Origin of the sequence: Marinobacter sp. F4218, from assembly GCF_019443085.1 — a bacterium.
Classification (GTDB): Bacteria; Pseudomonadota; Gammaproteobacteria; order Pseudomonadales; family Oleiphilaceae; genus Marinobacter; species Marinobacter albus.
In genome coordinates this window covers 962031-1017890 of the sequence record NZ_JAHZIL010000003.1, presented here as the reverse complement: position 1 = coordinate 1017890, position 55860 = coordinate 962031, and the positions used below count along the sequence as shown (strand labels likewise).

Genomic DNA, 55860 nt, shown 5'->3' with positions numbered 1-55860 from the left:
CTACGTCTTTAACACACCCTCCATCTGGGTCCATGAAGCCAGCTTCCTGCTGTTGGGTATGCAGTATATGCTGGCCGGGGCCTTTGCCATGCTTCATGGTGCCCATGTGCGTGTGGATGTGATGTACAACATGCTGCCAGCGCGGGGAAGAATTGGCCTGGACATCTTCACTTCGATGTTCTTCTTCATTTTTGCCCTGATTCTGCTGGTTACCTCCTGGACCTTCTTCCAGGATTCCTACGCCATGAACGAAACCACGGTTGAGACCTGGGGCATTCAGCACTGGCCGGCTAAAGGCATGATGGTACTGGGTTCATCACTTCTTTTACTCGCAGGCATCTCCAAGCTGATCAAGGATATTGTCCTGTTTGTCCGCCTTGGCCGGGAGCGCAACGCATGACTACAAATACAACAACTGCGCCGGGCAGTAACCTTGTCGGGAAACTGAGTACCTGGCTGATGATTATCGCCACAGTGGCACTGGCGTTTGTCATCTGCGTCGAAATGATCAACATTCTTTTCTACGATCCGTGGAGCGACGAGAAATTCCTGTTCAGGCTCTCCGGTAGCCTTTCTGACGTCAAGGTCGGGCCTCTGACCTATCTGATGTTCGGTTCCCTGGCCGTAGCTCTGATGATGGGGCTGCCGCTGGCTTTCGTGACCGGTGGTCTGGGTGTGCTGTTCATCTACCTGGTGGGCGACGCAATGATGCTCAACCTCGTGCCGGGACGCATCTTCCCGATGATGACCAACTCTGACCTGGCGGCGATACCGCTGTTTATCTTCATGGCCTCGATGCTCGAGCGGGCTGGCTTGATTGAGGAAATGTTCAGTGTGGTCTACAAGTGGATGGGTGGCCTGAGCGGTGGTCTGGCGACAGCAACCATTCTGGCCTCAACCCTGCTTGCAGCCATGGTGGGGGTTATTGGTGCCGCTGTTGTCACCATGGGCATCATCGCTCTGCCGGCGATGCTCAAACGCGGTTACGATCAGAAGATCGCGCTGGGCTCGATTATGGCGGGTGGTACTCTGGGCATATTGATACCTCCCTCAATCCTGGCCATTCTCTACGCGGTTGTTGCGCAGCAATCGGTCGGTGAGCTGTATCTCGGCTCCGTGATCCCGGGCCTGATGCTGTCTTCCCTGTACATTGCCTATGTACTGATCCGCAGCTGGATTAACCCGAAGTTGGGGCCGCCGGTACCGGTGGAAGAGCGGATTAGCCTGAAGGAAAAGCTCCTTCTCACGAAAAACCTGATTGCTCCGCTGATTCTGGTGTTTCTGGTGCTGGGTCTCCTGTTCGGTGGCATTGCAACGCCCGTGGAAGCGGCCGGTATCGGCTCCTTTGGCGCCATCGTGGTGGCCATGATGCACGGCAGGTTCTCCATTGCCGGACTGCGTGAAGCATCCGTAACCACTACCAAGGCATCCGCCATGGTGCTGTGGATCATGTTCGGTGCCTCGGTCTTTGTTGGCTTCTACATCCTTCAGGGTGGCCAGCAATTTGTGACGGATGCCATCCTGGGTACGGGCATGTCGCCTTACGGCATTCTGTTCCTGCTGATGTTCCTGCTGGTGGTTCTGGGTATGTTCCTGGACTGGGTGGGTATTCTGCTGCTGGCAGTTCCCATCTTCATTCCCATCGTCAAAGCGCTGGAGTTCCCGGGTCTGCTGGGCTTCCCGCCGGTGTCAGGTGATGACGTTGTACTCTGGTTTGGTGTGCTGTATCTGGTCAATATGCAGATGTCATTCCTCAGTCCGCCATTCGGTTACGCATTGTTCTACCTCCGCGGCGTATGCCCGCCTGAAATATCCATGGCCACGATTTTCAAGTCGTCCCTGGTGTTCCTGGCGATTCAGGCGCTGGGTCTGTTCATGTGTATCCTGATTCCCGGCATCGTAACCTGGCTGCCGGGGCTGGTTTACGGCTAATACACTCAAGGAGTAACGCACTATGTTGACTATTAACAGGCTGGATCTGGCCGATGCCCGCATTCTGATTGAGGGCGCGGCGGAAAAGGCCCGGGAGATCGGAGTGCCCATGTGCATTGCGATCGTTGACGAATCCGGCAATCTGATCGCCTTTGAGCGCATGGACGGTGGCAAGATCACCAGTGTGACCATTGCCCAGGACAAGGCGTTCACGGCGGCAGCCGCCAAGAAAGCTACCCACGACTACAACAAGGCCAACGTTCCGGGCAGCCTGGCGTTTGGCATTCACACCGAGGTCGGTGGTCGTTTGAGTTCAGTCGGTGGTGGTCTTCCCGTGATTGTCGACGGTGAAGTCGTCGGCGGAATCGGGCTGAGCTCGGGGACGCCCCAGCAGGACATGGACTGTGCCCAGGCGGGCATTGACCATTTTGAAACCAAACGCAGTTGATTGCTGTCAGACGTGAACGGGCGGGCCTTCGGGTCCGCCTGCCCCCTTCGCCCGAGAGCGGAGAATGACGTGACACGAATCCAGAGAACGTTATGACTACCAAGCCGAAAGTCAGCAAAGCCGAGCTGGCCGAGCAGTTCCGGGCTTTTATCGACCCGAACTTCGTTATCACCGATAACGAAACCATGAAACCCTACGAGTGCGACGGCATGTCGATGTACTGCGAGATGCCGTTGCTGGTGGTGCTTCCGGAAACGGTTGAGCAGGTGCAGCGGGTCATGCGCATCTGCAACGAAAACCAGGTTCCGGTGGTGGCCCGGGGCGCTGGGACCGGCCTCAGTGCCGGCGCCATGCCCAACAAGGAGGGTGTGGTGCTCTCGCTGGCCAAGTTCAATCGTATCCTCGAGATTGACCCGCTGGCACGAACGGCACGGTTGCAACCGGGCGTTCGCAACCTGGCGATCAGCGAGGAGGCTGCCCAGTACGGGCTTTACTACGGTCCGGACCCGTCATCCCAGATTGCCTGCACCATCGGCGGCAACGTGGCCGAAAACTCGGGGGGTGTGCACTGCCTGAAATACGGTTTGACGGTGCACAACCTGCACAGCGTTGAAATGGTTACGGCCGAAGGCGATGTGGTCACCGTCGGTTGCGATGGCCTGGACGCCTGTGGCATGGATCTGCTGGCGCTGATGACCGGCTCGGAGGGCCTGCTGGGTGTCGTCACGGAAGTGAAGGTCAAACTGCTGCCGAAACCCGAGGTGGCTCGCGTGGTCATGGCCGGTTTCGACAGCGTCCAGAATGGCGGTGATGCCGTCGGAGGCGTTATCTCCCACGGCATCATTCCCGGCGGTCTGGAAATGATGGACGGCCACGCTATTGTGGCGGCCGACGACTTTGCCCAGGCCGGGTATCCCCGCGAGGCCAAGGCCCTGTTGCTGTGCGAGGTTGATGGCACGGAAGAGGAAGTGGACGAGCACATCGCCCAGGCGGAGGAGGTGTTCCGCAAGTTCGGTGCAACCTCGGTCCGAACCTCCCAGAGCGAGGAAGAACGGGCACTGCTCTGGAAAGGCCGCAAGTCAGCGTTCCCTGCGGTTGGCCGGATTTCGCCCGACTATTACTGCATGGACGGGACCATTCCCCGACGGGAGCTGGCCAATGTGTTGCTCCGGATGGAGGAAATGTCCGAGGAGTTCGGTCTCCGTGTCGCCAACGTTTTCCACGCCGGTGATGGCAACCTGCATCCGCTGATCCTGTTTGATGCCAACGTGCCGGGTGAGTTCGAGCGCACCGAAGCGTTCGGCAGCAGCATACTCAATCTGTGTGTTGAGGTGGGTGGATGCATCACCGGTGAACACGGTGTCGGCGTCGAGAAGATCCGGCAGATGGCGGTTCAGTTCAGTGACGACGAACTCCAGCAGTTCCATGACGTGAAGGCCGCTTTCGATCCCGCCGGCATCCTCAACCCCGGCAAGGGTGTGCCCGCGCTCAAATTCTGCCAGGAATATCGTTCCCTGGAACACAAACAACACAAGCACGAACATACGGAAGCCGCCCATGGCTGATATTTCCCAACATTTGCAGGAGCAAGTGCTCCACGCTCGCGATGGCGGGCACAAACTCAACATCGTCGGCGGTGGTACCAAGGCCTTTATGGGCCGGGAAGCCGATCCCGATGCCGGTACCCTCAGCGTGGGCGAGCATACCGGTATTGTTGAGTACCACCCGGTGGAACTGGTTCTGACGGTTCGCGCCGGTACACCGCTGAGCGACATTGAGGCCACGCTGGCCGAGCAGGGGCAGGCCCTGCATTTCGAACCGCCCCGGCTGGGCGCGGCTTCCACCATCGGGGGAACCCTGGCCGCCAATCTGTCCGGCCCGTCGCGGCCCTGGACCGGCTCCGTGCGGGACCAGGTGCTGGGCATCCGGTTACTGAATGGCAAGGGCGAGCACCTTCGATTCGGCGGTCAGGTGATGAAAAACGTGGCCGGCTATGATGTCTCCCGGCTGCAGGCCGGCGCCATGGGCAGCCTCGGTCTGATTACGGAAATCAGCCTCAAGGTAATGCCGAAACCGGCCGCGTCCATGACTTTGGTTCAGGACATGTCGATGGAAGAGGTGATCCGTTACATGAACAGCCGGTCCGCCGAGCCCAAGCCCATCACCGGGGCGTGCTGGGTCGACGGCAAGGTCTACCTGAGACTGTCGGGTGCCCGATCGGCGGTTGAGGCGACCGCAGACAAGTGGTCGGGTGACGTGATGGAGCAGGGGGAGAAGTTCTGGCAGTCCGTACAGGATATGCAGCACGAGTTCTTTGCCGGTAACGATGTCCCGCTGTGGCGCTTCTCGGTCGGTTCCACCGCCGCCAATCCGAAGCTGGAGGGTGACTGGTTTATCGACTGGTCCGGTGCTCAGCGCTGGTACCGAGGTTCCGGTGAGCTGAAAGACATGGAACCCCTGGCCAAGGCTGCCGGAGGACAGGTGAGTCTGTTCCGTGGTGGCGACCGCTCCGGTGAAGTCATGCACCATCAGCCGGAAGCCCTCAAGGGCATCCAGCGCCGCCTCAAGAACGCCTTCGATCCGGATAATATTTTCAATCCCGGACGCTTATACAGCTGGTTGTAAGAGCAGGAATACGATGCAAACTAATCTCGTTCAACAATTTGCCAACACAGCGGAAGGGCAGGAGGCCGAATCCATTCTGCGGGCCTGTGTCCACTGCGGCTTCTGCACCGCAACCTGCCCCACCTATCAGGAACTGAATGACGAGCGCGACGGCCCACGGGGCCGCATCTACCTCATGAAGATGTTTCTTGAAGGGGAGGAAGCCACCGAGAAGACCCGCGAACACCTGGACCGGTGCCTGACCTGCCGGAGTTGCGAGACCACGTGTCCGTCCGGCGTGAAATACGGCCGCCTCGTCGACATCAGCCGCGGTCTGATGGAAAAGGAGCTGCCGCGCGATCCCAAGGATAAATGGCTGCGCTGGGGCCTGGCTCGGGTGCTACCCAATCGCCAGCTGTTTGGTGTGCTGCTTCGGCTCGGACAGGTGTTCAGGCCGGTGCTCCCGGAAAAACTGCGCACCAAGGTGCCCCCGAGAAAGCAGGCCAGCCCCTGGCCCGCCGCCAGTCACAACCGGATCGTGCTTGCGCTCGCAGGCTGCGTGCAGCCATCAGCGACCCCCAATACCAACGCGGCGGCTGCTCGGGTGCTCGATAAGCTGGGCATCACCATGGTGGAGGCGCCCGAGGCAGGCTGCTGTGGCGCAGTGAATTACCATCTTTCCGAGCATGAAAAAGGCCTGGAGCGGATGCGCCAGAACATCGATGCCTGGTGGCCGGCCATTGAGGCCGGTGCCGAAGCCATCGTCATGACGGCGTCCGGCTGCGGTGCCATGGTTCAGGACTACGGTCACCTGCTGAAAGATGACCCGGTCTATGCGGCCAAGGCCCATAAAGTCAGCGAGCTGTGCACGGATCTGGGTGCCTTCCTGCTGAAGCAGGATCTGGAGGCGCTCAAGCTCGACCAGAGTCCGGGCAAGGTTGCCTTCCATTGCCCCTGTACATTGCAGCACGCCATGCAGCAGAACGGCGTGGTCGAACAGGTACTTACCAAGGCCGGGGTGAACCTGGCGGAAACCAAAGACAAGCACCTGTGCTGTGGTTCTGCCGGAACCTACTCTGTGCTGCAGCCGGAACTGAGTCAGCAGTTGCTGGGTAACAAGCTGAAGGCGCTGACCGTGGACAATCCGGATCGCATCGTGACCGCCAACATCGGTTGCCAGATGCATCTGGAGACCAAGGCCAAGGTGCCGGTTCAGCATTGGGTTGAATTGCTGGATCAGTGAGGCGGGGTTGAGCCACCGGCAGGTGGCGCTTTAAAGGCCGGTGGTTTTCCACCGGCCTTTTCTGTTTCTGTAGACTAGAGGTCGTTGAAAAATGCGGCGTAGCTCTTTGGCATAACTTCGCCGAACGCTTCCATTATCCATGCTTCTCTTTCGGCGTCAGTGATGGTTCCCCCGGTTCCATCTGGATCGAACCACTCCGCCTTGATGTTCATTGAGAGCCGATGCCAATCCAGCACTTTTTGGGCATTTACGCCTTCTAGTGCCACAAGCTCCAGATAAGCCTTCTTGAACTTATCGATATTTTCGAGGCCCGGATCGGTTTCGTCAGTGCCAATTATATGGTCACGAACAACTGCGACATCCGTCAGGGACGCGGGGACGTCTTCGCCCAGGAACAGATGGGTTTGGCCCTCTTTCGCCCAGAACGCAGTCACTTTAGATACCTGGTTAATAACGAGATGCGTTAATTCATGTCGGTACTCTTCTTCGGCAAAGTCCGGCGAAATCTTGATTCCGCTGGTGGATGATCTTCCAATTCGATCGTTGCTGGTTGCGCAAATCTGAATCTTCTTGAAGAAGGGTTCCCATTGGTCGTTCCAATCTTCCTGTCTGGGGTCAAAGGTGGGGTTGTCTGCAAAAAATTGGTCGTACCCTTCATGAGCTTCCACCATGACGTCCCGCACTTTTTTGGGATCTCTCTCGTTGACCAGGGCGTTGTAAACGAAGGCATACTGGAGGTCAGGGTTGGAGCTTGGATCCTGCCAGTCTGCAGATCCAGCTGGCATTTCTATTTCCCCACCAAAGTAGTCGGAAATTTGGTCGATCGTTACCCGTTTTTCAATGCCCCCATCCAGATAGGTAAGCTGGCTTACCTCGGAAGCAAACTGGTTGAGATCCCTGAAGCTTACCACTCGCTTCATTGCGTAAAAGGTGTCCCAGTTCAAGCCGAACTGCGGCAAGATGACATCCATTGCACTCTGGGCCTTGGTCGCCGCGGTTCTCAGATCGTCGTTGGAGTGGGTTGTCAGGTTTGAAAACACGATGAAGTTTGCAGATTCAAAATAATAATCGCTTAAAGAACATTTCTCCTGGAAAATATCGGCATCAGGATTCTGGTACTCCTTATTAGTCTCACTGCTGAAGTAGAAGTCTCCATCTACCGGATCCGGGGCACCTTCTTGATTGTCGCCACCGGCAGGATCGCTCGTGATTGCCGTGCCACTGCCTCCGCCTCCGCCGCAGGCTGATAGAGCAAGGATAATCATGAGTGCACCAATCAAAGTCCATATTCTACTGTTCATCGACATTCCCTATCTATTGATTAATTACAGCGTTTCGACGAGAACGTCCTGGTAGGCGTTCAATGTCCCGCTAAACAGACCACGCTTTTAGAATTCCCATTTTTGCGAGTCAACAATGTATAAGGTAGCCCTGAATGATAAATAGCTCAAAATTATGTCGGTTGATATCTACGTGGAACTGGCGCTCCAGCAATGGATCGAGCTTCTGGACCAGTAAAACCGGACTGGTTTCAATGCATTCCCTGTGGGGTTCGTTATACTGCCGCGGCATATAACTTACCCACAGGGAGTGGATTTTTATGCCATGGATTCTGGCAACCTTCGTTTTTTCGGCCATCTTCAATGCATCGGCGCACGCCGAGGTTTATACCTGGATCGACAGCCGGGGCATCGCGCATTTCTCGGATTACCCGCCCGGCAAGATTCCCCATCAGGAAATCGATATCCAGCCGACGTCCACGGTGCCGATGTCCGAGAATCTCCGGCAGGGAAAGCGTGTTTCCGGGATCCGTGACGATGTGCGGGGATTGCTGTCGACGTCGGACCGACCGGTTCGAAACAGCGGCGCCGCCGCCAAATCCCGTGCCAAGCTCCAGAAGATCTGTGACAATTACCGACGGAAACTGGATCGTATCCAGTCGAAGCTCCGGTCCGGTTACAGCAACGACAAGGGCAACACACTGCGTCACCAGAGACGTAAGATCAGCCAACAACACAGCCGGGAATGTATTCTGCGCTAGTTGCCCAGACCGGGGTATCTGGCTCCAGCGTTACGTTACCCATGGCAATCCGAATAACACCTGCTTGGGAATCACGAAGATGACGAATTTGCCGCAACTGACAGATGCCTTACTGACCCTCGATGAGCGTGTGGCCGTGCTTACCCTGAATCGGCATGACCTCCGCAACGCCCTGACCGGTTCACACCTGATAGACGACATCGTCACCACGGCCGAGTGGGTTAACCGGTGTGAAGATGTATCCGTGCTGGTGATCACTGGTGCGGGTTCTTCGTTCAGTGCTGGCGGGAACATTCGCGACATGGCCGAGCGGGGTGGGGATTTCGCTGGCGATGTCGCCGAGTGTGCCGACCGGTACCGTCAGGGCATCCAGCGGATTCCCCTGGCGCTGCAGGCGGTGGAGGTACCGATCATCGCAGCGGTCAATGGTCCTGCCATTGGTGCGGGGTTTGATCTGGCCAATATGGCGGACATTCGAATCGCCTCCGACCGAGCCAAATTCGGCGAGACCTTCCTCAATCTCGGCATTATTCCCGGTGACGGTGGCGCCTGGTTGATGCAGCGCCTCATCGGCTATCAGCGCGCGTTCGAACTGACCCTCACTGGCCGAGTCGTTGAGGCAAGCGAAGCCAAAGAGTTAGGGATCGTAATGGATGTGTTTCCGATCGAGGAGCTGATGCCGGAGGCCCTCAAGCTGGCGAACCGGATGGCCAGCCAGCCACCCAAGGCAACACGTCTGACCAAACGCCTGATGAAGATGGCCCAGCGCATGGAGCTCAAGGATTTTCTGGATCTCTGTGCCTGCTTCCAGGGGATGTGTCACAACGAGCCCGAGCATCTGGAGGCGGTGAACCGGATGATGGCTCAGATGGCAAAAAAATAGCTCCGGCACCAAGCGGCCCTGGCGCATCAGTCCCAGTCAATCGACTGATCGTTTTTTGATCGAAAAAAGCTGGGAAAATTGACCTGAAGGGGTGTTCATTTCTCAGTGTGCGACTATATTGGTTGGGCCAAAAGCTGTAACCGTATGTAACCATCGGAGCACGCTGACATGAATGAAAATCTTCTCGCTCTTGCCCTGCTGAACGATCCAAACTACACCCTTCAGTCAAATTTCCAGAAAGATTCCGAGTCGGAATCGGACCCGTCCCAATCATCCTTTGAGCTGCTCTCCGAAGAGGGGGAACTGGTCGGTTATGTAAAGACATGGCAGGAGGAGGACGACTTTGCCGGTTTCGTCCATTTTGATGCCGACGGCAATATCCTCGACTGGAAGGTATTCTCGAAAGCGCACCCATCCGAGTTGCCAAAAACTGCCTGGTCCCGGACGCGCCCTCGCCTTTGACCCGCCTGGGTCATTCCGGGGGCTCCAGATTCCTTATCTTGCCAGTGCCAGACCTGTGGCGAAAGGAGCGAAGAGTAGTAAACTGATATCTGGCGTTGTTCCCACAAAGGAAGGTTGGTTCTCGTGAAATTGAAAGGGATGTCCCTGGCTGTGGTGTTCGCTGTGGCCGGGTGTGGGGGTTCGGGCAGTGGTGATGTGGTTCAGACGGTCGATAGCAACGAGGCTGGCAGGACCTCAAACACGGTTGACGGGCTGGTCTGTTCTGGCACATCGCCCGGCCTCCCTGGCTGTTGGGTGACATCCTGTGATCCCGCCCGGGCAGAGTTCACCGATCTGTATTTCCGCTCGGCAGTCTCCTTCGCAGAGACCGGAGAGGTCCGGCATTACCTCCAGCGTTTTGATAATGCCAACTGCGTTGGGCCCGCCATCCGTACTGAACAGTTGTTTTCGGGCATTTCCTTCGAGCTATTCCCGCGAGTTATCGGTGAGGATGAAGCGAATGTCGATGGGCGTATCCAGTTCGAGTTGCCTGAAAATGACGTTTCCGATGGATTGGAACGAAAATCCCTGACCCCCTACGACATCACCGCGCAAGGTGAACTCTGCTATGACACGGACGTGGTGAGATTTTTCTCCACCGGTTGGTCGGCCACCTACAGCAAGGATACGACGGCTACGATTTCATACTCTGACTGTCTCCTGGGGCAGCCCCGATAAAGCCGACGCGGGCCTTGCCCCCTTGGTTTGGGATGAGTGTCTGAATCCGCAGGGAAAAGCGACTGTGTCTGTGCTTTCAAATCGACTAGCCGTTTGCCGAGTGGCTCTTTTTTGACTGGCGAAAGGGTGCAATTTCGGCAAGGCTTGTCTAAAATTTGTACAAAACGGCGACATGGCGTTTATCTAAGCTGCCAGAGGGAGTTGGGAGTCCTGGTTTAACACCAATACGTTCAGGGACGACAGATCGTGAAAACCAGACACTCTCTCGTGACTGCGGCCATTGCGGGCCTTATGTCGTTGCCCGTGTATGCTCAACTTTTCGAAGTCTCCACCAGCCGTGAGTTTCAGAGCGCGCTCTCGGCCGCCGCTTCTAACAGCCAGAACGACACCATTGTTCTCTCCGCTGGCATTTACGCACCCACCACTCCCGGCCAGCCGTTTGTTTACAACAGCACTCAGGGCGATGATCTTCGGATCGAAGCTGAAACCCCGGGGGAGGTGCTACTGGATGGGCAGTCGCGGGCCGAGATACTTTACTTGAATCACGATTCAACCAACGTTCCTCCAGGCTTTTCTATCAAGGGTATCCGGTTTCAGAATGGCAGAGTGACCGGGACGGGGCACGGCGGAGCACTCACTGTACTCAACACCGGTTTGCTGTTGGACAGGACTGCGTTTGCCGGTAACACCACTGACAGGCCGAATTCCGGTTCCGCAGTTTTAATGAACGCCGGCGATGGGCAGGGAGAGCTGCGGATAATCAATAGCCAGTTCGTGAACAACGTCGTTGATGTCGGATCGCCAAGCTCCAACGGTTCGGCCATCTTTCTTTTCGGGGGCTCCTTTGCAGTCACCGACAGTGAGTTTGTGGGCAACCGCAGCGATTCCTGCGGTGTTATCTACACAGACAGCACCCTGGACAGTTCGGTTACCGGATCGGACTTCCGTTCCAACCGCGCGGCAAGGGGCGCAGCAATCTGTAGCAGCAGCGGGTTACTGACCATTTCCGGTTCCGAGTTCCGAAATAACGAGGCAACCGGCGAAGGGGGCGCCATACTGGGTTTTGACGGCCGCGTCCTGCTTGAAAATTCGACCCTGGCGAACAACCGTGCAGACAGTGCGGGTGCGTTGATGAGCTCTGCGGTTGAACTCCGGCGTTCGGTCGTCCTGGGCAACACGGCATCCCGGCTCTCCATCGTGTCGGCGGACCGGGATCTCCATGCCGAGAACAGTCTGTTTGAGCTCAACCAGGTGCCGGACTCCATTGACAGCGGTACTGTTCGCTGTGAGCGGGCCTGTCGGATAGTGAACAGTGTGTTCGAGCGTAACACGGGGGCGCCGTCGATTAAGATGGTGTCGGGAAACGCGGACAATCTGGTTGTCGCCAACTCCCTCCTGCTGGCAGGTAACGCTTCTGCATTGGCGTTTGCCGACGCCAATGTTCGGGCAACGGTTCTGAACAATTACATTTCGCCTGCCTTGTTGCCGCTTCCTGAATCCCAAATTGATCAGCAGGGAAACATCCTGGACCAGGCCTACGCAGGGCTGGACCCGGGTTATCATCCTCTTGAGGGATCAATCCTGGTCGACGCGGGTACCTCCGAGGCTCAGCTGGTTGCGCTGGCTGAAACGGATGTCCTCGGGAATCCCCGGATTGCCGGCGCTGATGTGGACATCGGTTGGGTCGAGTACGGTTCCAGCCCGACGGCACCGGTCGTTTCCGGTCTCGCTCTGGAGACCCTTGACGCCAGTAATCTGGACAGCCTGAGCTTCTCGTTCAACGTGGAGCTGGCGGAAGGCCGCTCGCTGGTAAGCACGGAGCTCTGGACGGATGAAGAGCCGGACTACGTCCTGGTATCGCCCCAGGGAGGCAGCCTCGGCGGCGTGGTGTTCATGAACGGCGGGGCGCACCAGATCCGGGTCCGCGTTACCGATTCGCAGGGCGAGCGTTCCGAGGCCGGTTATTCGTTCACGTTGAACAGCCTCGGTACGGAGACTGTGGTCCTCAGGGTTGAGGATCAGATAAGGGCTGCCTGCGCGGAGGACCTGACTGACTGCGGAGTCGACGTGGACGCGTTCGTGGCACAAGCCATTGAAGAGGCGAGATCGGCCTGTAAAAGCGATCCCTCGTCCTGCCAGATTGAAACCGGTTCCTTTGATCCAGGTACGATTTCGGCCATGGCGCGCGGGGACTGGAACCTTTACGGCACGGGGCGAGATATTACCGACCTGGCGACGGTGTTTGCCGATGCCCGCGTGGTCTGGTTTCACAACGGTGGCACCTGGGAGGCCTTCTCCACCCAGCCGGACGTGATCAGCGTTCTCAACGCCAAAGGCATCCCGAGAATTTCGAAAATTCCTGCTGGCCGCGGGTTTTGGGTCAGAAAATGAGGGGCCGGTAAAATGTTGGGACGACCTCTGAGCGCCGGCCTGATGGCGTTATCGTTGTTGGCCTGCAGTGGCGCAAATGATGGCGAGTCCATCAGTATTCGCCAGGTCGCAGTCACAGATAGCGATGGCACAGAACTGACTTCGGTGGCACCGAATCAGACCTTCCTCGTCAGTTGGAACGTGGCTGCCGTCAGGCCCGAACAACGCTACTCGATCTGGATCCGAGCCGTCAGCGCGGCCGATCCCGGAGGAAGGGAAATAGCCTTCCAGAAGTGCGCAGAGCCGGGCACCCGGGGCTCTTTTGCTTGCGATAACCTGGGCCAGATCAGTTGCTTGCTGGATACGGGCAGACAAGTGACCTGCCAGATAGCTGGAGAGGAGCGCCTCACCACCCTGGCTGCAAACAACTTTCAGTTGATGTTCGAAGCCTGCATGTTCGATCGGTCGGGTAACCTGCTTTGCCAGAACAGAGACCTGGGGGCTTCGATCAATCTATCCACCGGGGATAGCTCTCCTCCACCGCCCCCCGAACCGCCTGCGGAGCCCGACGAACCCGTCGATGAGCCACCTGTCGACGATGATCCGCCCCCCGACGATGACGATCCACCGAATAATGGTGGAGGTAATCCCGGGGGAGGCCCAGGTGGAGGAGGTCCGCCAGGGAGGGATGACGACGATGACGAAGTGGAGGAGCCTCCAGTAGAGGAGGAACCCCCGGTCGTGGAAGAGCCTCCAGCTGAGGAGGAACCTCCGGTCGTGGAAGAGCCTCCAGTCGAGGAGGAACCCCCGGTCGTGGAAGAGCCTCCAGCTGAGGAGGAACCCCCGGTCGAAGAGGAGCCGGTCGTGGATGAAACCGGCACTGTGGAGGCCGAGCTGCCTGAGGAACTCCAGCCGCCCGGGGTCCCGGTGCTGTAGTCTTCGGGTTCCAGGTAGGCCCAAGAGGTGCGTTGCCGAGTTAATGAAAGATTGGGAGCAGCCTGAATTTCAGCAACGTGCGTAGCCATCTTTTGCCACAATTTATGCAGAAAGGGATCGAGATAGGTTCTTTATCAATCGTCTATGGTGACTGGGTGATTTCTTACTTAGGAGCTGGATATGGGCACCACAGAAACGATTGAGAAATGGCTGGATAAATGCGATTTGGCTCGACAGGCTCAGGATCGGTATGACCAGGATCCAAGTCCAACCAATTACTCGGAACTGAAGAAAGCGCTCTATGAGAGGGGGATTATGGAGGAGCGAGTGGACCCCAGAGCAACCCATTCGCATAGGGTTGGAGGCTGAGCGGAAGCTCACTGGGTACCAGAAACAACAAAGCCCGCTAAAAGGCGGGCTAAGTCATTGAATCTGATGGTGCCCGGAGGCGGAATCGAACCACCGACACGGGGATTTTCAATCCCCTGCTCTACCAACTGAGCTATCCGGGCATGTTGCGCTACTGCTGTGCAACGGGGCGCTATTAAACCGGTTTCGATGTTTTGAGTCAAGGCTGCGCCGGAAAATTTTCCGAATCTTTTCAGGGTTGATCAGGCTTTGATCAGCCGGGCTTTACTGCTCTGGTGGAACGTAGCCTTCGGCCTGGTCGAAAGGCTCGTTGTCGAAGAAATGTTCCATTTGCGCCTGCAGGTACTTCCTGGTATTCGGGTCCATCAGGCTCAGGTGTTTTTCGTTGATCAGCATGGTCTGCTGTGCCTGCCATTCCTCCCAGGCCTGCTTCGAGATGGTGTCGAAGAGTTCCTGGCCCTTCTTGCCGGGCATGGGGGGGAAATCCAGACCGTCGAGCTCTTTCTGGTATTTGCGGCAGAAAACAGTGCGGCTCATGTTGGCTCCTGTTGGCGAATTGAATCCCGCGGCATGATAACAGATCGGGCGCGGCGGTTGCGCTGATCGGCCTCAGAGCAGGGCAGTCTGCTCGGGTGCGGTCAGTAGCGTACGAATGGGGGCCGGCAGGCCCAGAGTCAGGGCTTCATCCCGATGCAGCCAGCGAAGTCGGTCGTCATCGGCCACGCCTTGATCTCCCGACACGGTCAGTCTGGCGGGCTGGATGTGCAGATGGTAGTGGCTGAAGGTGTGGCGAAAGCCGCTGATAAGGTCAGGGTCGCTGCATTGCACCCCCAGTCGGCGTTCACAGGCTTCCTGCAGCTCATCCGCCCCTATGGCCGGGTCGAGTTCGGGCAGACTCCACAGGCCTCCCCAGATTCCGCTGGGCGGCCGGCGTTCCAGCAGGATCCGGCCTGCGTCGTCCTCAAGAATCAGCATCCAGGTTGTCTTTTCGGGCTTGGCTTTCTTGGGCTTGGAGCCGGGATACAATGTGGCCTCGCCCCTGGCGTATGCGGCGCAGCCCTGCTGAAGAGGGCAAGCGTCGCAGTTGGGACGGGTGCGGGTGCACACCATGGCCCCCAGATCCATGATCGCCTGGGTGTAGTCCCGTACCCGTGCGTCAGGCGTGTGTTCTTCGGCGTACTGCCAGAGCTGTTTCAGAACAGCGGTCTGCCCCGGCCAGCCCGGTACCGCGTGATAGCGCGCCAGCACGCGCTTGACGTTACCGTCCAGAATCGCGGCGCGTTTGCCAAAGGCTTGCGCCACGATAGCGGCGGCGGTGGAGCGACCAACGCCAGTCAGTGTTTCCAGTTCCTCCTGGCTGTCCGGGAATTCGCCGCCGAACTCTTCCACGACAGTTTTGGCGGCTTTCTGCAGGTTGCGCGCCCGGGCGTAGTAGCCAAGGCCAGACCAGTGGCTGAGAACGTCATCCACCGGCGCTTCGGCCAGGGCGCGAACGTCGGGAAATCGTTCCATGAAAGCGTTGAAGTAGGGGATCACCGTGGTTACCTGGGTCTGCTGAAGCATAATTTCAGACACCCAGACCCGGTAGGCATTCTGGTTCGTGTGCCACGGCAGGTCGTGCCTGCCGTGCTGGTCGTACCACTCAAGCAGATTGTCGGCGAAACGGTCTGCCATTACTTGAACAGACCTTTGAGTTTGTCGCCAAGTTCTTCCTCAAGCTTTTCCTGAATCTTCTTTTCCGCTTTATCGGTAGCGCGGTCTACTTCTTCCCTGGCCTTGGCCTTGGCTGCGTTGGAGGCGATGGTTTTCAGGGTGTCACGGAAGCGCGAACCATCGAACGAGCACAAGCCAGCGGGATCCTCGGAGAAATTACCCCGGCACTCTACAGGAATCACCACGTTCTCAACGTACTCGGTTACCCGGCAGGCTTCATCGCGGTGGATCTCGCCCACAATCCGCAGGCCCGCCTCGTAGTCGAGCGTGGTCTGCTTCAGGTCGATGGTGCCGTCGCCCTCGAGCTTCATGCCGGCGAGCGCAGCCACAAGGTCGGTGTTCTTCAGGATGTTGCCGTTGATGTCCAGGGTGCCGCGCATATCGTTGAAGGGTGTTGTTGTACCCCAGTCAGTCGTGCTCAGGTCTTCCTGGTTGGCGATCGCAATGCCCTGGCAGGCCATGCGGGTCAGGTTCATATTGCGGAACTGGCCTTCGGCCAGGTTGAAGCTGATCTGCCCATCCGCCTTCTCGCGCAATACCGAGACGCGGTTGCCTGTCGTGGTCACATTGACCTTCAGGTTGGCGCCGCCAGAGAGCATGTCCACCTCGGCCAGGTCAGTGAGCAGCGGCAGGGTCTGGACGTTTTTGACGTCGGAGCCGATCTTCCATTTCGGATTATCGCTGCGGGCGTCCAGGGAGACGTTGGCACCGAAGCTGCCCTCGTAGAGTTTGCCGCTGAACTCGTCGACCTTGATGAGACCATCTTTGGCCGTTGTGCTGGCTTTGATCTCATTGATGGTCAGGTTACTGACAATGAGCTCGGCCAGACCGAAATCGATATCCAGCAGCAGGGTGCGCAGGGTTTCAAGCGGCAGCAGGTCGCTTTCCGGAGCGCTCTGTGCTGCCTTGGCTGATGCTGTTTGGTCCTCTGACTCAGCGTCGCTTTCGCCCGCTTTGGCATCGTCTTCGGATTTCGGGGGCAGATAGCGGTCCGCATTCAACTTGTCGCCCTGGAGGTTGAACACGATGGCGCTGTTGGTGAGGTTGTAGCTGCCAGTCCCGGCGAACGTGGTGTCGTCGAGTATGAGCGTCAGGTCCGACAAGGCGACTTTGCCGGGCTCGCCACCCACCTTGGTGGAAAAGGCCAGGGCGTTGAGTACGTCCGGATCGCTGGTGGGTACGGCAGGTTGCCCCAACTGGTTAAGCAGATCCTTCAGAGAGAACTCCTCGACATTGATCGAACCGCTGAGGGCAGGCTTGTCACCAAAGCCTTTGACGTCCAGATCCGTGGTCATCGAGAGGTTAGCGAAACTGGCGGTGAACTCGCTCAGGGTTGCGGTTTCGTTCTCAAGGTTGGCCTGGGCGGAGCCGGTCAGTTCCGCGGTAACCGATTTGCCACCAAAGGGTTCGCCGTTCATGTCGAACACCGCTTTCAGGCCGGAGACGGCAAAGTCATTAAGCGCCTCATTAGCGGCGAGCCGGGCACTGATGCTGCCATCGACCTCAAATTGGGGTTTGGCGGTCTCGACCCGGAAGCTGATGTCCAACGGAAATTCGGAGCCCAGGGTAATCTGGCTGGCGTTCACGTTGAAGTTTTCAAGTGTGACGGACTGGCCGGTGCTTTTGTCGGTGTAATGCACCTGGGCATTGGAAATCTCGACGTTATCAACATTGAAGTTCAGTGGCTCTCCGCCGGTTTCTTCTCCGGCTGGCTCTGGCTGCTGCTCCAGCTCGGCTTGAGCGGTCTGCGACTCGCCTTCTGCATCGCTTTCAGCAGGTTCCGGCATGATCCGGGTCCAGTTGCCTTGGCCTTGTTCATTCACCTCGAGATTCGCTTCCAGTCCGCTCAGGACAAATGTATCGACCTGGGGTGACATGGAAATCAGGGACCAGAAATCGAGCTGAGCCACCATCTGCTCCAGGGCCACAAACCGGTTGCCCTCCAGGTTGGCCTGAACATTGTTCAGTTCGAGGCCGAGGGGAATAAACGACCATCCGATATCGCCTTCCAGGACGAGGTCGAGGTTGGTCTGTTTTTCGACAGCCTGCTCAATCTGGGGTTTGTAATCGTTGGGGTTGATCACTGCCATCGCAACGGCGACTGCCACCACGGCCAGCAGTATCAGTGCAATAACCGCGATCAGCAGATAACGAACAGCTTTCATGGGTGAGGCATCCTTTTCCGGAGAGCTTGTTGGGATTCGAAGTGAATCCTGACGCTAATTAGCCCAAGGATAACGCAGGGTTAATAAATTAACAGCGGGGGAGTATGACAATGCTGTAGTGTTGAGCCAAAATACACATCCTTATTATTCCGACTACATTGATGCAAATAAACATAAGAAGGAGTTGGCTGTGGCTATTACCGTATCGATTGAGCTGAACCGGGACCTCGAAATTCCGGGTGGCTACGATGAAGTCTTTGATTTATTGGCCGATGTGCCACGCTCTGCCAGTCATTTCCCGAAGGTCCACAAGCTGACCGACCTGGGAGACAATGCCTACCGCTGGGAGATGGAGAAGGTCGGCGTGGACAAGCACGCCATCCAGTCCATCTATGCCTGCAAATACCACGCAGACAAGGAAGCCGGTCGCATCACCTGGGAGCCGGTGAAAGGTGAGGGTAATGGTGTGGTGCGAGGTTCCTGGACCATCAAGGCCAAGGGCGACAACGTGACCGCCGTGAAATTCCAGACCAGCGCCGAGCTTACGGTGCCGCTGCCCAGTCTGCTGAAGCTGGCAATCAGTCCGGTCATCAAGCACGAGTTCAACAGCCTCGTGGATACCTACATGAGTAACCTGAAAAAGGCGGTCTGACCCGTTTCAGGCTATCGAGTCAGTTGAACCGGTTGTGGGACTCCGGCGGGCATAAAAGGTATAATCCGCCAATCGAAAGTTTGCGGTCACGTGCCGCCCAATTGCTACGGAGTCCCCATGGCCGAACGTAAGGCTCGGGTAGAACGAAATACCCTCGAAACCCAGATTACCGTTGAGATTGATCTCGACGGCACCGGCAAGTCCAGTTTTGACACTGGCGTCCCTTTCCTCGAACACATGATGGACCAGATTGCCCGCCACGGGCTGGTGGATCTGAACATCGTTTCCAAAGGTGACCTGCATATCGATGATCACCACACCGTGGAAGACATCGGTATTACCCTGGGGCAGGCGTTCAAGCAGGCCGTTGGTGAGAAGAAAGGCATCCGTCGCTACGGCCACGCCTATGTGCCGCTGGATGAGGCGCTGTCGCGTGTGGTCATCGATCTGTCTGGCCGTCCGGGCCTGATGATGGATGTGCCCTACACCCGCGGGGCTGTCGGTGGCTTCGACGTCGACCTGTTCGAAGAGTTCTTTCATGGCTTCGTGAATCATTCCATGGTGACGCTGCACATCGATAACCTGAAGGGCAAGAACACCCACCACCAGATCGAGACCGTCTTCAAGGCCTTCGGTCGTGCCCTGCGCATGGCGATCGAAATGGACGAGCGGATGGCGGGCATCACGCCCTCCACCAAAGGCTCCCTGTAACACGTCACCGAACAGGACACCGAATTCCATATGAAGACCGTTGCCATTATCGATTACGGCATGGGGAACCTGCACTCGGCCCGTAAGGCGGTGGAGCACGTGGCGCCGGACGTCAGGGTGCTGGTTACCGACAACGCAGACCAGATCCGCGAGGCGGACCACGTCATCCTGCCCGGCGTCGGCGCCATCCGTGACTGCATGCACGAAATCCGTCGGCTGGAAGTGGACACGCTGGTGCGGGAAGTCTCCCGGGACCGTCCGTTTCTCGGAATCTGTGTGGGCATGCAGGCCCTGATGTCCCGCAGCGAGGAAAACGGCGGGGTGGACTGCATCAACCTGTTCCCTTCGCAGGTTCGTTATTTCGGCGACCACCTTGTCGAAAACGGCGAGCGACTGAAAGTGCCGCACATGGGCTGGAACGAGGTGCAGCAAACCGTCGATCATCCCATGTGGCACAACATCCCCGACGGTGACCGCTTCTACTTTGTTCACAGCTATTACGCTGAAGCCGAGGGCAATGCCGACATTGCCGGGCGCAGCCACTATGGTGTGGACCTTGCGGCGGCCGTTGCCCGCGACAATATTTTTGCGGTCCAGTTCCACCCGGAGAAGAGCGCCCGGGCCGGCCTGCAGCTGCTGAAAAACTTTGTTGACTGGTCCGGCAAGTAACGCCGGAGCGTCTGAACGATTAACACGGACATTGCTTTATGCTGATTATCCCTGCCATTGATCTCAAAGACGGAAAGTGTGTGCGCCTGCGTCAGGGCCGGATGGACGACTCCACCGTGTTCGGTGATGACCCCGTTGATATGGCCACCCGCTGGGTGGAAGCCGGTGCCCGCCGTCTGCATCTGGTGGATCTCAATGGTGCCTTCGCCGGTGAGCCTGTTAACGGTGAAATCGTGCAGGCCATTGCCCGCAAGTACCCCGACCTGCCGATCCAGATCGGTGGGGGGATCCGTTCAGCCGAAACCATCGAAGCCTACCTCAAGGCCGGCGTGCAGTGGGTGATCATTGGCACCAAGGCGGTCAAGGAGCCGGAGTTCGTGACCGAGATGTGCAAGCGCTTCCCCGGCCACATCATTGTGGGTCTGGATGCCAAGGATGGTCGCGTGGCCACCGACGGCTGGGCAGAAGTGTCCGAAGTGATGGCGACCGACCTGGCGAAACGTTTTGCCAATGACGGCGTCGAGTCAATCGTTTACACCGACATCAGCCGCGACGGCATGATGCAGGGCGTGAATGTCGAAGCCACCGCCGCGCTGGCCGAAGAGGGCGGCATCCCGGTGATCGCCTCCGGCGGTGTCACCAACATGGATGACCTGAAGCGTCTTGCAACCGTCGCGGACAAGGGCATTCTCGGTGCCATTACCGGTCGTGCCATCTACGAAGGTACGTTGGACGTTGCTGAAGCGCAGGCCTTCTGCGACGGCCTCAAAGCGTAAGGGAGCAATCATGGGTCTGGCAAAACGCATTATCCCGTGTCTCGATGTCGACAAAGGCCGCGTGGTCAAGGGCGTCAACTTCGTTGATATCCGGGACGCCGGCGATCCGGTCGAAGTGGCGCGCCGCTACAACGAGCAGGGCGCCGACGAGATAACCTTCCTGGACATCACGGCCAGTCACGAGAGTCGCGACACCACCTACGAGACGGTCGAGCGCATGGCAGCGGAGGTTTTTATTCCGTTGACCGTGGGTGGCGGTGTGCGGACTGTGGATGATATCCGCAAGCTGCTGAATGCCGGTGCCGACAAGGTCTCCATCAACACCGCCGCCGTGTTCAATCCCGAATTCGTGCATGAGGCCGCCGAGCGTTTTGGGAGCCAGTGCATCGTGGTGGCCATCGACGCCAAGCAGGTCAGCGCCGAAGGTGAAGAGCCACGCTGGGAAATCTTTACCCACGGCGGCCGCAAGCCCACCGGGCTGGATGCCGTGGAATGGGCCCGGAAGATGGTCGAGATGGGTGCCGGCGAGTTGCTACTGACGAGTATGGACCGCGACGGCACCAAGATCGGTTTTGATCTGGGGCTGACCCGTGCCATCAGTGATGCGGTGATTGTTCCGGTGATTGCATCCGGCGGCGTCGGAGAGCTGCAGCACCTGGCCGATGGCGTTACCGAAGGGGGGGCCGATGCGGTGCTGGCGGCGTCCATCTTCCACTTCGGTCAGCACACCATCCCCGAAGCCAAGGCTTTCATGAAAAGCCAGGGTATCGAAGTCCGGGACTAGGGCTTCCTGGCGTAGGCAGGCCTTATGGCCTGCTTTTCCCCTTCCACGAACATTTCCCGATTGCCGTTGCGAATGGCCCAGAGTCCACTGATGGTCGCTATGGCCACACCCTGGGCGTCCAGCTCCGGCAGATGCTTCTCCAGGTAATCCACGGTCACTTTATGCGGATGCCCGATGCCGATGGCGCTGCCGTTTTCCCGCGCGCGTTTGATCAGCAGCTTGAACTGCCGATCAACGAATTCCTCAGTCTGTTCGTGGTCGAGAAAAACGTCCCGGCTCAGGCTGGGGATCTGGTAGGCGCGGGCAACATCGCCCGCTACGGACGACGCTATGGTCCGGCTGTCAACGAAATAGATTGGGTACTGCCTCAGCTCCTGCATGACCCAGTCCATGGTTTGAAGCTTCTGGGTCATCAGGCTGCCCATGTGGTTGTTTACGCCCTGAACGTAGGGAATCGACTGAAGTGCCCGCCGCAGTGTGGTAGCGATGCGCTTTTCATCCATGTCGGAGGTCAGGCCGCCGGGCCCAAGCTCAAAATTTCGGGTATTGGCCATGGGCGCGTGCAGCATGATTTCCTTGTGCCGCCTGTGGGCCAGCTTGGCCAATGGAACCGTGTAGCGCCGGTACGGCAGGAACGCCAGGGTTAGAGGCTGGTCCATCTGGGCCAGGCGCTCGCCTTCCTGAAGGTTGTGCCCCATGTCATCAATAATGATGGCAATGGTCGGCAGCACGGAACTGCCCGCTGTCTCCTTGTCCGGTTCGGACCCGGCAACGGGCAGGGCAGTCAGCGCTGCCGCCAGGATGGAAAAACGCAACAACCTCACTGCGCGGAGTCCTGTCCCTCTGATGCGGCCTTACCATTACTCTTGCGGTTAAGGATGTGCATACCCTTGAGCAGGTTCAGGGCTGAGCGCAGCTGGTAGTCCCGGTCCGTCAGTGAAGCCGTTGTGGAGTCCTCGGACTCATTGTCCTTCGCCGGCTGGTCGCCCTCATTCTGGCCTTCAAGGTGCCCGCTCAGGTCCGCTTCGGTGAAGAACGGCTGGCTGTCCAGTTCCTTCAGCTCTGCCGGACGAACCTCGATATCCGGCTTGATGCCCGTGGCCTGGATGGACCGACCGTCCGGTGTGTAATAGCGGGCGGTGGTCATCTTGATGGCGTGGTTCTCGTCCAGCGGGATCACGGTCTGGACGCTGCCCTTGCCGAAGGACTGCATGCCCATGATGACTGCGCGCTGGTGATCCTGGAGTGCGCCGGCCAGAATCTCCGAGGCGGAGGCTGAGCCACCGTTGATCAGGACCACAATCGGCGTGTCTGCCATCACATCGCCGGCCTTGGCGCTGAAGCGCAGGCGTGAGCTCTGGATGCGGCCTTCGGTGTAGACGATCAGGCCTTCATCGAGCAAGGCATCGGCGGTTTCCACGGCCGCCTGGAGAACGCCGCCGGGATTGTTGCGCAGATCAATGACCAGACCGTCGAGGCCGCTGCCATGGTCATCCTCGAGTGAGCCGAGCGCCTTCAGGAACTGGCTGCCGGTGTCTGCCTGGAACTGGGTGATGCGGACGTAGCCGTAGCCGTTGTCGAGCATCCGGGATTTTACACTGGTGACCTTGATGACATCGCGCTCCACCTTGATCTCAATGGGGGCGCTTTCGCTTTCACGCATGATGGTCAGGGTGAGGATGGTGCCCGGTTTGCCGCGCATAAGCTGAACCGCTTCTTCCAGGCTCATGCCCTTGACCGGTTTTTCATCGAGCTTGATGATCAGGTCGCCGGCCTGGACGCCGGCTTTCTGGGCCGGCGTGTCATCAATCGGCGCAATTACTTTAACGAAGCCGTTTTCCATTCCGACTTCGATGCCGAGACCGCCGAACTCACCGGAGGTGCTTTCCTCCAGCTCTTCGTAATCCTTGGGGGCGAGGTAGGTAGAGTGGGGGTCCAGGTCGGACAGCATGCCCTTTATCGCGCTTTCCAGTAGCTGGCGATCATCCACCTCTTCCACATAGGCGTCCTTGATGCGGCTGAAAACCTCGGTGAATTTACGCAGGTCATCCAGAGGGAGCTGTTTTTCCGGATCCGGCAGGGTGATCTCGACGCGTTCGCCGTCCTGGATGCCTTCGAGCAGCTGTTGGCCCTGGGCTTCATCCTGAGCGAGTGCCAGTCCGGAGGCAGTGCTGAAACAGGTGGCGAGAGCAATGGCGCGCAAAGGAAAGACGTGGAGTGGACTTCTGACCCGTTTCATTCACTTATCCCGTTTTTATTCCGATAGTTGGACTGGTTTCCCTGATTTCAGACAGTATGGCGTTAGCTGGGGCGTTTGTCAGCCCTCCTGCCACGCTTCAGTTGGCCAGCCAACGTCTGGGGTTGTCCGGCTTACCGTTGTGGCGCACTTCGAAGTACAGCGCCGGGCTCTCGGTGCCGCCGGTACGTCCGGCGAGGGCAATCGGTTCGCCCGCCGCCACCCAGTCGCCCGGGCTGGTGAACAGGCTGCTGCTATGGCCATAGAGTGTCATGTAGCCGTCGCCGTGATCAATAATGGTGATCAGGCCAAATCCCCGGAGCCGGTTGGCGAACACAACACGCCCGTAATGGATGGCCCTGATTTCGGCGTCCTCGTCGGTGCTGATCAACAGGCCATTGCGGCGAAGCTTGCCGTCTGCGTAGCGATCACCGAAGCCGCTTTGCACCTTGCCTTGCACGGGCCAGGGCAATTTGTCCCGCAATGAAACAAAGGGTTGCGACTCGTTGGGTGAGGGAATGCTGGCAATTGCCTGCTGGACTTCCTTGAGAAGCTTCTCCAGACGCTTTCGGTCCGATTCCAGGTCCTCTCGCTCACTTTGGCGGTTCCGGATGTCGGCAGTCAGGGCGGCCAGGGTTTCCTCGCGGGCCTTGCGTGACCGGGCCAGTTCTTCCTGGCGTTGGGTAACGTCCGTTTCGGTTCGGGCCAGTTCTACCCGGGTGGCCTCGACGTTGGCCCGGGTTTCCTTGAGCTCTTGCAGGCTTTTGCGAAAGGCCTCCAGGCGATCGACCGTGTCCCGGCTCAGGTATTCGTAGTAAGTCATGGTCCGGGCAATCCGGTCCGGGTCAATCTCGTTCAGCAATACCTTGACCGCCGGGGCATCGCCTTCCATCCAGGCGGCCCGGATCTGTCGCTTCAGGCTTTCGCGCTGACGGTCGAGGGTGCGGGTCAGGCTCTGTTCTTCGTCTTTCAGTGCGCGCAGGCGTTGCTGCTGCTGGGCCGCCTGCTGGCGCAGCGACCGCCGCTCCCGGGTCAGCCGGCTGATCTTGCGCTCGGTCGAGGCCAGCTGCTGCTCAAGGGTTGAGCGATCCTCCTCGGCATCAGCCAGCCAATCGTCGATGTCCTCAATCCGTTCTTTGAGGTCTTCGATCTGGGCCGGGGTGACCTCATTATCCGCATACGCCGGCGCTGCGCCCAGAAGCAGGGCGAGCGCCAGGGCCGAGAGCAACTGCAACACGCCTGCCTGCCCTGCAATCAATCGATCTTGACCAGGCTGTGTCCGGTCATCTCCTTGGGCTGTTCCATCCCCATCAGGGTCAGCAGGGTCGGTGCCACATCGCTCAGGCTGCCGTCATCCCGAAGGGATGCGTTGCGCGGTCCGGTATAGATCAGCGGCACCGGGCCAATGGTATGGGCCGTGTGGACCTGGCCGGAATCCGGGTCGGTCATCTGTTCACAGTTGCCGTGGTCGGCCGTGATCAGAGCTTCACCGCCGACCTCGTCAAGGGCTTCGACCACGCGCCGTACGCATTCGTCAAGGCATTCGGCAGCCTTGATGGCGGCGTCGAGCTTGCCGGTGTGTCCGACCATGTCGCCATTGGCATAGTTGCACACGACCAGGTCGTACTTGCCACTCTTGATGGCCTCGACGAGCTTGTCGGTCACTTCCGGCGCGCTCATTTCCGGCTTCAGGTCGTAGGTCGCCACTTTCGGGGAAGGAATCAGTATGCGGTCCTCGCCTTCGAACGGGGTCTCGAGACCGCCGTTGAAGAAGAAGGTGACGTGGGCGTACTTCTCGGTTTCCGAAATTCGCAACTGGGTCTTGTGCTGCTTGGCGACGTACTCACCCAGGCCGTTAACGAGTTGCTCGGGCGGGTAGGCGCAGCTGGTCTTGATGTCCGCCGCGTACTCGGTGAGCATCACGAAATCGGCCAGTTCCGGGTGCTTCCGGCGGTCGAAGCCCTCGAAATCCTGCTGGACGAACGCGCGGGTCATTTCCCGGGCCCGGTCCGCCCGGAAGTTCATGAACAGGACGGTGTCGCCGTCATTGATCGTACCGTCGGGTTCGCCGGCGACGTGAATGCGGGTCGGTTTCACGAATTCATCGTTTTCGCCCCGTTCGTATGCCTGCTCAAGGCCGTTTACCGGATCGGCCGCGGTATACTCGGCAGTGCCCTGGGTCATCAGGGTGTAGGCAGCCTCAACTCGGTCCCAGCGGTTGTCCCGGTCCATCGCGTAATAGCGGCCCACGATGGACGCGACTCGGCCGACGCCCAGTTTTTCCATTCGGGCGGCGGCTTTTTCCAGCGAGGCCTTGGCGCTGCGCGGCGGCATGTCCCGGCCATCAAGGAAGGCGTGGATATAGACCTCCTTCGCGCCCCGTGCGGCGGCCAGTTCGGCGCCGGCGATGATGTGGTCTTCGTGGCTATGGACGCCTCCGGGCGACATCAGGCCCATCAGGTGAACCGCACGGCCGCTGCTGACCGCCTTGTCGATGGCGGCGCAAAGCACTTTATTCTTCTGGAAGGTGCCATCCTCGAGATCTTTGTCGATTCGGGTCAGGCTCTGGTAGACGACCCGGCCGGCGCCCAGGTTCATGTGGCCGACTTCCGAGTTACCCATCTGGCCCTGAGGCAGCCCTACGAACATGCCCGAGGTGTTGATCAGGGTCTTTGGCTGGTTCTGCCAGAGCTTGTCCCAGAACGGGGTGTTGGCATTGCTGATGGCATTGTCTTCGGCCGGGTCACGGTGGCCCCAGCCATCCAGGATAATCAGAGCAGTCGGCTTGCGCGTCGCGGTCATCACTTCATCCGGTTTGGTGGAAATGTTGGTAAACGGGAGTGCAGATTCTAACCGTTTTCATTCGCACAAGCCATGTCGGCTGCCTTCTGTGACCGCGCCCGTGTGTGTATAATCCTGCCAAATTATTTTTCAGGGTACTTTCATGGATCGCTTGTTCGAATTCGTTGTTAATCACTACATTCTTGTGTCGCTGTTTGTGGCGTTCCTGCTTGCCATCCTGTTCCTTGAATCCCGTCGGGGCGGTGCGAAAATTTCCGCGCAGGAGGCTGTCACGCTGATCAACAAGGACGAAGCCGTGGTGGTGGATATCCGTGACCGGAAGGAGTTTGGTGAAGGCCGGATCACCGGGTCGGTCAATATTCCCCTGAACAGCCTCAAGAGCCGCACGGCCGAACTGAACAAGTTCAAGGACAAGCAGATCATCGTGGCCGACAAGATGGGGCAGCATTCTGCCATGGCGGTGAAGCAGCTCAATGCCGAAGGTTTCACCAATGTGGTGCGGCTCAATGGCGGCGTTGCCGACTGGAGGAGCAGCAACCTGCCACTGGTGAAAAAGTAACGGTGGTGGTCGGGCCTTGATCTGAACCGCAATCTGCCGCACTGTTTCACATTAGCCGGCGGAGCCACGCAGTAGAATGTTCCGGCATCACGCTTCCTAACAACGGGCCCCGGGCCCATGATCGAGAACGAAAGGACTGAACATGGCTGAGAATCAGCAAGCCGCAGCAGGCAGCGAAAACGAAACCCAACCCCAGTTTGCCCTTCAGCGCATCTATGTGAAGGACCTGTCTTTCGAATCACCGAATTCTCCGCTGGTGTTTCAGGAACAGTGGAAGCCACAGGTCAACATGGACCTGAACACCTCACACAACAAGGTGAGCGACAACCAGTATGAAGTGGTGTTGTCCCTGACGGTGACCGCCAAGGTCGGTGAGAAGGTTGCCTACATCGTAGAGATCCAGCAGGCCGGCGTATTCCTGGTGCAGGGTATTGAAGGCGCGCAACTGGGCCAGATGCTGGGCGCCTACTGCCCGACCATCCTGTTCCCGTATGCTCGCGAGGCAATCGATGGCATCGTTGGCAAGGGTAGCTTCCCGGCCCTGATGTTGGCCCCGGTGAATTTCGACGCTATCTACGCCCAGGCGCTCAAGCGCAAGCAGGAAGAAGCCGCGGGTGAGGCCAAGGAAGAGCAGCAGACGCACTGAACCTGCCTGACCTTGCACAAAAAAACCGGCCTTGGCCGGTTTTTTTGTGTCTGGTGCCGAGGGCTCAGACTGCGCCTTCGAACCCCAGTTGCCGCCAGGCTTCATAGACCACGAGAGCGGCGGTGTTGGACAGGTTCAGGCTACGACTGTCCGGTCGCATCGGGACCCGCAGGCAGTGTTCGGTGGCCAGCGATGCCCGCACTTCGGCGGGCAAGCCACGGGTCTCCGGGCCAAACATCAGGTAGTCGCCGGCCTGATAGGTAGCCTCATGATAGCCGCGGTTGGCTTTTGTCGTCAGGCCGAACAGGCGTCGGGGCTGTTCGGCCTCCAGAAAGGCTGCGTAGCTCTGGTGAACCGTGATGGTGGCGTATTCGCTGTAATCGAGACCGGCGCGGCGCATCTGCTTGTCCTCCAGGGTGAATCCCAGTGGCTCAATCAGGTGCAGCCGGCAGCCGGTATTGGCGCAGAGCCGAATGATGTTGCCGGTGTTCGGCGGTATTTCCGGCTCGTACAGCACCACATTCAGCATCGCGTCTAGCGCTCGACAGCCAGGGCAACGCCCATGCCGCCACCGATGCACAGGGTGGCGAGGCCCTTGTGGGCATCGCGACGCACCATTTCATGCAGCAGGGACACCAGGATCCGGCAGCCAGAGGCGCCGATCGGGTGGCCCAGTGCAATGGCACCGCCATTTACATTCACCTTGCTGGTGTCCCAGCCCAGACCCCGATTAACGGAGATGGCCTGGGCGGCAAAGGCCTCGTTGGCTTCCACAAGGTCCAGATCATCGACGCTCCAGCCGGCCAGTTTCAGACAACGCTGGCTGGCCGGAATCGGGCCGGTTCCCATGATAGTCGGATCAACGCCGGCATTGGCGTGGGCCTTGATGGTGACAAGCGGAGTGAGACCGAGCTCCCTGGCCTTGTCGGCGCTGCAGACCATGACGGCGGCGGCGCCATCGTTCAGGGACGACGCATTGGCGGCAGTGACCGTGCCATCCTTCTTGAAGGCCGGGCGCAGTTTGCCCAGGCTATCGGCCGTCACACCAGCGCGGGGACCCTCGTCCTTGTCCACGATTACAGGATCACCCTTGCGCTGGGGAACCGGGATCGGAACGATCTGGCCATCAAAGTAGCCAGCTTCCCGGGCGGCGACGGCTTTTTGCTGGGAGGCGGCGGCAAACTCGTCCTGTTCCTCCCGGCTGATGCCGTATTTTTCTACGATGTTCTCGGCAGTAATGCCCATGTGGTAATCATTGAAGGCATCCCAAAGGCCATCGGTAATCATGGTGTCGATCATGGTCCAGTTGCCCATGCGCTGGCCATTGCGGCTGTTGGGCAGGACGTGGGGAGCCTGGCTCATGCTCTCCTGGCCGCCGGCAATCATCAGTTCGGCGTCGCCGCAGCGGATTGCCTGGACGGCCATATGGACGGCTTTCAGGCCAGAGCCGCAGACCTTATTGATGGTCATGGCCGGCACGGACGCGGGGATGCCTGCGTTGATTGAAGATTGGCGGGCGGGGTTCTGGCCACAGCCCGCGGTCAGTACCTGGCCGAGAACCACCTCATTCACCTGGTCACCGGCAACGCCGGTCTCTTCCAGGATGGCCTTGATCACGGCGGTGCCAAGCTGGTCGGCGCTCAGGCTGGAAAGGCCACCGCCGAAGGTTCCGATGGCGGTACGCTTGGCTGCAACGATGACGACATCACGCATGGGAGTTCTCCGGTTTATTGGGCGCGGATCCCGAGGGTGACCGCGCGGACAGAATGGGAATCTGCGGGCATTGTATCCGGAAACCACCTGACGGCCAAAGAGACCAAAGCAGGGGACTGAGACGACCCCGGCAGTTACATGTTGAGACTGCGGCCGCCATCCACCGGCAGGATCTGGCCGGTGACAAACGGCGCATCGCACATAAGAAAGGCAATGGTCCGGGCGATGTCATCGGGATGACCGGTCCTCGCCAGCGGCGTCTTGTCGAGGATTCTCTGCTGATGACTGTCGTTCACTGCGGCATCGCCTTCCGGCCAGAGGATTGCTCCGGGCGACACTCCGTTGACACGGATTGCCGGTGCCAGGTCTGTGGCCCAGGATCGGGTCAGCGCGGCGAGCCCGGCTTTGCTTGCGCAATACAACGGGTGGTCAGCCAACGGTTTCTCGCTATAGATGTCGATCATATTGACCACGCAGCCGCCCCGTTCACGAAGGGCCGGAAGGCACGCCTGCAGCAGGAAAAACGGTGCCCTCAGGTTGGTGTGGAGGATGGTGTCCCAGTCCTCCGGCTTCGCTTCCGGCGTGGCGTTTGGATAAAACACGGACGCGTTGTTTACCAGCCCGTCCAGCCGGCCCCACCGGGCGGCTCCTGCTTCACCCAGGTTCCGGACCTGATCGAGGTCGCTCAGGTCTGCCTGCAGGGCGGTGGCTGACTCGGGGCGACTCCGGTTCAGGCTGTCTGCCAGCGCATCGGCCTGTTCCCGCCGGCTGCGGTAGTGGATAACAAGGTTCCAGCCGCGGTCATGCAGGGTCTTGGCAGTGCGGGCGCCCAGTCGGTGGGCGGCGCCGGTCACCAGGGCAACGGGAGCGGTATCGGCCATGATCGTTCCTCAGGTTGAAGAGTGGGACAGTGCCTGCTCTATACGACGCAGGCGCTCATGGCGGATTGCTTCACCCAGTGCCTTACCCTTGAACCCCTGGGCCATCAGCGCTTTTGGCTCGACGCCGGAGGCCGCGTCCGCGGCCTGTTCCAGCCGCTGGACAATTGGCCGTTCCGGTTGGGGCAGCGCGCACGCCAGCACCTTCAGCAACGACACGAATCGTTCGGGCCGGCGCCAGAGGTCGGCGACGTCAAGTAACGAAAGCAGGTTCTCGGCCGTGATCGTGCCTGTTGAAGTGGCATCCGGGTTGTCGATCGCCGGGATGAATTCGGCGACGAGGCGGGCCAGATTCTGGCAGTCGTTCGGTGCCTTCAGCGCGGCCATGCGTCGCTCGCACTCCTGCTTGGGGAGAGGCGACATCAAGGCGGCGACGCGTTCTTCGGTTGAGCCGAGCTCGCGATGGATGCAGCGAAGCGCCGCCATGGCCTGTTCAAACCGGCTGTCCGGCGTCAGTTCCGGCATCAGGCTGGCGAGCGCGCCGCAATCCCGGAGGACTTCGAAGAAGGTGCCGGGCTCCTGTTCGTGCAGGGCCCGCTGGACCTCCTGCCATACCCGCTCGGGCACCAGATGCTCGACTTCTCCGTCCGCCACCATCCGGCGCATCAGGCTCATGGTTTCTTCGCACACCTGGAATCCCAGGGGCCGGAAGCGCGCAGCAAACCTCGCCGTTCTCAGAATGCGCAGCGGGTCTTCCGTAAATGCGGCGGAGACATGCCGCAACAGGCGCCTGTCGATATCCTGCTGGCCATGGAAGGGGTCGACGATCTGTCCCTGTTCGCTTTTGGCCATGGCATTAATGGTGAGGTCGCGACGCTTGAGGTCGTCCTCCAGCGTAACGTCGGGGGCGCTGTACACGCTGAAGCCGTGGTAGCCGTGCCCCTGTTTGCGCTCAGTGCGGGCCAGGGCATATTCCTCGCGGGACGCAGGGTGGAGAAAGACCGGGAAGTCAGCCCCCACCTGTTTGAACCCCCGCTTCAGCATGTCGTCTGGAGTGGCGCCAACCACAACCCAGTCACGGTCCTTGACCTCCAGGCCCAGGAGTTCATCACGGACGGCACCACCAACCAGATAGGTTTGCATGAACGGGCTGTTTCCTCTCACGTTGTCGTTCGGGGGATTATCCGGGTCAGGGCAGTGCGAGGCAAACCGGCGATGCCAGTCATAAAAAAGCCCGGCCGGTCAAAGCCGGTCGGGCTTTCGTAAAGATGGAGTCTGAGGTCAGAATGCCGTGCCGAACTCCAGGGCTGCACCTACGTCCGCGTCGCTGACAAGTGCGCCCAGATCCATGCGTACCCCCATCAGGTTCAGGCCGAGACCGGCGGTGAACTGGGTTTTTTCCTCGATGCCGTCGTTATCGTCATTGCTGGCGAGATTCTGGCGGACCCCGACACGCAGCTGGGCATAGTGGTAGACGTCGAATTCCGCGCCGAGAGCCAGCCACTGGGTATCGTCCTCGTAGCCGAACGCCTCCTTTTTGGTCAGGTCGAGTTCGGCGGTGATGACGTGGTATTCGCCGATGTGGGCGATACCCGCGGTGACCATCGGGTCGAGTTTTAGAGTGTACTGTTGCTCAAGGGCCGGCTTGCTCTGAGCAGAATCCAGTTCCATCGGGATCAGGTTCTTGATGGTTAGTCCGGCGTTCCACTGGCGGTCCTCCCCAAACCGGTAGGCGGCGCCGATGTCGACGTTGAAGCCGCTCTTGTCGGTCTGGTTCTCATCGGCATCGAAGTTGTCGTCTTCAAAGCCGGAAACCGTTTCGGTGTACTGGAACGTGCGAAGTTCCACATACTTGGGCGACAGGCCGAGTTGGAACCGGTTGCCGTTGTTCAGCTCAAACTGGCGGGCAAAACTGATGCCGGCTTCCCCGACTGCTGAGGCCAGAATCCGTGCCCGGGAGTCGAGCTGCACGCTGCCGTCGGGATTGGTCACCAGATCCAGGGCGTTGTCGACGTCCTGTGCCGTGGCGGCAGTGGCTACGGCGTCCAACAGCGCTTCGTCGTTGTCGGAGAGCTCACCACGAACCGTGGCCGTCAGGTTGGCGTTGGTGAAAAAGCCGACCGAGACAGTTTTGCTGGGCACTGCCAGGGCCAGTCCCAGTCCGGCATTGCCCCGGACGGTGTCCTTGTCAAAGGCCACCAGACGATCCCGGAGATCGGCGGCACTGTCCTGAATGCTCTGGGGGGCATCGGTGTTCGGGTCAAAACCGGAAATCGCCGATTCGAACTGGCCAATCACATCCTGGATGTCGTCGACCTGGTCAACGGTCTCTTCCTCATCCGCGGCCCGGGCGTTGACCGAGGGCAGTATCAGGCCGAAATCGTCCGACCAGTCGTGATGGTTGCCCGCCATCATGGCCGGGTTGGTGGCGGCTGCGTCTGCCGGGTGGGCGATCGCCACACCGGTGCCGCCCATCGCGAAGGAACGGGCCGACATGAATTGCTGAGGGCTGGCCAGCGCGGAGGCGGAGACGACGGACAGGCCAATGGCCAGAGAGAGTTGGGGCAGACGATTGTTGTGCATTTATTGGGGATCCTGTTGCGAAAAACGGGTAAAACTTCCGGTAATTGGCGGATAAATAGGAGGTTAGAGTAGAACCAGGACCAGAACACGTCCTAAGCGGTAACGGTTTGTTTTTGATATGTAAACGGAGGCAGTTTTTTGCCGCTCCGGAATCCGGCGTAGGGCTTGAACCGATGTCCATTCAGGTATATCAGTGGCTTATGGAAACTGGCGCGAATCTTTCATGGCGACCCCGAAATGATGTTTTCGGAGAGTGACAATGAACCTTCGCAAGATAGCCGTTCCCGTTCTTGCCCTGGCCCTCGGGGCATGTGCGTCAAATGGCGGGTATCAGGACGCGGATCAGCGAGACGCCCAACTGGAGCCGATCACCGTCCGGGTCAGCGGTTTCGGAACCTATGAGGATGCCTCCAGGGACCGTTTGAACACCCGCAAGCGATTGCTGGCCCGGCGGGCATCCCAGCTCGACGCCTATCGCAACCTGGCAGAGCGTGTCTACGGAACCGTGATATATGGCAGCTCAACGGTGAACGATTTTGTCCTGCGCAACGACACCTTCCGCACCTACGTCGACAGCTATATTCGCGGCGCCAAGATGGTGGCGGTGAATGAGCACAGTGACGGCGTGGTTGAAACCGTTATGGAGCTGAAACTGGAGCCCAGGTTCCGTGCCTGTGTGTCAAAGGTCGCGGATGATCAGGTCCAGGATCTGTGCCCGATACCCATGCCCCGCGATAACGACAGTATCGGCGACGTGCAGAGCAGGGGGGTTGACTCCCTGTACTATCTGGACTGACCGGCAATCGGGCCCGTCAGAATCGGTGATACGCGGGCATTTTGAGGCTTTTTTTCATGATACTTCGATGCATTCTGCTGGCGATGACCCTGGTATCCGCTGGCACTGTTCAGGCCATAGTACTGGAGGGTGTCGGGCACGGTACCATCGTTCATGGCGACCTGGAATCGGCGCGCGCCGATGCCCGTCAGGCAGCCCTGCGTGATCTGGCGCTGCAGTATGAAGCCCGGGTCAGTACCCGGGACACGATGGAAAATGGCGTGGTCACCGAATCCCACATGCAGGTTGCGGCCAGTGCGAGGGCCCGCAACGCCCGTGTTGTCGACGAATACCGGAGCGGAAATCTGCTAAGGGTGACAGTGCGCGCGGAGATGTCGGAAGGCCAGGGGAGTCGTTGCGGCGTGGGTGCGGCGGCCGGTTTGAGAAAGCGTGTGGCAATCACAGGGTTCCCGGTGCTGTATCCTGACCAGGCCCGGATCGGTCGAATTGATGATGCCGGCGAGGTCTTGCCGCAACAGCTTCAGGACCGGCTGCGCGCGGGCAATGAGCTCCAGGTTTTCGGAGCAACCACTACCCGGATGTTCGACGATCTGCTCAATGCCCCCACGGTGCAGCAGGGAGATAACCGCCTGACCAACGTGCTTCAGCTCGCTCGCGAATTGGGGGCACAGTTTGTGGTGACCGGGGTCATACGTGATCTCGGAGTTGCCGATCCCTCGGCCTGGGGCACCTCGGTGCTGGACCGGGTGCAGCGAGGTATTGGTGCGGTTGATCAGAACCGGCGCTTTGTGGTGGATCTGATGATCTTCGACGGGTTCAGCGGGTCGCCGGTTTTCCAGCAACAGTTTTCGGCGACGGCCGAATGGGATGCCGGGCCGGGTGCGTCGGACGGATTCGGTTCATCGGGGTTCCAGCATACGGCCTACGGTCAGGCAGTGAACGGCGTGCTTGATCAGATGGTTCGGGAAGTCAGCGGTGCGCTGGCATGTCAGCCGTTCATGACCCGGGTTACCCGCGTTGACGGCCATACCGTGACTCTCGCCTCGGGAGCAACGGCGGGCCTGCGTCCGGGCGATGAGCTGCATCTGTACCGTAGCGCTCGCTACTTCGATTCCCTGGGTGATACCCCGGAGCTTCGGGATGCAAAGCTTTCGGTAACGCTGAACAACGTGCACCCGGATTTCAGTAACGGTCGCATGCCGACTATCGGCACCCAGGTGAACATCCAGCGGGACGACATCGCCATCGTCTGGTGAGGTCAGGCCGCTTCCGCCGCAGCGATGTCGCGAATCTTGCCAACCATGGCGCGCAGGCCGTTGCCGCGGGTCGGGGAGATGTGGCGGAACAGATCCAGGCTCTCGAACAGCTCGTCGATGTCCGTGGTCAACAACTCTCTCGGAGATTTTCCGTTCAGCGCCACCAGGATGATGGCCGCAAGCCCGCGAACGATCATCGCGTCGGAATCGATCAGCAGATACAGCTTGCCACTGTCTTCGTCGAAGTAATGGATCAGCCAGACCTGGCTCTGGCAGCCATGCACGTAATTCTCTTCCACACGGGCTTCGTCCGGAAACGCAGGCAGTTGTTTGCCCAGGTCAATGATGTACGCGTAACGTTCTTCCCAATCGTCGAGAAACTCGAACGCATCGGTGACATCGTCAAGGGTGGTTTCGGTGCCCAGCGGGTTGTTCTTGAAGTCCTGTTCGCTAGCGGTCATTACAGCATTCCCAGTTCGAGCTTGGCTTCGTCGGTGAGCATGTCGTTGCTCCACGGCGGATCAAACGTCAGGTCCACGGTTACCTTGTCCACATTGGGAACGTGTTCGACCTTGCACCGGACATCTTCACAGATCACCGGACCCATGCCGCAGCCGGCGGCGGTCAGTGTCATCTTGATGTAGACATGGTTACCGTCGTCGGTGCCATTGTTGATCTGACATTCGTAGATCAGCCCGAGATCCACAACGTTTACCGGGATTTCCGGGTCGTAGCAGTTGCGCAGGGCTTCCCACACCTGGTTCTCGTTGACGGTCCCATCCTCGGGGGTCTCGAAGCTGCTTTCCAGGGGTTGTTTTCCGAGCGCATCGGCGTCGTGGCCTTCGATGCGGGCAAGGTTGCCGTTAACCGCTACGGTGAAAGTGCCGCCCAGTGACTGTGTAATGGTCACAAAGGTGTCGGCCGGGATCATGATTTCAGTTCCGGCGGGAACAAGGCGGGCTTCCACCTCGCGTTTGGTCAGGACCACTTCCCGTTCTTGCATGCCCAGACTGGCCTCTCTGTTATCTGTTGTCTGCCCGAGAGCTTGATTCAACCGGACTCAGGCGACGGTGAAACTTTCCCCGCAGCCACACTCGGCGGTGGCATTCGGATTGCGGAACTGGAAGACGGAATTCACTCCTTCAGTCACGAAATCGATCTCGATCCCGTTGACCAGGGGTAAGTGTTCCTCTTTGACAAACACATCGACGCCATCAATATGGAAAATCTTGTCGTCGGCGGCGGCTTCCTCGACCCACTGGGTCTCGTACTTGAAACCGGAGCAGCCACTTTTCCTGATGGCCAGCCGGATGCCCTTGGCCTCCGGCTTTTTGTCGAGTTGTTTGCGCACGTGCTTGACCGCGCTGGGCGTCATGGTGACGGCGACGGTCGGGGTGAAGACTTCGGCTGTCATAATTCCACCTCCATCAGGCAAACAGGCGCTGGACTTTCTGCAGGGCGGTGAACAATTGTTCCACCTCGTCCAACGTATTGTAGAACGCAAATGAGGCCCGGGCAGTACCGGGAACTCCATAGAAATCCATCAAGGGCATGGCGCAGTGATGGCCGGTGCGAATGGCGATGCCCTGCTGATCCAGCAGCGTACCGATATCACTGGGGTGCAGGCCGGCGATTTTAAAGGACATCACAGGCACTTTCTGTTTCGCGGTACCAATGATTTCCATACCCGGCACGGTCTCGACCAGTTGGTTGGCTCGCTCAAGCAGGTTGGCTTCCGCCGCCTCCATGGCCTGTCTGTCGAGACGATTCAGGTAGTCAATGGCGGCGCCCAGGCCCACCGCTTCGGCGATGGCGGGGGTGCCGGCCTCGAATTTGTAGGGCAGGGTGTTCCAGGTGGTGCGCTCGAACGACACCCGCTCAATCATTTCGCCACCGCCCTGATAGGGCGGCATTTCCTCCAGAAGCTGAGCCTTGCCGTAGAGTACGCCGATACCGGTCGGGCCAAACATCTTATGGGAGGAAAACACGTAAAAGTCGCAACCCAGTGCCTGCACATCCGGCTGATAGTGCGGAACCGCCTGGGCGCCGTCCACCAACGTAAGAATTCCCAGGGACTTGGCCTGCTCGACCAGGGCAGCCACCGGATTAACCGTGCCCAGAACGTTGGAGACGTGGGTGATGGCAAAGATCCGGGTGCGCTTGTTCAGCAGGCTGGTGAAGGATTCCAGGTCCAACTCGCCATCCGGCGTGATCTGGATCGGCACCACCTTCGCGCCGGTACGTTCGGCAATCATCTGCCAGGGCACAATGTTGGCGTGATGCTCCATCTGGCTGACCAGAATCTCATCGCCGGGCTTCAAGCGTGCGGCCAGCCCGTTCGCCACCAGGTTGATGGCCTCGGTGGTGCCGCGGGTCCAGATGATTTCCCGTGTGCTTTCGGCGTTAAGGAAGCTGCGAACGGTTTCCCGGGCACCTTCGAACGCAGCCGTCGCCCTGTCCCCGAGCGTATGCGCGCCCCGGTGAACGTTGGAGTGCATTTCCCGATAGTAACGGTCCATGGCATCCAGAACTGCCTCCGGCTTCTGGGCCGAGGCGCCATTGTCCAGATACACCAGCGGCTTCCCGTTCACCTGTTGTGACAGGATAGGAAAGTCCCGGCGTACGGCGTCTACGTCGAACGCCGGTTTGTTGGCTGCGTTTGCCACGGACAGATCCGTCATAACCGGTTACGCCTCCTCGAAGGTCTGGTCGAAGAACTGGTTCAGCCGGGTTTGTGCGGTCTCACGTACCGCTTCTACCGGAATCTGTTCGACCAGCTCATTGATGAAGGCCATGGTTAACAGCACGTTAGCCTCGCGCCGGCCAATACCGCGGGAGACCAGGTAGAACAGGGATATTTCGTCCAGCTGGCCGATGGTGGCACCGTGGGCACACTTCACATCGTCCGCGTAGATCTCCAGCTCCGGCTTGGTATCGATCTCTGCACCATTAGACAACAGCAGGTTTTTGTTGTTCATATCCGCATTGGACTTCTGGGCGTCCTGGTGGATGTGAATGCGGCCGTTGAAGACCGCGTGAGACTGGTCGGCCGCGATATTGCGATAGGTCTCTTCGCTGTTGCAGTGGGCCGCGACATGCTCGATGTTGGTGTGGTTGTCATAGTGCTGCTTGCCCTGAGTAACCACCACTCCGTTGAGCTTGCACTCTGCGCCTTCACCTTCCAGGCGAACCTGCAGATCGTGGCGGCGCAGGGGGCCGCCAAAACCAACGCAGTGGCTCTCAAAGCGGGAGCTGCGTTGCTGGCGGACGCCAGTGGCGCCGATGTGCTGAACGTTCTCGCCTTCCATGTTCAGGCGGACGCTGGTGATATTGGCACCTTCGGCCACGTTGAATTCTGTCACCGTGTTGACCATCACGGTTTCCGAACCGCTGGAGATGTACTCCTCAACGAGGGTGATCTGGCTGTTCCGGCCGGCATCCACAAAAACCCGGGGGAACGCCGAGCCGCTCGCGCTTGCGGTGACTTCGTGGACAATAAACAGCGGCTGGTCGAGAACTGCGTCCGGTTTCAGGCGGATCAGCAGGCCATCCTCGAAGCGGGCCGAATTCAGTCGGGCCATCTGCACGGCTTTGTTGTCGAGCGTACTGTCCAGACGGTCGGCCAGCTCGGTTGCTTCCTCGTCGGAAAGGTCGCCGAAACTCTGGATGGAGATGCCGTCGAGATCCGGGTATTCGCTTGCCTCCGGCATCATCACGCCGTTCAGGAAGACCACCTTGTAACCGGGCACCGCGAGACTGCTGCCGGCCTTACCGTCGGCTGGCAGGGAAATGGCCATGTCGTCGGTCAACTTCAGGTATTTGCTGGAATACTTCCAGTTTTCCGTTTTCCGCGTTGGCAGCGGCATGTCGACCAGCGCTGTGCCGCGTTGCTTGCGCAGGGCCAGCAGAGGTTCCGGCAGGGATTGTCCGGCCGGGCGCAGAAACGCGGTGGAAAGAGTCGGTGCGGGTTTCATTCCACGGTCTCCTTAGTTGGCTGAACTGTCGGCAGTTTCTTCATCCTTGATGCCCAGCCAGCCGTAGCCGCGCTCTTCCAGTTCCAGGGCCAGTTCACGGCCGCCGGATTTGACAATCTTGCCGCCGGCCAGAACATGCACGTGGTCCGGCACGATGTGGTTAAGCAGGCGCTGGTAGTGCGTAACCATGAGAATGGCGCGATCTTCGGCCCGCAGCGCGTTAACGCCTTTGGATACGACCTGCAGGGCGTCGATGTCGAGGCCGGAGTCGGTTTCGTCCAGAATCGCCAGCTTCGGCTGTAACAGGAGTGCCTGCATGATTTCGTTACGCTTCTTCTCGCCGCCGGAGAAACCTTCGTTGACGCCGCGTTTGAGGAAGGCCGGGTCAAGATCCACCTGCTTCGAGACCTCCTTCGCTAGCTTCATGAATTCGGCTGCGTTCATTTCCGGTTCGCCCTTGTGGGCGCGCATGGCATTGACCGCGGTGCGCAGGAACTGAAGGTTGCTCACGCCGGGAATTTCTACCGGATACTGGAACGCAAGGAAAATGCCTTCGCGGGCCCGTTCTTCGGTCTCCAGGTCGAGCAGGTTTTCGCCGTTGAGGGTGACCTCACCGCTGGTGACTTCAAATGCTTCGTTGCCTGCCAGCACCTGGGACAGGGTACTCTTACCCGAGCCGTTCGGGCCCATGATGGCATGAACTTCCCCGGCCTTGATCTCCAGGTTGATACCCTTGAGGATTTCTTTGCCCTCAACGGATGCGTGCAGGTTCTTGATGCTCAGCATTTGTGGGGTTCTCTCTTCGTTAATCTGTATGAATTCGTTTATCTGTGTGTCCGGGATCGCCGCCTTTAACCGACGGAGCCTTCCAGGCTCACCTCGAGCAGCTTGCCGGCTTCCACCGCGAACTCCATCGGGAGTTCCTTGAATACCTCTTTGCAGAAACCGTTGACGATCATGGACACGGCCTGCTCCGGTTCGATGCCACGCTGGCGGCAGAGGAACATCTGCTCGTCACTGACCTTGGAGGTGGTGGCTTCGTGCTCGACGATGGCGGACTTGTTCTTGCTTTCGATGTACGGGAAGGTGTGCGCGCCGCAGCGGTCGCCGATCAGCAGCGAGTCACACTGGGTAAAGTTGCGCGCACCTTCCGCCCCGGGGCCAAACTTGACCAGGCCGCGGTAGGCGTTGGAGCTCTTGCCGGCCGAGATACCCTTGGAGATGATGGTGCTGGACGTGTTCTTGCCCAGGTGAATCATCTTGGTGCCGGTGTCGGCCTGCTGGTAATTATTTGTCAGCGCCACCGAGTAGAACTCACCCACGCTGTTTTCACCGCGCAGGATGCAGCTCGGGTACTTCCACGTTACCGCGGAACCGGTTTCCACCTGGGTCCAGGAAATCTTGGAGTTCTTGCCGATGCAGGCTCCACGCTTGGTGACAAAGTTGAAGATGCCGCCTTTGCCTTCCTCGTCGCCCGGGTACCAGTTCTGCACTGTTGAATACTTGATCTGGGCATCGTCCAACGCCACCAGTTCAACCACGGCCGCGTGCAGCTGGTTCTCGTCGCGCATGGGCGCGGTACAGCCCTCAAGGTAGCTGACGTAGCTGCTGTCTTCGGCGATGATCAGGGTGCGCTCAAACTGGCCGGTGTTGGCCGCGTTGATCCGGAAGTAGGTGGACAGTTCCATGGGGCAGCGCACGCCCTTCGGAACATACACGAACGTGCCGTCGGAGAAGACCGCCGAGTTCAGGCCGGCGAAGAAGTTATCGCCAGCAGGAACCACAGACCCAAGGTACTTCTTGACCAGTTCCGGGTAGTCCTGAATCGCTTCAGAAATGGAGCAGAAGATGACGCCAGCCTTGGCCAAAGGCTCCTTGAAGGTGGTGGCTACGGACACCGAGTCGAAGACCGCATCCACGGCAACGCCTGCGAGCTTTTCCCGCTCGTGCAGGGGGATACCGAGCTTCTCATAGGTTTTCAGCAGCTCAGGATCCACTTCATCCAGGCTCTGGGGCATGTCTTCCTTGCGCTTCGGCGCGGAATAGTAGGAAATCGAGTTGTAATCGATTTTCGGGTAACCCACATGCGCCCAGTCCGGCTCGTCCATCTCGAGCCAGCGACGATAGGCTTTCAGACGCCACTCCAGCATCCACTCCGGTTCTTTCTTGATCCCGGACAGGCGGGCGATTACGTCTTCATTCAGGCCGGGTTCGAACGTATCGGCTTCGATGTCGGTCACGAAACCGTGCTCATATTCCCGTTTGATCAGCTCGTTCACCTCTTTGTCGGTGGTCGCCATGATCGTCGCTCCGTATTCTCTCATCTCGGGCCATCTGGCCCTTGGTGTGCCGGCAGCCTGTGTTGTCTGGCCACCGGGCGGATGTCATCAGTTTGGGTGTTGCAGTGATCGCTCACTCCGTGAGTACGCCCTGCAATCGGTTTTTGGATGACGGGTTGTGTTGGCCGGCTGTTGTTTGTAAACGTAAAAAACCGGCGGAACCCGCTGCTTCTGGCGAGCGATTATACAATACCATAGTAAAATAGTCAGGTATTAAATTGCGCGAGCGGTGATTATACCGTAATCAGGGGCGACGGCACCAAGTGAGTGGTTATCGGGCCGATTGGTTGGGCGTGATCTTCGACTAATTGCTATTCGGCAGTGCGGTACAGGTCGCCCAGCTCTGTGGAGTAACTGACGCCCACCAGTTTCCAGCCACTTACGTCCGGCTGGTAATACGTAAAGCGCCAGGCGATGGCGGCGGCCTCGAACTTCTGCAACCAGGTTTCCCGGGTGAAGTCGCTGGCGATGATTTCCGTTGCCACGTGCGAGCTGCCCACAGGTTCGCCAGCCTGTTGCCGAACCTGTTGGAAGTAGGTGGCCGCTTCCTTGGCCGAATCGTCGTAGGCTCCTGAGTCAACACCAAGGTAGGGGCGCAGGCTGCTGTATGCGGCGACGATGCGACCGCTGGCGATCATATCCATGAACGAACCGGTTTGCTTCCGGATATCCTCGCGGGTAGAGAGCACTTCGGCGAGGGTCACGGAGCTGGCGATTAACAGCCAGATCAGGGTGAGCAATGAAATGGTCGGGCGCACGAGTCAGACCTCCGTGTGCAAAAGTCGCGTCAGGTAGCTGAAATCCAGATTAGCCGGTGTTCCTTCAGGCCGGGGTATCCGGACGGTGTGACCGCTGCCGGGAGCGTAGTCCACTTTGCTCCCGTTCAATGTCTCCATCGCCGCCGCGGCGAAGCGGATATTTCCCGCCGGGGTAATCAGCTCCAGCGGGTCGCCCGGTGCAAACCGGTTTTTGACCTCAATGGTCAGCCACCGACCGTCGTTTTCCTTGATGGCACCGACAACCTGTTGAGTGCCGAGCGACGATGAGCCCTGCTCGTAAGACTGGTACTCCTTCGGCGGATGCCGGCGGAGGAAGCCTTCAGTGTAGCCCCGGTTCGACAGGGCTTCCAGTTGGTCCATCAGCCCCATGTCAAAGCTCTTGCCCTGCAGTGCATCGTTGATGGCGCGGCGGTAGACCTGGGTGGTTCGGGCAACGTAATAGGTACTCTTGGTGCGACCTTCGATTTTCAGGGAGTGCACGCCCATTTTGACCAGCTCCGACACGTGCTGGACCGCGCGAAGGTCTTTGGAATTCATGATGTAGGTGCCATGCTCGTCCTCGTAGGCGGGGATGAAGCCGCCGGGGCGGTTTGGCTCTTCCAGCAGGATTTCCCTGGGCTCCACTTCCTGGGCGCTGTTGCCGGCGGAGGTGGCGATCAGGTCGCCGGTCTGGTCGTGGTTGTACTGGACTTCTTTGTAGTTCCACCGGCACGCGTTGGTGCAGGCGCCCTGGTTGGCGTCCCGGTGATTCATATAGCCGGACAGCAGGCAGCGTCCGGAATAGGCCATGCACAGGGCGCCATGGACAAAAACCTCCAGTTCCATCCCGGGCACCCGTTCCCGGATTTCGCGAATCTCATCGAGCGCCAGTTCACGGGACAGGATGACGCGACTGATTCCCTGTCGGCGCCAGAATTCGACGGTTGCCCAGTTGACGGCGTTTGCCTGCACCGAGAGATGTATAGGCTGATCCGGCCATTTTTCCCGCACCAGCATGATCAGTCCGGGGTCGGACATGATCAGGGCGTCTGGTTGCAGGGCCAGCGCTGGCTCCAGATCCCTCAGGTAGGTGCGCACCTTGTCATTGTGGGGCGCGATGTTGGACACGAGGTAGAAGCTTTTCCCGAGCGCATGAGCTCGCTTGATGCCCGCCCCAAGCGCTGCAACGTCTTTGAAACTGTTGTTACGTACCCTCAGGGAGTAGCGTGGTTGTCCGGCATAGACCGCATCGGCACCATAGGCGAAGGCGGTTTCAAGGTGTGCCGGGGTGCCGGCGGGGGCGAGCAGTTCAGGGGTATTCATCTTGGCTCCGACGGGGTGGTCTGGGGAATCGGTATGCGTCATTTCGGTAAAAGCAGGCATTCTGCCGTAAACCGGTCGGAACTCCCTTGATCCTACTCAAAGGTCGTATTGATTCTTTTCAGCTAACAAGTGTACGCTGGATGGTGTGCCCTATTGGGCCAGATTGTGTATTGGGAGGAGTTTGCATGTCATCAGAGCCTCTGAGGCCGGAAATGGCACGGGTTACCTTGAGTGCGCGGGTAAGCTCGTTGATCAGCGTTCAGCTCGCCCGCGGTAAAGTGGGCGTGGAAGCTGTTGCGTCTCAGCTGCACATGAGTCGTTATACGCTGCATAAGAAGTTGAAGCGGGAGGGCCTTACGTTTGCGCGCCTTCTGGAGGATGTCCGGCGCAAGCAGGCACTGACTTACATGCAGGATAAGACCAAGCCGCTGGTGGAAATCGCCGAGCAGCTTGGGTTCTCGGAACTGAGCGCATTCAGCCGGGCATTCAAGCGCTGGATGGGAACCTCCCCGGCTGAATACCGCTCCGTCAGACTTTCCTGAATACCAGCGAGGCGTTGGTTCCGCCGAAGCCGAAGCTGTTGCTCATCACCAGATCCAGGGTCTGGTTGTCCATCCGCTCCCGCACGATCGGGTAGCCCTCGGCCCCTTCGTCCAGGTTCTGGATATTGGCCGACGGTGCAATAAAGCCTTCGCGCTGCATGATCAGGCTGTAAATGGCTTCGTGCACACCGGCCGCGCCGAGGGCATGGCCGCACAGCGGTTTGGTTGAGCTCAGCGGTGGGATCCTGTCCCCAAAAGTATCTTTCAGAGCTTTCAGTTCGGTGACGTCCCCGGCGGGTGTGCTGGTGCCGTGGGTGTTCACGTAGCTGATCTCACCTTCGACATTTTTCATGGCCTGCTGCATGCAGCGGACAGCGCCTTCGCCACTGGGCGCGACCATGTCTGCGCCGTCGGATGTGGCGCCGAAACCGACGAGCTCACCGAGAATGGTCGCGCCTCGAGCCTCCGCATGCTCGAGGGCTTCCAGTACCAATGTTCCGCCGCCACCGGAGATAACGAACCCATCCCGATCCTTGTCGTAAGTACGGGAGGCCAGTTCCGGGGTTTCGTTGTACTTGGTGGACAATGCGCCCATGGCATCGAACAGCAGGCTGAGGCTCCAGTGAATGTCTTCACCGCCGCCGGCGAGCATGATGTCCTGACGGCCCAGGGCGATCAGATCAGCTGCGTGGCCAATGGCGTGGGCACTGGTGGCGCAGGCTGAGGTAATGCCGTAGTTAACGCCGGTGATGCCAAAGGCGGTGGAGATCGAGGCGTTTATGGAGCTGCCCATAGTGCGGGGGACCCGATACGGTCCGACCCGGCGAATGCCTTTTTGGCGATGGGTGTCGATGGCATCCAGTAGTTCCACGGTCGAGGCGCCGCCGGTGCCGAAAATGGCGCCGGTGGTGTTGGCCTTGATGTACTCCTCGCTCAGTCCGGACTGTTCAATGGCTTCACGGGTGGCCAGGTACGCGTAGCCGGATGCTGGACACATGAACCGAAAGAGTTTCCGGTCAATCAGCTCCGACAGGTTCAGGTTAATCTGGCCGCAGACGTGGCTACGAAGACCGTTGTCCCGTGCTTCTTCACTGAATCCGATGCCGGGGCGGGATTCCTTCAGGGACTGGGTGACTTCTTTCAGATTGGTGCCAAGGCTGGAGACAATCCCCATGCCGGTGATAACAACACGACGCATCTTTCTAACTCCTAAAAATCATCGGTGGAGGTGAACATGCCAACCCGGAGGTCTTTGGCGGTGTAGATTTCCCTTCCGTCCACTTCCATGCTGCCGTCGGCAATGGCCATGGTGAGCTTGCGCTTGATCAGCCTCTTGATATCGAGACGGTAGGTCACTTTCTTGGCAGTTGGCAGTACCTGACCGAAGAACTTGACCTCGCCTGCACCCAGTGCGCGCCCTTTGCCTTCGCCGCCACTCCAGGCCAGGTAGAAACCCACCAGTTGCCACATGGCGTCCAGGCCCAGGCAGCCGGGCATCACCGGGTCGTCCACGAAATGAACCTTGAAGAACCACAGGTCCGGGTTGATGTCGAGTTCGGCCACAAGACTGCCTTTGCCGTAGGCGCCATCGTCGGCGCTTACGTGAGTAACGCGGTCGACCATCAGCATTTCATCGATCGGCAAGCGCATGGACCCCTTGAAAAGTTCGCCATGCCCGCACTTGATGAGGTCTTCTTTCTCAAAATGATCTGGATTCATAGTGCCCGTGTCTCTGTTACAGAATGATTTACTGTAACTGTAGCTCGTATCTCGCGAGGAGCTATTGACCATTAGTGGATGATTGCGTGCACCGGGCGGATTTAGGGCTCAATGATCATCCCGGACGGGTGTCGGGTAGTCTACCCCTCCTTTCCGTCCGGTCTCGGTGAGGCAAGAATCCCGGTGTAACGGGCAAGAAAAATCCCGAACGCCACCAGCCATAACAAGGTGCTGCTGCCAATGCCAGGGTGCCAAGGGATAACGGAAAGCGCCGTCAGAACCCGGATTGCGGCAGCGAGGTGAATGGCCACAAACGCCAGGACCATGCCTCGCGGCAGAATCAGCGGGCGCCCCGTGTGCCCGAGGGATACCCGGGCAATCACGCCGAGAATGAGGCAACTGATCGCTCCGGTGCCGGCGGCGTGGCTCCAGGCGTTGGACGGCCAACCGGCGAGCTGGGTGCCTGCCAGCAGGACCAGGGCGACCGGAACCCAGAGAATGGACAGATGCAGCATCCAGAGCAGTGGCTCCCTGCGCGTAAGCCAGCCTTTCCAGCCGGCCAGCCGGACCGTTATCAGGATTGCGGCGGCAACGGCGAGTACGCCGCTTGTGTTTTGCCAGCCCAAGACAAGTGTTGCCATCAGAAGGATCATGGAGGCTAGCGACGCCATGTCCAGGGCTGGTACGACCTTGATTGCTGTGGACTCAAGGCCTTGCTGTCGCATCCAGCCCGCAGAAAATGCCGGCGTGATGCGCCCGCCGATGATGCTGATCAACGCCATGGCCATGATCAGTGCGCCGTAGCTGTAGGTCATGTCGAGTCTGAGTACGAAGCCCACTTGCATCAGCCACAAGAGTCCAAGTACCACCATTATCAACAGCTGACGTGTTTGTCTGGCGCTCCAGATACGCCAGCCTGCATCCAGCATCACCAGTGGCAGGAATGCGAGGTTCACCGTGTGCACCAGCCAGTCGGGCAGACCCGCGCCGAAAGCGAGCAGAACTCGACCGGCGAGCCAGACGCCCCACAGAACGACGAGGCGCCCGCCGTGGGTACGTGACGTCTGGGTCCAGACGCAAACGGCGGTCAGCAGGAAGCCGGCGATAGCCGCAGAAAGAAAGCCGAACAGCATCTCATGCTGGTGCCAGAACAAGCCGGGCAACGCCAGGGGCAGGTTGATTGCCCCCGTCACCTGCAGCACCCAGACCGGGATGAAGAGCAGAGCCAGGATGACCATGGACAGGAAAAAGATGCGGAACGGGTGGCTGAAGAGCTGCCGGATATTGGCGGATTCCGTTGCGTCAGGGATAGGAATGACCTTCATGGTTGGGCTCCCATTAATACATTCATATAGAATGTATGTTGTAGGTTTTTGCCCGGAATGGCCATACCCCCTACCGGGTACTTGTGCGTACAATGCCGCTATTGCATTGATTTAAAAGGTAGCCTGATGAGCGCGTATCTGATCCTGAAACACCTACATGTGACCACAGCGTTGATTACCGTCGTTCTGTTTGCGGTTCGTTTGCTGATGGACCTGGTCGGCAGACCCGGTTGGCGCCAGACGCCATTGCGCTGGATTCCCCATGCTAACGATACGCTATTGCTCACGGCGGCCATAGGGCTCGTTGTCGTGACGCCCTGGATGCCCTTCGTTCATGGCTGGCTCACGGCCAAGATCATCCTGTTGATCGGCTATATCGTGGCCGGGGCCTTTGCGCTGAAGCCCACACTCAGTAAACCGTTCCGGGTGGTGGCCGCCATGCTGGCTCTGGTTCAGGTGGCAGGAATCTTTCATCTGGCGCTCTTCAAACCCGCATTTGGCTGAAGCGTCAGCGCCGTTCCTGTTTCTGCCCCATAGCGAAATTCCGAAAGGCATGTTCAAACACTGCGCCGCTCGAAGCGGTCACCGACAACTTTTTTGATTCGGATCAACCATGGCCTGAACGCAGTTGAAAAGCTGAGCTACATTTAGAAACGGAGGAGGTTAAAGGTTCCCGCCATTGAAAGAGGTGGAGAGCGCGATCCCAATCAACTTTGCTGCGTTGTCCTGGTGGCGCGATGAGGATTTCATCGGGCCGGCGTTCTGGTGGGAAGTCACTTTGGATGAGGCGAGTGCTTCTCTCTGAAGCTCAGGGAATTCGCAATACAATTCGAATCGCGGAATTGTTAGTACCCCCGCCGCTTTCATAACAAGCTTTTGTAAGCACGTTGTTAATAAGTTCTTTTAGCTGCTTCCAGAAGACCAACTAGGGTTTTTCTGAGGAGAAAGGCAATGGACCATGCCGGAAAAGGTTCCACCACACCACTCAAGCGCTGTGCAATTTTTTTGACTCTCGCAGTTGGTCTGATTGTAGCCGGCCTCTCGTTGGGCCAGCCAAGGGAAGCAATTGCATTGTCGGATGTGCAGGTTGAGGAGCTCGTCAAGCGTTCCTTCCAATACGTCGCCATGTACAACGTCAATAACAAAAGTGCGATCCAGAACCGCGGCTGGAACACCTGCGTTGCAGACACCCAGCTGAAAGACCACACGCTCAAACTTATCGCCCGGCCGAACAACGACTCGCTTTACATCGTCTGTATGCTCGATCTGCGAAAGGATCCGGTCATCCTGGAAATGCCTGCATTCGATTCCAAATACGTCTCGCTGATGATTACCGGCAACGACCATTATGTGAACATCCCGGTCTCGACCCGGCAGGGCGATTTTCAGCAACCGGAAACGATGCTGATCTTCAGCGAGCGGACCGCAGGTTACGAAAAAGGCGAGCGGGTGAAGGGGGTCGACCGGTACTTTGAGGCGACTGGCGATTTCCTTTCGGCCGTGTTTCGGGTGATGCCCCATTCCAACGATCCCGAACGCTTTGATCGCATCACCAAGCAGATGAAGTCGGTCGATTTGCTCACCCTTTCAGAGATGCGCGGCGAAGAGCCGGAATCCATCGATGACGTCGACTTTCCAGCGGTCGGCGAGACCGATCTGGATATCTTCGAGAACAACCTGTTGGAGGTGATGCAGTTCGTGTTCAACCATACGACTTTCGATTCGGGTAATGAGCTGGATCAGGAACTGCTAGCTCTTTATCAACCGCTCGGCGTGGTGCCCGGCCGAACTTACAATCCCGAAAAGGTCGCGCCGCTCGACGGTGAACGCGTCCGCAAGGTTGCAGAACGAATCGAAGCCGAAGAAATGGCTAAAGCTGGCCAGATGGCTGCCAATACCGGGCTGTTCAAGACAAAGGGTGACATTGGCCTTGAGCTGCTGCTGTTCCAGTCGGTGTACGGGCCTATTGGCCAGCCTGCGGTCGAAGCCGTCTACCCGGCCGTTGGCACAGCCGATGGCGAACCAATGAACGCGCAAAACGATTATGTGATCCGGATGACGGCCGACGAGTTGCCGCCTGCGCAAGCGTTCTGGTCACTCACTCTCTATGACACAAAAAACGGATTCTTCATTCCCAACGATCGTAAGAAGTACAGCGTGGGCGAGAATGGAGGCATGCAACTCAATGAGGACGGCGGAATCGAAATCTATATCGTCGCTGAAAAGCCCGAGGGCGTGCCGGAGGAAAACTGGCTGCCGCTGAAACGCGGCGACTACGGGATTGACGTTGTTCTGAGGGTCTACGTACCTGACCTCAAAAAATTCGAGACCTGGACACCGCCCAAGGCGGAAAAGTTATAAAGGCATCCGAAGGCCGTAGACGAAGACGTGTGTTGTTTCTCTCTACCTGGATTTCGCCAAGAAATGAGGGAGCAAAACATGAACACCAAAATGAAGTTTTCCGTGATTTCTGTCATTACGCTTTTTTTCGCGCCTTGTACCTGGGCGGCAGATTCCTACGCCGGCTACGGAGCGGGACCTACAGCTGATGATCACATCGGCGAAAAGGAGTACTCGCCCTATCTCAATATGGGGTATCCCCAGCGCATTTTTTGGGGTGACACCCACTTGCACACGGCCCTTTCGACCGACGCTGGGATGATCGGTAACCGGTTGGGGCTGGAGGAAGCCTACCGCTTCGCCCGAGGTGAGACAGTTGTCTCCAGCGCCGGCGTGCGTGCACGGCTCCAGCGGCCGCTGGATTTTCTTGTCGTGGCCGATCATGCGGAGAATTTGGGGCTGGCGCCGATGATCGCTGAGCGCAATCCTGACCTGCTGGCAACGGATTTTGGCCGGCAGATTTCACAACTCGTTTACGATGGAAATTACGGCCAGGCCTACGCACTCTGGGGGCAGGGGATGAGTGCGGGACAGGATCCCCTCGCGGGGGAGACTGGCCTGATTCGCTCCATGTGGGAGCGGGTGACGAAAGCTGCTGAACGATTCAACGAGCCGGGCCGGTTCACTGCACTGATCGGCTTTGAGTGGAGCTCAAGCCCCGGCGGTAACAATTTGCACCGCAATGTCATCTTTCGCGACGGTAAGGACGAAGCCGACCAGATCATTCCGTTGTCCAATTACGACACGACCGACCCTGAAGATCTGTGGGCCTGGATGCAGGCATACGAGGAAAGGACCGGTGGCCGGGCGTTAGCGATTGCACACAACGGCAACCTTTCCAATGGCCTGATGTTTGACGATGAGACCCTCTCCGGCAAGGAAGTCGATCGGGATTACGCCGAGCGGCGGATGCGTTGGGAACCGGTCTACGAAGTCACTCAAATCAAGGGAGACGGCGAGGCACACCCGGCACTGTCACCCAACGACGAGTTCGCCGATTACGGAACCTGGGACAAGGGCAGTTTTGGTCCGGAACCCAAGACGTCAGACATGCTTCCGCGTGAATACGCCCGTGAAGCCTTCAAGCGGGGTCTTGAGTATGAAGAGCGTCTTGGGGTAAATCCGTTCAAGTTCGGCATGATAGGCTCCACTGACAGTCACACCTCACTGGCGACAACCGAAGAGAACAATTATTTCGGCAAAGCCACGCCTGCAGAGCCTTCGCCCGGCACCGAGCGCATCGAAGAGAAGATCACGGGCTTTATGCAGGAACCGAACGGTCCGGACATAACTATCCGTCACGTAAGTACGTTGGCTTCTGGATTGGCCGCGGTTTGGGCAACTGACAATACCCGGGAAGCGATCTGGGATGCGTTGCAGCGTAAGGAGGTTTATGCCACCACGGGTACGCGTTTGATGGTTCGCGTATTCGCCGGCTGGGATTTTGAAGAATCCGAAGTGCAGAGACCGGACTTCGCCAAGACAGGGTATTTGCGAGGCGTACCCATGGGGGGCGATCTGACTCAAGCCCCGGAGGGCAAGTCGCCGACCCTTATGATCAGAGCTTTACGCGATGCAGACGGAGCAAACCTGGACCGAGTTGAGGTCATAAAGGGCTGGATGGATGCTGCGGGCAAGCTGCATGAACGGGTATATGACGTGCTGTGTTCGGATGAGCGCGTGATAAATGACCAGCATCGTTGTAAAACGCCGGTGGGCAATTCCGTCGATGTAAAGACGGCGACTTACAACAATAGCATCGGGGATGCGCTGATGATGGCCTTTTGGAAGGATCCTGACTTTGATCCTAATCAGCGCGCTTTTTATTACGTGCGCGTTCTGGAGATTCCGACGCCACGCTGGACGACCTATGATGCGGCCTTTTTCGGCACTGAATTACCCAAGGACGTCGAGCCAACTCATCAGGAACGCGCCTATACTTCCCCCATCTGGTACTCGCCTAAGGGCTAGGTTTCATTTCACGGTGATTGGGGGGGGATTCATGGTAATGGCGACCGAACAGGTTCGCTGGGCAAGTTGATGCTGGCTGTAATGCAGTATTAACGGTCTATTTTCTCGGATAGCTCATCCAGTTTGCTTTGCACCAACCGGAGCTGGCGCGCAATTTCATCCCGCTCGTCGTGCGCTTTCTGAGCCTGCTGTGCATTCTGTTCCTCGCTCATCACCTCCAGAATGGCGCCAATCATCATGTTCAGGAACACAAACGCCGTCAGGAATATGAAGGTGAGGTAGTACAGCCAGCTCAGCGGATACTGCTCCATGGTGGCGTACATCACATCGGTCCAGTCCTCGAAGGTGGCCACCCGGAACAGGGTCAGCATGGCAATGGCCACGTCGCCCCATAATTCCTTGTCGACCTCGGAAAAGAACATCGCGCCCATGGCGGCGTAGATGTAGAAGATGATGAACATCAACAGGGCAATATAGCCCATCCTTGGAATGGCCTTGAGCAGGGAGTTAATCAGGAAGCGCAGTTCCGGCACTACCGACACCAGACGCAGTACCCGGAATACCCTCAGCAGCCGACCCAGCAGGACGGCTTCGGAGTTATCCAGCGGAATCAGACTGCCGATAACCACCAGCGTGTCGAACAGGTTCCAGCCGTCCAGGAGGAACCGTCGTTTCACCGGGGCGGCGGTAAATCTGAACAGGATTTCGATCAGGAAGAACACCGTGATGGCGTTATCCATGACCGTGAGCCCCTGTTCGACAAATGGTGGTAAATCATAGGTCTTCGCGCCGATCGTCAGTGCCGAGAGGATGATGATGGCAATGACGACGGCCTGAAAAATTTTACTGGCTTCAATCCGGCGCAGGGTACTGAAACCGGCAAAGGTACTGAGTTCCGAAGACATGTTAGGGCTCCAGGTAAAATCGATCGCCGCAATTCTAATGGCAGGAGGCGTGCGGGGATAGCATCGCAGAGCGTTTATGGAACCCGATCACGTTAGCCTGAGTATGATTTGCCACTCGTCTTCGCTCACCGGCATTACCGATAGCCGATTACCCCGACGAATCAGGGGCAAACCTTCAAGACCCGGCAGGCCTTTGAGCTCATCCAGTTGGACGAGCCGGGGGAGCTTGTGCACGAATTTCATATCCACGGCCTGCCAGCGGGGCTGTGCGGGTGTGCTCCGGGAATCGTGGTAGGCCGAGGCGGGGTCAAACTGGGTCGGGTCCGGGTAGGCGCCTCTGACCACTTTCACAATACCGGCGATGCCAATGCGCTTGCAGCTGGAATGGTAGATGAAAACTTCATCCCCTACGGCCATCTCTCGCAGGAAATTTCGTGCCTGATAATTGCGCACGCCGTCCCACGGAATAGATTTGTCCGGTGCCTTGGCGAAATCGTTGATACTGCACTCGGAAGGTTCGGTCTTGACCAGCCACTTAGCCATGGGTACCTCGCTCGGTTGACTCGCGCAGTATACCCGACAAAAACGCCCCCGGAACCGGGGGCGCAGGGTTTTGGGCGCGGCGCGCCGTAGGAGGACTGGATCAGTTCTTCACGCCTGGAGGCATGGCTGACGGATGTTCCGGCCGGTGAGGGCGGTTCAGCGGGTAGAACAGGTGCGGAGTCGCCAGTTCCGGCAGGTCGGTGCGTTCCTCGTGCGCGGCCCACTCCACACGCTCGGCCTTGCGGATCGCGTAATGCATCCAGATCAGGGCGGCGGCGACGATGACGAACATCAACATGAAGCAGCTCTGCCAGATGCCGGTCACGTCATTGAGAACGCCGAATGCCAGGGGCAGGATAAAGCCTCCGAGGCCGCCGATCATGCCCACGACGCCGCCGACCGCGCCCACGTGCATCGGGTAATACACCGGAATGTGCTTGTACACTGCGGCCTTGCCGAGGGACATGAAGAAACCCAGCGTGAAGATCAGCACCACGAACATGGGCAGGCTCATGTCCAGAGTGAACGGGATATCGCCCTCAATGCCATGGACAATGTAGTCGGTGGGCGGATAGCTCAGCAGGAAGCTGCAAATGACCGAGGCGGTAAACGTCCAGTACATCACTCGCCGGGCACCGAAGCGGTCTGACAGCCAGCCGCCAAGGATACGGAACAGCGAGGCCGGGATGGTGTACAGGGCGGCGATCATGCCGGCGGTCTTGATGTCCAGGCCGTACACGCCGATCAGGTAGTGCGGCAGCCACAGCGCCATCGCGACAAAGGCCCCGAAGACAAAGAAGTAATACAGGGCAAAGCGCCACACCCGCAGCTCCCGCAGTGGCTCCATCTGTTCGATGAATGATTTCGCTTTCGCGCCCCTGCGCTCGGCCGCCAGAGGATCTTCCTTGGCCAGCAGGATGAACAGGACCCCCATGATGGCCAGAACCGTGGCGTAGACCTGCGCAGTCTGTTCCCAGCCCAGGGCCACCAGTAGGAACGGCGCGCCGAAGTTGGTCACCGCAGAACCGACGTTACCGGCACCAAAAATTCCCAGCGCTGTACCCTGACGGGCCGGTTCAAACCAGGCGGCGGTGTAGGCCACACCCACGATGAACGAGCCCCCCGCCAGGCCAACACCGAGTGCACCCACGAGCAGCATCGGGTAGGTGGTGGCGAAGGTCAGCAGGTAGACACAGGCGGCGGTGGTAAGCATCAGGATCCCGAACACCCAGCGGCCGCCATAACGGTCCGTCCAGATGCCGAGGAACAAACGGCTGATGGAGCCGGTAAGGATCGGTGTGGCCATCAGCAATCCGAGCTGGGTATCCGAGAGCGAGAGGTCCTCGGCGATACGGATGCCGATGATCGAGAAGATGGTCCAGACCGCAAAACACAGGGTAAACGAGAACGTCGATAAACCCAGGGCGCGGTACTGCTGAGGCTGTGTCGGGGTCGTCATGTCCGCCCTCCGTTGCTGCATGTGTTGATGTTTTAACCATACCAAAGACAGGGTTTTTTCATGCGGGGCATTGGAGGTACCTCCGGCAGGGTGGGGCGGTGGTAGAAAAGTAGGGCCAATCGCCGGAGGGGTGATAGGCCATTGATTTCTCTGGTGGGGTACCCGCCGAATCCGTTGATTTGCGTCAAGTAAGCAGGTCATCGGGGTGTGGGCTAATGGCTGACAGATATCAATTGCCGCCCCGGTATCCGGGGCGCATGCCTGTCATCGGAGAAGCCCATGAAAATAATGATTGCCTACGACGGATCGCGGAATGCCAGGTTGGCTCTGGCCCAGACGATCACCATGTTCCGCGAACTGAAACCCCAGATCGTTCTGGTCGCGGTTGCCGAAAACCCTCGGGACATTACCGCCGGCAACGAAGACCTGTTCCAGCAGGAAGTCTCGGAGCTCAAGGCCTACCTGAACGAAGCCATGGAGGTCTGCCGTAACGAAGACGTCGGTGCCGAGACCATGCTGCTGGAGGGGGATCCCCGCAAGATGCTGCTTTATGCCGCCGAGAAAAAAATCCATCCGGACATGCTGGTTATTGCCCGCCACAGCCATGAACCGGATGGCGGTTTCATCGCCCGCTCTCTCACCTATTTCGTGGATGAACTGGATTACATGACCTTCGGCAGCGTGAGTTCGTTTCTCGCCCGACGGATTCAGTGCCCACTTCTGATCCTACCCAGCCGTTGAATCGGCCAGTTTGAGTTTTCGATTGATAGCCCAAGGAGGCTGACATGAAAGTCGCTGACGTCTTCCACTTCAGGAACGCCGAGATCAAGGCGTTGCACCTGACCTGGATCGCATTCTTTATTACCTTCTACGTCTGGTTCAACATGGCGCCGCTGGCATCGAGCATGCTCAAGAGCGTCGATTGGCTGACCGCCGACGATATTCGCCTGTTCGCCATTTGCAACGTGGCGCTGACCATTCCTGCCCGGATTATCGTGGGCATGGCGCTGGACCGCTTCGGCCCGCGCCGGGTGTTCTCGGTGCTGATGGTGTTGATGGCCATCCCGGCGCTGGTGTTCGCCTTCGGTAATACCATGACCCAGTTGCTGGTCAGCCGGCTGGTGCTCAGCTCCATCGGTGCCAGTTTCGTGGTGGGTATTCACATGACCGCCATGTGGTTCAAGCCCAAGGACATCGGCTTTGCCGAAGGTTTCTATGCTGGCTGGGGCAACTTTGGCTCCGCGGCTGCCGCCATTTCACTGCCCACCATTGCCCTGCACATGTACGGCGGTGAAGACGGCTGGCGCTGGGCCATCGCCCAGAGCGCCATTGTGATGGCGGCCTATGGGGTCTACTACTGGTTTGCCATCACCGACGGCCCTGTCGGTACGGTACACCGCAAACCGCGCAAGGCCGTGGCGCTGGAAGTCAGCTCCTGGGGCGACATGGTCAAGCTGATTCTGTGGACCATTCCCCTGGTCGGGGTGCTGAGCATCCTGGTCTGGCGCATCCGGAACATGGGGTACCTGAGTGCCACCGGAGCAACCATCTGTTACGCGGTGATCTTCGCGATTGTGTGCTACCAGATCATTCAGATCCTCCGGGTGAACGTGCCTATCCTGAAAAAAGGCGTACCAGAGGACGACAAATACCCGTTC

Annotated in this window: 55 protein-coding genes and 1 tRNA gene (2 of these 56 running past the window's edge); 27 read left to right on the top strand and 29 right to left on the bottom strand. The window is 58.7% G+C overall.

Translation table 11 applies throughout. From position 1 onward, the window contains the following. The 6 genes from K0B93_RS08735 to glcF all read left to right on the top strand — a co-directional run. Window positions 1–400, top strand: the 3' portion of a protein-coding gene (locus K0B93_RS08735; protein ID WP_219866839.1) for a TRAP transporter small permease subunit. It extends 305 nt beyond the left edge of the window; only the last 400 of its 705 coding nucleotides appear in the window; its start codon lies off the left edge, out of view; its stop codon occupies window positions 398–400. Further along, the gene (locus K0B93_RS08730; protein WP_219866838.1) at window positions 397–1932 is read left to right on the top strand and encodes a TRAP transporter large permease; all 1536 of its coding nucleotides are present in this window, start codon (window positions 397–399) and stop codon (window positions 1930–1932) included. Before K0B93_RS08735 ends, K0B93_RS08730 begins: the two co-directional genes overlap by 4 nt. A 22-nt stretch (window positions 1933–1954) precedes the next feature. Beyond that, a complete protein-coding gene (locus K0B93_RS08725) occupies window positions 1955–2380 on the top strand; it encodes a GlcG/HbpS family heme-binding protein (RefSeq protein WP_218635505.1) in 426 nt (141 codons plus the stop codon). A 92-nt stretch (window positions 2381–2472) separates the two neighbouring features. Further along, window positions 2473–3945 carry an FAD-linked oxidase C-terminal domain-containing protein gene (locus K0B93_RS08720; protein WP_219866837.1) on the top strand — a complete coding sequence of 491 codons (1473 nt, stop codon included), beginning with the start codon at window positions 2473–2475 and terminating at the stop codon, window positions 3943–3945. Continuing rightward, window positions 3938–5005 (top strand): glycolate oxidase subunit GlcE, encoded by a 1068-nt coding sequence (gene glcE, locus K0B93_RS08715; RefSeq protein ID WP_219866836.1) that lies wholly within the window; start codon window positions 3938–3940, stop codon window positions 5003–5005. The genes K0B93_RS08720 and glcE overlap by 8 nt, the downstream gene beginning before the upstream one ends. A gap of 13 nt (window positions 5006–5018) precedes the next feature. Further along, window positions 5019–6227 carry a glycolate oxidase subunit GlcF gene (glcF, locus tag K0B93_RS08710; protein WP_219866835.1) on the top strand — a complete coding sequence of 403 codons (1209 nt, stop codon included), beginning with the start codon at window positions 5019–5021 and terminating at the stop codon, window positions 6225–6227. 74 nt (window positions 6228–6301) lie between these two features. Here the strand turns inward: glcF and K0B93_RS08705 are convergent, their stop codons facing one another. After that, complete coding sequence (locus K0B93_RS08705; RefSeq protein ID WP_219866834.1) at window positions 6302–7528, bottom strand: hypothetical protein; 1227 nt, start codon at window positions 7526–7528, stop codon at window positions 6302–6304. 299 nt (window positions 7529–7827) lie between these two features. Here K0B93_RS08705 and K0B93_RS08700 point away from each other — a divergent pair, with 299 nt between their 5' ends. The 6 genes from K0B93_RS08700 to K0B93_RS08675 all read left to right on the top strand — a co-directional run bounded on the left by K0B93_RS08700 (window position 7828) and on the right by K0B93_RS08675 (window position 13636). Continuing rightward, window positions 7828–8268, top strand: coding sequence for a DUF4124 domain-containing protein (locus tag K0B93_RS08700; protein WP_219866833.1), 441 nt, complete (start codon window positions 7828–7830; stop codon window positions 8266–8268). 79 nt (window positions 8269–8347) lie between these two features. Then, entirely contained in the window at window positions 8348–9151 is an 804-nt protein-coding gene (locus K0B93_RS08695; RefSeq protein WP_219866832.1) for an enoyl-CoA hydratase-related protein, read from the top strand. A 168-nt stretch (window positions 9152–9319) separates the two neighbouring features. Further along, entirely contained in the window at window positions 9320–9613 is a 294-nt protein-coding gene (locus K0B93_RS08690) for a hypothetical protein (RefSeq protein ID WP_219866831.1), read from the top strand. Between the two features lie 123 nt (window positions 9614–9736). Then, the gene (locus K0B93_RS08685; RefSeq protein ID WP_219866830.1) at window positions 9737–10330 is read left to right on the top strand and encodes a hypothetical protein; all 594 of its coding nucleotides are present in this window, start codon (window positions 9737–9739) and stop codon (window positions 10328–10330) included. 246 nt (window positions 10331–10576) lie between these two features. Beyond that, window positions 10577–12721, top strand: a complete 2145-nt coding sequence (locus K0B93_RS08680; RefSeq protein WP_219866829.1) for a right-handed parallel beta-helix repeat-containing protein — start codon at window positions 10577–10579, stop codon at window positions 12719–12721. A 12-nt stretch (window positions 12722–12733) separates the two neighbouring features. Next, entirely contained in the window at window positions 12734–13636 is a 903-nt protein-coding gene (locus K0B93_RS08675) for a hypothetical protein (protein WP_219866828.1), read from the top strand. 436 nt (window positions 13637–14072) lie between these two features. Here the strand turns inward: K0B93_RS08675 and K0B93_RS08670 are convergent. The 4 genes from K0B93_RS08670 to K0B93_RS08655 form a co-directional block, all read right to left on the bottom strand. After that, window positions 14073–14148: transfer RNA gene (locus K0B93_RS08670), tRNA-Phe, on the bottom strand. Between the two features lie 121 nt (window positions 14149–14269). Beyond that, a complete protein-coding gene (locus tag K0B93_RS08665; protein ID WP_219866827.1) occupies window positions 14270–14542 on the bottom strand; it encodes an oxidative damage protection protein in 273 nt (90 codons plus the stop codon). A gap of 72 nt (window positions 14543–14614) precedes the next feature. Further along, window positions 14615–15679 carry an A/G-specific adenine glycosylase gene (gene mutY, locus K0B93_RS08660; RefSeq protein WP_219866826.1) on the bottom strand — a complete coding sequence of 355 codons (1065 nt, stop codon included), beginning with the start codon at window positions 15677–15679 and terminating at the stop codon, window positions 14615–14617. After that, window positions 15679–17883 (bottom strand): AsmA family protein, encoded by a 2205-nt coding sequence (locus tag K0B93_RS08655; RefSeq protein WP_219866825.1) that lies wholly within the window; start codon window positions 17881–17883, stop codon window positions 15679–15681. The genes mutY and K0B93_RS08655 overlap by 1 nt, the downstream gene beginning before the upstream one ends. 190 nt (window positions 17884–18073) lie before the next feature. Here K0B93_RS08655 and K0B93_RS08650 point away from each other — a divergent pair, with 190 nt between their 5' ends. The 5 genes from K0B93_RS08650 (at window position 18074) to hisF (ending at window position 21475) form a co-directional block, all read left to right on the top strand. Further along, window positions 18074–18535: an SRPBCC family protein gene (locus K0B93_RS08650; protein ID WP_219866824.1), complete on the top strand. Its 462-nt coding sequence runs from the start codon at window positions 18074–18076 to the stop codon at window positions 18533–18535. A gap of 117 nt (window positions 18536–18652) precedes the next feature. Then, a complete protein-coding gene (gene hisB / locus K0B93_RS08645) occupies window positions 18653–19246 on the top strand; it encodes an imidazoleglycerol-phosphate dehydratase HisB (protein WP_219866823.1) in 594 nt (197 codons plus the stop codon). 30 nt (window positions 19247–19276) lie between these two features. Beyond that, window positions 19277–19915 carry an imidazole glycerol phosphate synthase subunit HisH gene (hisH, locus tag K0B93_RS08640; RefSeq protein ID WP_219866822.1) on the top strand — a complete coding sequence of 213 codons (639 nt, stop codon included), beginning with the start codon at window positions 19277–19279 and terminating at the stop codon, window positions 19913–19915. A 38-nt stretch (window positions 19916–19953) separates the two neighbouring features. Beyond that, window positions 19954–20691: a 1-(5-phosphoribosyl)-5-[(5-phosphoribosylamino)methylideneamino]imidazole-4-carboxamide isomerase gene (hisA, locus tag K0B93_RS08635; RefSeq protein WP_218635489.1), complete on the top strand. Its 738-nt coding sequence runs from the start codon at window positions 19954–19956 to the stop codon at window positions 20689–20691. Window positions 20692–20701: 10 nt separating this feature from the next. Further along, window positions 20702–21475, top strand: coding sequence for an imidazole glycerol phosphate synthase subunit HisF (gene hisF / locus K0B93_RS08630; protein WP_219866821.1), 774 nt, complete (start codon window positions 20702–20704; stop codon window positions 21473–21475). Here hisF and K0B93_RS08625 read toward each other — a convergent pair. The 4 genes from K0B93_RS08625 to gpmM all read right to left on the bottom strand — a co-directional run bounded on the left by K0B93_RS08625 (window position 21472) and on the right by gpmM (window position 26513). Beyond that, complete coding sequence (locus K0B93_RS08625; RefSeq protein ID WP_228743445.1) at window positions 21472–22254, bottom strand: divergent polysaccharide deacetylase family protein; 783 nt, start codon at window positions 22252–22254, stop codon at window positions 21472–21474. The genes hisF and K0B93_RS08625 overlap by 4 nt on opposite strands. Window positions 22255–22295: 41 nt before the next feature. Beyond that, window positions 22296–23714 carry a S41 family peptidase gene (locus K0B93_RS08620; protein ID WP_219866819.1) on the bottom strand — a complete coding sequence of 473 codons (1419 nt, stop codon included), beginning with the start codon at window positions 23712–23714 and terminating at the stop codon, window positions 22296–22298. 97 nt (window positions 23715–23811) lie between these two features. Then, window positions 23812–24945 carry a murein hydrolase activator EnvC family protein gene (locus tag K0B93_RS08615; RefSeq protein WP_219868073.1) on the bottom strand — a complete coding sequence of 378 codons (1134 nt, stop codon included), beginning with the start codon at window positions 24943–24945 and terminating at the stop codon, window positions 23812–23814. A 20-nt stretch (window positions 24946–24965) separates the two neighbouring features. Beyond that, the gene (gene gpmM / locus K0B93_RS08610; RefSeq protein ID WP_219866818.1) at window positions 24966–26513 is read right to left on the bottom strand and encodes a 2,3-bisphosphoglycerate-independent phosphoglycerate mutase; all 1548 of its coding nucleotides are present in this window, start codon (window positions 26511–26513) and stop codon (window positions 24966–24968) included. Window positions 26514–26655: 142 nt separating this feature from the next. On the opposite strand from gpmM, the gene K0B93_RS08605 reads away from it, so the two are divergent. Beyond that, window positions 26656–27072 (top strand): rhodanese-like domain-containing protein, encoded by a 417-nt coding sequence (locus tag K0B93_RS08605; RefSeq protein WP_219866817.1) that lies wholly within the window; start codon window positions 26656–26658, stop codon window positions 27070–27072. A gap of 142 nt (window positions 27073–27214) precedes the next feature. Beyond that, window positions 27215–27718: a protein-export chaperone SecB gene (secB, locus tag K0B93_RS08600; protein ID WP_219866816.1), complete on the top strand. Its 504-nt coding sequence runs from the start codon at window positions 27215–27217 to the stop codon at window positions 27716–27718. Between the two features lie 64 nt (window positions 27719–27782). Here secB and trmL read toward each other — a convergent pair whose 3' ends face one another. The 5 genes from trmL to K0B93_RS08575 form a co-directional block, all read right to left on the bottom strand. Beyond that, window positions 27783–28247 carry a tRNA (uridine(34)/cytosine(34)/5-carboxymethylaminomethyluridine(34)-2'-O)-methyltransferase TrmL gene (trmL, locus tag K0B93_RS08595; protein ID WP_219866815.1) on the bottom strand — a complete coding sequence of 155 codons (465 nt, stop codon included), beginning with the start codon at window positions 28245–28247 and terminating at the stop codon, window positions 27783–27785. A 5-nt stretch (window positions 28248–28252) separates the two neighbouring features. Continuing rightward, window positions 28253–29431: an acetyl-CoA C-acetyltransferase gene (locus K0B93_RS08590; RefSeq protein WP_219866814.1), complete on the bottom strand. Its 1179-nt coding sequence runs from the start codon at window positions 29429–29431 to the stop codon at window positions 28253–28255. A 134-nt stretch (window positions 29432–29565) separates the two neighbouring features. After that, a complete protein-coding gene (locus K0B93_RS08585; RefSeq protein WP_219866813.1) occupies window positions 29566–30312 on the bottom strand; it encodes a pteridine reductase in 747 nt (248 codons plus the stop codon). Between the two features lie 9 nt (window positions 30313–30321). Then, window positions 30322–31452, bottom strand: coding sequence for a multifunctional CCA tRNA nucleotidyl transferase/2'3'-cyclic phosphodiesterase/2'nucleotidase/phosphatase (locus K0B93_RS08580; RefSeq protein ID WP_219866812.1), 1131 nt, complete (start codon window positions 31450–31452; stop codon window positions 30322–30324). Window positions 31453–31590: 138 nt separating this feature from the next. Next, window positions 31591–32892 carry a conjugal transfer protein TraF gene (locus K0B93_RS08575; RefSeq protein WP_219866811.1) on the bottom strand — a complete coding sequence of 434 codons (1302 nt, stop codon included), beginning with the start codon at window positions 32890–32892 and terminating at the stop codon, window positions 31591–31593. Between the two features lie 259 nt (window positions 32893–33151). On the opposite strand from K0B93_RS08575, the gene K0B93_RS08570 reads away from it, so the two are divergent. Then, complete coding sequence (locus K0B93_RS08570; RefSeq protein ID WP_219866810.1) at window positions 33152–33688, top strand: LPP20 family lipoprotein; 537 nt, start codon at window positions 33152–33154, stop codon at window positions 33686–33688. Between the two features lie 56 nt (window positions 33689–33744). Then, window positions 33745–34944, top strand: a complete 1200-nt coding sequence (locus K0B93_RS08565; protein WP_219866809.1) for a flagellar assembly protein T N-terminal domain-containing protein — start codon at window positions 33745–33747, stop codon at window positions 34942–34944. 2 nt (window positions 34945–34946) lie between these two features. Here K0B93_RS08565 and K0B93_RS08560 read toward each other — a convergent pair whose 3' ends face one another. From K0B93_RS08560 to yegQ, 9 genes are all read right to left on the bottom strand, one after another. Then, complete coding sequence (locus tag K0B93_RS08560; protein ID WP_219866808.1) at window positions 34947–35405, bottom strand: SufE family protein; 459 nt, start codon at window positions 35403–35405, stop codon at window positions 34947–34949. Then, on the bottom strand, window positions 35405–35947 hold the full coding sequence (sufT, locus tag K0B93_RS08555) for a putative Fe-S cluster assembly protein SufT (protein ID WP_219866807.1): 543 nt from the start codon (window positions 35945–35947) through the stop codon (window positions 35405–35407). Before sufT ends, K0B93_RS08560 begins: the two co-directional genes overlap by 1 nt. A 57-nt stretch (window positions 35948–36004) precedes the next feature. Then, complete coding sequence (locus tag K0B93_RS08550) at window positions 36005–36358, bottom strand: HesB/IscA family protein (protein WP_219866806.1); 354 nt, start codon at window positions 36356–36358, stop codon at window positions 36005–36007. 13 nt (window positions 36359–36371) lie between these two features. After that, window positions 36372–37625: an aminotransferase class V-fold PLP-dependent enzyme gene (locus K0B93_RS08545; RefSeq protein WP_219866805.1), complete on the bottom strand. Its 1254-nt coding sequence runs from the start codon at window positions 37623–37625 to the stop codon at window positions 36372–36374. Window positions 37626–37631: 6 nt separating this feature from the next. Beyond that, a complete protein-coding gene (gene sufD / locus K0B93_RS08540) occupies window positions 37632–38918 on the bottom strand; it encodes a Fe-S cluster assembly protein SufD (RefSeq protein ID WP_219866804.1) in 1287 nt (428 codons plus the stop codon). A 12-nt stretch (window positions 38919–38930) separates the two neighbouring features. After that, window positions 38931–39704 (bottom strand): Fe-S cluster assembly ATPase SufC, encoded by a 774-nt coding sequence (gene sufC / locus K0B93_RS08535; RefSeq protein ID WP_219866803.1) that lies wholly within the window; start codon window positions 39702–39704, stop codon window positions 38931–38933. A gap of 65 nt (window positions 39705–39769) precedes the next feature. Then, window positions 39770–41218: a Fe-S cluster assembly protein SufB gene (gene sufB / locus K0B93_RS08530; protein ID WP_219866802.1), complete on the bottom strand. Its 1449-nt coding sequence runs from the start codon at window positions 41216–41218 to the stop codon at window positions 39770–39772. A gap of 350 nt (window positions 41219–41568) precedes the next feature. Further along, window positions 41569–42015, bottom strand: coding sequence for a hypothetical protein (locus tag K0B93_RS08525; RefSeq protein WP_219866801.1), 447 nt, complete (start codon window positions 42013–42015; stop codon window positions 41569–41571). Between the two features lie 3 nt (window positions 42016–42018). Next, window positions 42019–43338 carry a tRNA 5-hydroxyuridine modification protein YegQ gene (gene yegQ / locus K0B93_RS08520; protein WP_219866800.1) on the bottom strand — a complete coding sequence of 440 codons (1320 nt, stop codon included), beginning with the start codon at window positions 43336–43338 and terminating at the stop codon, window positions 42019–42021. 185 nt (window positions 43339–43523) lie between these two features. On the opposite strand from yegQ, the gene K0B93_RS08515 reads away from it, so the two are divergent. Further along, window positions 43524–43880, top strand: coding sequence for a helix-turn-helix transcriptional regulator (locus tag K0B93_RS08515; RefSeq protein ID WP_219866799.1), 357 nt, complete (start codon window positions 43524–43526; stop codon window positions 43878–43880). Here the strand turns inward: K0B93_RS08515 and fabB are convergent. The 3 genes from fabB to K0B93_RS08500 form a co-directional block, all read right to left on the bottom strand. After that, window positions 43867–45078, bottom strand: coding sequence for a beta-ketoacyl-ACP synthase I (gene fabB / locus K0B93_RS08510; RefSeq protein WP_219866798.1), 1212 nt, complete (start codon window positions 45076–45078; stop codon window positions 43867–43869). The two genes, K0B93_RS08515 and fabB, sit on opposite strands and share 14 nt — an antisense overlap. A gap of 11 nt (window positions 45079–45089) precedes the next feature. Then, the gene (gene fabA, locus K0B93_RS08505) at window positions 45090–45599 is read right to left on the bottom strand and encodes a bifunctional 3-hydroxydecanoyl-ACP dehydratase/trans-2-decenoyl-ACP isomerase (RefSeq protein ID WP_219866797.1); all 510 of its coding nucleotides are present in this window, start codon (window positions 45597–45599) and stop codon (window positions 45090–45092) included. A 140-nt stretch (window positions 45600–45739) separates the two neighbouring features. Further along, window positions 45740–46924: an NnrS family protein gene (locus K0B93_RS08500; RefSeq protein ID WP_219866796.1), complete on the bottom strand. Its 1185-nt coding sequence runs from the start codon at window positions 46922–46924 to the stop codon at window positions 45740–45742. Between the two features lie 126 nt (window positions 46925–47050). Here K0B93_RS08500 and K0B93_RS08495 point away from each other — a divergent pair, with 126 nt between their 5' ends. The 3 genes from K0B93_RS08495 to K0B93_RS08485 all read left to right on the top strand — a co-directional run bounded on the left by K0B93_RS08495 (window position 47051) and on the right by K0B93_RS08485 (window position 51295). Beyond that, complete coding sequence (locus K0B93_RS08495) at window positions 47051–47428, top strand: SirB2 family protein (protein ID WP_219866795.1); 378 nt, start codon at window positions 47051–47053, stop codon at window positions 47426–47428. A gap of 447 nt (window positions 47429–47875) precedes the next feature. Beyond that, window positions 47876–49285 (top strand): DUF1214 domain-containing protein, encoded by a 1410-nt coding sequence (locus K0B93_RS08490; RefSeq protein ID WP_219866794.1) that lies wholly within the window; start codon window positions 47876–47878, stop codon window positions 49283–49285. 78 nt (window positions 49286–49363) lie between these two features. Further along, window positions 49364–51295 (top strand): DUF3604 domain-containing protein, encoded by a 1932-nt coding sequence (locus K0B93_RS08485; protein ID WP_228743332.1) that lies wholly within the window; start codon window positions 49364–49366, stop codon window positions 51293–51295. 89 nt (window positions 51296–51384) lie between these two features. Here K0B93_RS08485 and K0B93_RS08480 read toward each other — a convergent pair whose 3' ends face one another. The 3 genes from K0B93_RS08480 to K0B93_RS08470 form a co-directional block, all read right to left on the bottom strand. Then, window positions 51385–52200, bottom strand: coding sequence for an ion transporter (locus K0B93_RS08480; protein WP_219866793.1), 816 nt, complete (start codon window positions 52198–52200; stop codon window positions 51385–51387). Window positions 52201–52287: 87 nt separating this feature from the next. Then, the gene (locus tag K0B93_RS08475) at window positions 52288–52743 is read right to left on the bottom strand and encodes an EVE domain-containing protein (RefSeq protein ID WP_219866792.1); all 456 of its coding nucleotides are present in this window, start codon (window positions 52741–52743) and stop codon (window positions 52288–52290) included. A 100-nt stretch (window positions 52744–52843) separates the two neighbouring features. Beyond that, complete coding sequence (locus K0B93_RS08470; protein WP_219866791.1) at window positions 52844–54202, bottom strand: MFS transporter; 1359 nt, start codon at window positions 54200–54202, stop codon at window positions 52844–52846. A 279-nt stretch (window positions 54203–54481) separates the two neighbouring features. Here K0B93_RS08470 and K0B93_RS08465 point away from each other — a divergent pair, with 279 nt between their 5' ends. Next, window positions 54482–54943, top strand: coding sequence for a universal stress protein (locus tag K0B93_RS08465; RefSeq protein ID WP_218635458.1), 462 nt, complete (start codon window positions 54482–54484; stop codon window positions 54941–54943). Between the two features lie 44 nt (window positions 54944–54987). After that, on the top strand, window positions 54988–55860 hold the 5' portion of the coding sequence (locus tag K0B93_RS08460; protein ID WP_219866790.1) for an MFS transporter. 633 nt of this gene lie beyond the right edge of the window; 873 of the gene's 1506 nt are visible here — the first part of the coding sequence; its start codon is at window positions 54988–54990; the stop codon falls past the right edge of the window.

Coding starts and splice junctions, on each gene's coding strand:
- K0B93_RS08730 (WP_219866838.1), top strand. CDS start 397: ATGACTACAAATACAACAACTGCGCCGGGCAGTAACCTTGTCGGGAAA.
- K0B93_RS08725 (WP_218635505.1), top strand. CDS start 1,955: ATGTTGACTATTAACAGGCTGGATCTGGCCGATGCCCGCATTCTGATT.
- K0B93_RS08720 (WP_219866837.1), top strand. CDS start 2,473: ATGACTACCAAGCCGAAAGTCAGCAAAGCCGAGCTGGCCGAGCAGTTC.
- glcE (WP_219866836.1), top strand. CDS start 3,938: ATGGCTGATATTTCCCAACATTTGCAGGAGCAAGTGCTCCACGCTCGC.
- glcF (WP_219866835.1), top strand. CDS start 5,019: ATGCAAACTAATCTCGTTCAACAATTTGCCAACACAGCGGAAGGGCAG.
- K0B93_RS08705 (WP_219866834.1), bottom strand. CDS start 7,528: ATGAACAGTAGAATATGGACTTTGATTGGTGCACTCATGATTATCCTT.
- K0B93_RS08700 (WP_219866833.1), top strand. CDS start 7,828: ATGCCATGGATTCTGGCAACCTTCGTTTTTTCGGCCATCTTCAATGCA.
- K0B93_RS08695 (WP_219866832.1), top strand. CDS start 8,348: ATGACGAATTTGCCGCAACTGACAGATGCCTTACTGACCCTCGATGAG.
- K0B93_RS08690 (WP_219866831.1), top strand. CDS start 9,320: ATGAATGAAAATCTTCTCGCTCTTGCCCTGCTGAACGATCCAAACTAC.
- K0B93_RS08675 (WP_219866828.1), top strand. CDS start 12,734: ATGTTGGGACGACCTCTGAGCGCCGGCCTGATGGCGTTATCGTTGTTG.
- K0B93_RS08665 (WP_219866827.1), bottom strand. CDS start 14,542: ATGAGCCGCACTGTTTTCTGCCGCAAATACCAGAAAGAGCTCGACGGT.
- mutY (WP_219866826.1), bottom strand. CDS start 15,679: ATGGCAGACCGTTTCGCCGACAATCTGCTTGAGTGGTACGACCAGCAC.
- K0B93_RS08655 (WP_219866825.1), bottom strand. CDS start 17,883: ATGAAAGCTGTTCGTTATCTGCTGATCGCGGTTATTGCACTGATACTG.
- hisB (WP_219866823.1), top strand. CDS start 18,653: ATGGCCGAACGTAAGGCTCGGGTAGAACGAAATACCCTCGAAACCCAG.
- hisH (WP_219866822.1), top strand. CDS start 19,277: ATGAAGACCGTTGCCATTATCGATTACGGCATGGGGAACCTGCACTCG.
- hisA (WP_218635489.1), top strand. CDS start 19,954: ATGCTGATTATCCCTGCCATTGATCTCAAAGACGGAAAGTGTGTGCGC.
- hisF (WP_219866821.1), top strand. CDS start 20,702: ATGGGTCTGGCAAAACGCATTATCCCGTGTCTCGATGTCGACAAAGGC.
- K0B93_RS08620 (WP_219866819.1), bottom strand. CDS start 23,714: ATGAAACGGGTCAGAAGTCCACTCCACGTCTTTCCTTTGCGCGCCATT.
- gpmM (WP_219866818.1), bottom strand. CDS start 26,513: ATGACCGCGACGCGCAAGCCGACTGCTCTGATTATCCTGGATGGCTGG.
- K0B93_RS08605 (WP_219866817.1), top strand. CDS start 26,656: ATGGATCGCTTGTTCGAATTCGTTGTTAATCACTACATTCTTGTGTCG.
- secB (WP_219866816.1), top strand. CDS start 27,215: ATGGCTGAGAATCAGCAAGCCGCAGCAGGCAGCGAAAACGAAACCCAA.
- trmL (WP_219866815.1), bottom strand. CDS start 28,247: ATGCTGAATGTGGTGCTGTACGAGCCGGAAATACCGCCGAACACCGGC.
- K0B93_RS08590 (WP_219866814.1), bottom strand. CDS start 29,431: ATGCGTGATGTCGTCATCGTTGCAGCCAAGCGTACCGCCATCGGAACC.
- K0B93_RS08585 (WP_219866813.1), bottom strand. CDS start 30,312: ATGGCCGATACCGCTCCCGTTGCCCTGGTGACCGGCGCCGCCCACCGA.
- K0B93_RS08580 (WP_219866812.1), bottom strand. CDS start 31,452: ATGCAAACCTATCTGGTTGGTGGTGCCGTCCGTGATGAACTCCTGGGC.
- K0B93_RS08575 (WP_219866811.1), bottom strand. CDS start 32,892: ATGCACAACAATCGTCTGCCCCAACTCTCTCTGGCCATTGGCCTGTCC.
- K0B93_RS08570 (WP_219866810.1), top strand. CDS start 33,152: ATGAACCTTCGCAAGATAGCCGTTCCCGTTCTTGCCCTGGCCCTCGGG.
- K0B93_RS08565 (WP_219866809.1), top strand. CDS start 33,745: ATGATACTTCGATGCATTCTGCTGGCGATGACCCTGGTATCCGCTGGC.
- K0B93_RS08560 (WP_219866808.1), bottom strand. CDS start 35,405: ATGACCGCTAGCGAACAGGACTTCAAGAACAACCCGCTGGGCACCGAA.
- sufT (WP_219866807.1), bottom strand. CDS start 35,947: ATGCAAGAACGGGAAGTGGTCCTGACCAAACGCGAGGTGGAAGCCCGC.
- K0B93_RS08550 (WP_219866806.1), bottom strand. CDS start 36,358: ATGACAGCCGAAGTCTTCACCCCGACCGTCGCCGTCACCATGACGCCC.
- K0B93_RS08545 (WP_219866805.1), bottom strand. CDS start 37,625: ATGACGGATCTGTCCGTGGCAAACGCAGCCAACAAACCGGCGTTCGAC.
- sufD (WP_219866804.1), bottom strand. CDS start 38,918: ATGAAACCCGCACCGACTCTTTCCACCGCGTTTCTGCGCCCGGCCGGA.
- sufC (WP_219866803.1), bottom strand. CDS start 39,704: ATGCTGAGCATCAAGAACCTGCACGCATCCGTTGAGGGCAAAGAAATC.
- sufB (WP_219866802.1), bottom strand. CDS start 41,218: ATGGCGACCACCGACAAAGAGGTGAACGAGCTGATCAAACGGGAATAT.
- yegQ (WP_219866800.1), bottom strand. CDS start 43,338: ATGAATACCCCTGAACTGCTCGCCCCCGCCGGCACCCCGGCACACCTT.
- K0B93_RS08515 (WP_219866799.1), top strand. CDS start 43,524: ATGTCATCAGAGCCTCTGAGGCCGGAAATGGCACGGGTTACCTTGAGT.
- fabB (WP_219866798.1), bottom strand. CDS start 45,078: ATGCGTCGTGTTGTTATCACCGGCATGGGGATTGTCTCCAGCCTTGGC.
- fabA (WP_219866797.1), bottom strand. CDS start 45,599: ATGAATCCAGATCATTTTGAGAAAGAAGACCTCATCAAGTGCGGGCAT.
- K0B93_RS08500 (WP_219866796.1), bottom strand. CDS start 46,924: ATGAAGGTCATTCCTATCCCTGACGCAACGGAATCCGCCAATATCCGG.
- K0B93_RS08495 (WP_219866795.1), top strand. CDS start 47,051: ATGAGCGCGTATCTGATCCTGAAACACCTACATGTGACCACAGCGTTG.
- K0B93_RS08490 (WP_219866794.1), top strand. CDS start 47,876: ATGGACCATGCCGGAAAAGGTTCCACCACACCACTCAAGCGCTGTGCA.
- K0B93_RS08485 (WP_228743332.1), top strand. CDS start 49,364: ATGAACACCAAAATGAAGTTTTCCGTGATTTCTGTCATTACGCTTTTT.
- K0B93_RS08480 (WP_219866793.1), bottom strand. CDS start 52,200: ATGTCTTCGGAACTCAGTACCTTTGCCGGTTTCAGTACCCTGCGCCGG.
- K0B93_RS08475 (WP_219866792.1), bottom strand. CDS start 52,743: ATGGCTAAGTGGCTGGTCAAGACCGAACCTTCCGAGTGCAGTATCAAC.
- K0B93_RS08470 (WP_219866791.1), bottom strand. CDS start 54,202: ATGACGACCCCGACACAGCCTCAGCAGTACCGCGCCCTGGGTTTATCG.
- K0B93_RS08465 (WP_218635458.1), top strand. CDS start 54,482: ATGAAAATAATGATTGCCTACGACGGATCGCGGAATGCCAGGTTGGCT.